The organism is Streptomyces coryli (genome assembly GCF_011044975.1).
Classification (GTDB): Bacteria; Actinomycetota; Actinomycetes; order Streptomycetales; family Streptomycetaceae; genus Streptomyces; species Streptomyces coryli.
Genome location: NZ_JAAKZV010000026.1, coordinates 1 through 52,599 on the forward strand (window position 1 = coordinate 1; position 52,599 = coordinate 52,599).

General features: G+C 71.4%; 51 protein-coding genes, 3 tRNA genes and 1 pseudogene. 20 read left to right on the top strand and 35 right to left on the bottom strand.

Annotated elements, in window-relative coordinates:
- Positions 1-11: 11 nt before the first annotated feature.
- The 3 genes from G5C51_RS08925 to G5C51_RS08935 all read right to left on the bottom strand — a co-directional run bounded on the left by G5C51_RS08925 (position 12) and on the right by G5C51_RS08935 (position 3,111).
- Positions 12-1,166: a D-alanine--D-alanine ligase family protein gene (locus G5C51_RS08925; RefSeq protein WP_165234577.1), complete on the bottom strand. Its 1,155-nt coding sequence runs from the start codon at positions 1,164-1,166 to the stop codon at positions 12-14.
- Positions 1,167-1,363: 197 nt separating this feature from the next.
- Positions 1,364-2,365 carry an NAD(P)H-dependent glycerol-3-phosphate dehydrogenase gene (locus G5C51_RS08930; protein WP_165234580.1) on the bottom strand — a complete coding sequence of 334 codons (1,002 nt, stop codon included), beginning with the start codon at positions 2,363-2,365 and terminating at the stop codon, positions 1,364-1,366.
- Positions 2,362-3,111, bottom strand: a complete 750-nt coding sequence (locus G5C51_RS08935) for a 1-acyl-sn-glycerol-3-phosphate acyltransferase (RefSeq protein ID WP_165234583.1) — start codon at positions 3,109-3,111, stop codon at positions 2,362-2,364. The genes G5C51_RS08930 and G5C51_RS08935 overlap by 4 nt, the downstream gene beginning before the upstream one ends.
- Positions 3,112-3,278: 167 nt before the next feature.
- Here G5C51_RS08935 and cofC point away from each other — a divergent pair, with 167 nt between their 5' ends.
- Positions 3,279-3,917, top strand: a complete 639-nt coding sequence (gene cofC / locus G5C51_RS08940; protein ID WP_165234703.1) for a 2-phospho-L-lactate guanylyltransferase — start codon at positions 3,279-3,281, stop codon at positions 3,915-3,917.
- A 9-nt stretch (positions 3,918-3,926) separates the two neighbouring features.
- Positions 3,927-4,130 (top strand): hypothetical protein, encoded by a 204-nt coding sequence (locus G5C51_RS08945; RefSeq protein ID WP_165234586.1) that lies wholly within the window; start codon positions 3,927-3,929, stop codon positions 4,128-4,130.
- Positions 4,131-4,268: 138 nt separating this feature from the next.
- Here G5C51_RS08945 and G5C51_RS08950 read toward each other — a convergent pair whose 3' ends face one another.
- From G5C51_RS08950 to leuC, 4 genes are all read right to left on the bottom strand, one after another.
- Entirely contained in the window at positions 4,269-4,973 is a 705-nt protein-coding gene (locus G5C51_RS08950) for an HU family DNA-binding protein (protein ID WP_165234589.1), read from the bottom strand.
- A 132-nt stretch (positions 4,974-5,105) separates the two neighbouring features.
- Positions 5,106-5,318: an SCO5555 family protein gene (locus tag G5C51_RS08955; protein WP_165234591.1), complete on the bottom strand. Its 213-nt coding sequence runs from the start codon at positions 5,316-5,318 to the stop codon at positions 5,106-5,108.
- Between the two features lie 138 nt (positions 5,319-5,456).
- Entirely contained in the window at positions 5,457-6,050 is a 594-nt protein-coding gene (gene leuD / locus G5C51_RS08960; RefSeq protein WP_165234593.1) for a 3-isopropylmalate dehydratase small subunit, read from the bottom strand.
- A 5-nt stretch (positions 6,051-6,055) separates the two neighbouring features.
- Positions 6,056-7,480 (bottom strand): 3-isopropylmalate dehydratase large subunit, encoded by a 1,425-nt coding sequence (gene leuC / locus G5C51_RS08965; protein ID WP_165234595.1) that lies wholly within the window; start codon positions 7,478-7,480, stop codon positions 6,056-6,058.
- Between the two features lie 142 nt (positions 7,481-7,622).
- On the opposite strand from leuC, the gene ndgR reads away from it, so the two are divergent.
- Positions 7,623-8,339 (top strand): IclR family transcriptional regulator NdgR, encoded by a 717-nt coding sequence (ndgR, locus tag G5C51_RS08970; RefSeq protein WP_165234597.1) that lies wholly within the window; start codon positions 7,623-7,625, stop codon positions 8,337-8,339.
- A gap of 91 nt (positions 8,340-8,430) precedes the next feature.
- On the opposite strand, the gene murA is transcribed toward ndgR, so the two are convergent.
- The 4 genes from murA to G5C51_RS08990 are packed head-to-tail and all read right to left on the bottom strand — an operon-like array spanning position 8,431 to position 11,629.
- Positions 8,431-9,744: a UDP-N-acetylglucosamine 1-carboxyvinyltransferase gene (murA, locus tag G5C51_RS08975; protein WP_165234599.1), complete on the bottom strand. Its 1,314-nt coding sequence runs from the start codon at positions 9,742-9,744 to the stop codon at positions 8,431-8,433.
- A 54-nt stretch (positions 9,745-9,798) separates the two neighbouring features.
- Complete coding sequence (locus G5C51_RS08980) at positions 9,799-10,557, bottom strand: hypothetical protein (RefSeq protein WP_165234601.1); 759 nt, start codon at positions 10,555-10,557, stop codon at positions 9,799-9,801.
- On the bottom strand, positions 10,554-10,892 hold the full coding sequence (locus G5C51_RS08985) for a helix-turn-helix transcriptional regulator (RefSeq protein WP_165234602.1): 339 nt from the start codon (positions 10,890-10,892) through the stop codon (positions 10,554-10,556). Before G5C51_RS08985 ends, G5C51_RS08980 begins: the two co-directional genes overlap by 4 nt.
- Entirely contained in the window at positions 10,889-11,629 is a 741-nt protein-coding gene (locus tag G5C51_RS08990) for a CPBP family glutamic-type intramembrane protease (RefSeq protein WP_165234603.1), read from the bottom strand. The genes G5C51_RS08985 and G5C51_RS08990 overlap by 4 nt, the downstream gene beginning before the upstream one ends.
- Before the next feature lie 170 nt (positions 11,630-11,799).
- Here G5C51_RS08990 and G5C51_RS08995 point away from each other — a divergent pair, with 170 nt between their 5' ends.
- A complete protein-coding gene (locus G5C51_RS08995) occupies positions 11,800-12,591 on the top strand; it encodes an RICIN domain-containing protein (protein WP_165234605.1) in 792 nt (263 codons plus the stop codon).
- Between the two features lie 12 nt (positions 12,592-12,603).
- On the opposite strand, the gene G5C51_RS09000 is transcribed toward G5C51_RS08995, so the two are convergent.
- Complete coding sequence (locus tag G5C51_RS09000) at positions 12,604-13,296, bottom strand: TetR family transcriptional regulator (protein WP_165234607.1); 693 nt, start codon at positions 13,294-13,296, stop codon at positions 12,604-12,606.
- A gap of 78 nt (positions 13,297-13,374) precedes the next feature.
- Between G5C51_RS09000 and G5C51_RS09005 the strand changes: the two genes are divergently transcribed.
- The 4 genes from G5C51_RS09005 (at position 13,375) to G5C51_RS09020 (ending at position 17,283) form a co-directional block, all read left to right on the top strand.
- On the top strand, positions 13,375-14,493 hold the full coding sequence (locus G5C51_RS09005) for an FAD-dependent oxidoreductase (RefSeq protein ID WP_165234609.1): 1,119 nt from the start codon (positions 13,375-13,377) through the stop codon (positions 14,491-14,493).
- A 107-nt stretch (positions 14,494-14,600) separates the two neighbouring features.
- Positions 14,601-15,248, top strand: coding sequence for a hypothetical protein (locus G5C51_RS09010; protein WP_165234611.1), 648 nt, complete (start codon positions 14,601-14,603; stop codon positions 15,246-15,248).
- A 306-nt stretch (positions 15,249-15,554) separates the two neighbouring features.
- The gene (locus G5C51_RS09015; protein ID WP_165234613.1) at positions 15,555-16,562 is read left to right on the top strand and encodes an AraC-like ligand-binding domain-containing protein; all 1,008 of its coding nucleotides are present in this window, start codon (positions 15,555-15,557) and stop codon (positions 16,560-16,562) included.
- A 391-nt stretch (positions 16,563-16,953) separates the two neighbouring features.
- Positions 16,954-17,283 carry a hypothetical protein gene (locus tag G5C51_RS09020; protein ID WP_165234615.1) on the top strand — a complete coding sequence of 110 codons (330 nt, stop codon included), beginning with the start codon at positions 16,954-16,956 and terminating at the stop codon, positions 17,281-17,283.
- 74 nt (positions 17,284-17,357) lie between these two features.
- On the opposite strand, the gene G5C51_RS09025 is transcribed toward G5C51_RS09020, so the two are convergent.
- The 7 genes from G5C51_RS09025 to G5C51_RS09055 form a co-directional block, all read right to left on the bottom strand.
- Positions 17,358-17,843 carry a hypothetical protein gene (locus G5C51_RS09025; RefSeq protein WP_165234618.1) on the bottom strand — a complete coding sequence of 162 codons (486 nt, stop codon included), beginning with the start codon at positions 17,841-17,843 and terminating at the stop codon, positions 17,358-17,360.
- Between the two features lie 66 nt (positions 17,844-17,909).
- Positions 17,910-19,214 carry an MFS transporter gene (locus G5C51_RS09030; protein ID WP_165234620.1) on the bottom strand — a complete coding sequence of 435 codons (1,305 nt, stop codon included), beginning with the start codon at positions 19,212-19,214 and terminating at the stop codon, positions 17,910-17,912.
- A gap of 31 nt (positions 19,215-19,245) precedes the next feature.
- On the bottom strand, positions 19,246-21,105 hold the full coding sequence (locus G5C51_RS09035; RefSeq protein ID WP_165234623.1) for an APC family permease: 1,860 nt from the start codon (positions 21,103-21,105) through the stop codon (positions 19,246-19,248).
- 74 nt (positions 21,106-21,179) lie between these two features.
- A complete protein-coding gene (locus G5C51_RS09040; protein WP_165234626.1) occupies positions 21,180-21,710 on the bottom strand; it encodes a hypothetical protein in 531 nt (176 codons plus the stop codon).
- A gap of 217 nt (positions 21,711-21,927) precedes the next feature.
- Positions 21,928-22,791, bottom strand: coding sequence for an AraC family transcriptional regulator (locus tag G5C51_RS09045; RefSeq protein WP_338118068.1), 864 nt, complete (start codon positions 22,789-22,791; stop codon positions 21,928-21,930).
- Positions 22,788-23,624: a GNAT family N-acetyltransferase gene (locus G5C51_RS09050; RefSeq protein ID WP_165234629.1), complete on the bottom strand. Its 837-nt coding sequence runs from the start codon at positions 23,622-23,624 to the stop codon at positions 22,788-22,790. The genes G5C51_RS09045 and G5C51_RS09050 overlap by 4 nt, the downstream gene beginning before the upstream one ends.
- 102 nt (positions 23,625-23,726) lie before the next feature.
- Positions 23,727-24,548: an SDR family NAD(P)-dependent oxidoreductase gene (locus G5C51_RS09055; RefSeq protein WP_165234632.1), complete on the bottom strand. Its 822-nt coding sequence runs from the start codon at positions 24,546-24,548 to the stop codon at positions 23,727-23,729.
- A gap of 390 nt (positions 24,549-24,938) precedes the next feature.
- Here G5C51_RS09055 and kdpF point away from each other — a divergent pair, with 390 nt between their 5' ends.
- From kdpF to G5C51_RS09090, 7 genes are all read left to right on the top strand, one after another.
- Positions 24,939-25,028 carry a K(+)-transporting ATPase subunit F gene (gene kdpF, locus G5C51_RS09060; RefSeq protein ID WP_063801986.1) on the top strand — a complete coding sequence of 30 codons (90 nt, stop codon included), beginning with the start codon at positions 24,939-24,941 and terminating at the stop codon, positions 25,026-25,028.
- A 9-nt stretch (positions 25,029-25,037) separates the two neighbouring features.
- Complete coding sequence (gene kdpA, locus G5C51_RS09065; RefSeq protein ID WP_165234635.1) at positions 25,038-26,702, top strand: potassium-transporting ATPase subunit KdpA; 1,665 nt, start codon at positions 25,038-25,040, stop codon at positions 26,700-26,702.
- Positions 26,699-28,816, top strand: a complete 2,118-nt coding sequence (kdpB, locus tag G5C51_RS09070) for a potassium-transporting ATPase subunit KdpB (RefSeq protein WP_165234638.1) — start codon at positions 26,699-26,701, stop codon at positions 28,814-28,816. The genes kdpA and kdpB overlap by 4 nt, the downstream gene beginning before the upstream one ends.
- Before the next feature lie 5 nt (positions 28,817-28,821).
- The gene (locus G5C51_RS09075) at positions 28,822-29,457 is read left to right on the top strand and encodes a potassium-transporting ATPase subunit C (RefSeq protein ID WP_165234641.1); all 636 of its coding nucleotides are present in this window, start codon (positions 28,822-28,824) and stop codon (positions 29,455-29,457) included.
- A gap of 2 nt (positions 29,458-29,459) precedes the next feature.
- The gene (locus G5C51_RS09080) at positions 29,460-30,143 is read left to right on the top strand and encodes a response regulator (protein WP_165234644.1); all 684 of its coding nucleotides are present in this window, start codon (positions 29,460-29,462) and stop codon (positions 30,141-30,143) included.
- A 68-nt stretch (positions 30,144-30,211) separates the two neighbouring features.
- Positions 30,212-31,180, top strand: coding sequence for an ATP-binding cassette domain-containing protein (locus tag G5C51_RS09085; protein ID WP_165234647.1), 969 nt, complete (start codon positions 30,212-30,214; stop codon positions 31,178-31,180).
- Positions 31,177-31,965, top strand: coding sequence for an ABC transporter permease (locus tag G5C51_RS09090; protein WP_165234650.1), 789 nt, complete (start codon positions 31,177-31,179; stop codon positions 31,963-31,965). Before G5C51_RS09085 ends, G5C51_RS09090 begins: the two co-directional genes overlap by 4 nt.
- A 4-nt stretch (positions 31,966-31,969) precedes the next feature.
- On the opposite strand, the gene G5C51_RS09095 is transcribed toward G5C51_RS09090, so the two are convergent.
- Positions 31,970-35,101, bottom strand: coding sequence for an ATP-binding protein (locus tag G5C51_RS09095; protein ID WP_165234653.1), 3,132 nt, complete (start codon positions 35,099-35,101; stop codon positions 31,970-31,972).
- A 135-nt stretch (positions 35,102-35,236) separates the two neighbouring features.
- Here G5C51_RS09095 and G5C51_RS09100 point away from each other — a divergent pair, with 135 nt between their 5' ends.
- Positions 35,237-35,839: a DUF3887 domain-containing protein gene (locus tag G5C51_RS09100; protein WP_165234656.1), complete on the top strand. Its 603-nt coding sequence runs from the start codon at positions 35,237-35,239 to the stop codon at positions 35,837-35,839.
- Positions 35,840-35,852: 13 nt separating this feature from the next.
- Here G5C51_RS09100 and G5C51_RS09105 read toward each other — a convergent pair whose 3' ends face one another.
- The 3 genes from G5C51_RS09105 to G5C51_RS09115 are packed head-to-tail and all read right to left on the bottom strand — an operon-like array spanning position 35,853 to position 38,841.
- Positions 35,853-36,461: a TetR/AcrR family transcriptional regulator C-terminal ligand-binding domain-containing protein gene (locus G5C51_RS09105; protein WP_165234659.1), complete on the bottom strand. Its 609-nt coding sequence runs from the start codon at positions 36,459-36,461 to the stop codon at positions 35,853-35,855.
- A 19-nt stretch (positions 36,462-36,480) separates the two neighbouring features.
- Positions 36,481-38,061 carry an MFS transporter gene (locus G5C51_RS09110; RefSeq protein WP_165234662.1) on the bottom strand — a complete coding sequence of 527 codons (1,581 nt, stop codon included), beginning with the start codon at positions 38,059-38,061 and terminating at the stop codon, positions 36,481-36,483.
- 45 nt (positions 38,062-38,106) lie between these two features.
- Positions 38,107-38,841: a TioE family transcriptional regulator gene (locus tag G5C51_RS09115; RefSeq protein ID WP_165234665.1), complete on the bottom strand. Its 735-nt coding sequence runs from the start codon at positions 38,839-38,841 to the stop codon at positions 38,107-38,109.
- A gap of 58 nt (positions 38,842-38,899) precedes the next feature.
- Between G5C51_RS09115 and G5C51_RS09120 the strand changes: the two are divergent.
- Positions 38,900-39,805: pseudogene (locus G5C51_RS09120) on the top strand (erythromycin esterase family protein); the annotation flags it as partial.
- Between the two features lie 5 nt (positions 39,806-39,810).
- Here G5C51_RS09120 and G5C51_RS09125 read toward each other — a convergent pair.
- From G5C51_RS09125 to G5C51_RS09145, 5 genes are all read right to left on the bottom strand, one after another.
- Positions 39,811-40,065, bottom strand: a complete 255-nt coding sequence (locus tag G5C51_RS09125) for a YkvA family protein (protein WP_165234671.1) — start codon at positions 40,063-40,065, stop codon at positions 39,811-39,813.
- A 24-nt stretch (positions 40,066-40,089) separates the two neighbouring features.
- A complete protein-coding gene (locus G5C51_RS09130) occupies positions 40,090-40,719 on the bottom strand; it encodes an MBL fold metallo-hydrolase (protein WP_165234674.1) in 630 nt (209 codons plus the stop codon).
- Complete coding sequence (locus tag G5C51_RS09135) at positions 40,719-41,807, bottom strand: S-(hydroxymethyl)mycothiol dehydrogenase (RefSeq protein ID WP_165234677.1); 1,089 nt, start codon at positions 41,805-41,807, stop codon at positions 40,719-40,721. The genes G5C51_RS09130 and G5C51_RS09135 overlap by 1 nt, the downstream gene beginning before the upstream one ends.
- A 79-nt stretch (positions 41,808-41,886) precedes the next feature.
- A complete protein-coding gene (locus G5C51_RS09140) occupies positions 41,887-42,909 on the bottom strand; it encodes an endonuclease/exonuclease/phosphatase family protein (protein WP_165234709.1) in 1,023 nt (340 codons plus the stop codon).
- A 26-nt stretch (positions 42,910-42,935) separates the two neighbouring features.
- Entirely contained in the window at positions 42,936-43,583 is a 648-nt protein-coding gene (locus G5C51_RS09145) for a M15 family metallopeptidase (protein WP_165234680.1), read from the bottom strand.
- An 87-nt stretch (positions 43,584-43,670) separates the two neighbouring features.
- Between G5C51_RS09145 and G5C51_RS09150 the strand changes: the two genes are divergently transcribed.
- Both G5C51_RS09150 and G5C51_RS09155 read left to right on the top strand, forming a co-directional pair.
- Positions 43,671-44,363: a response regulator transcription factor gene (locus G5C51_RS09150; protein WP_165234683.1), complete on the top strand. Its 693-nt coding sequence runs from the start codon at positions 43,671-43,673 to the stop codon at positions 44,361-44,363.
- The gene (locus G5C51_RS09155) at positions 44,356-45,432 is read left to right on the top strand and encodes a sensor histidine kinase (RefSeq protein ID WP_165234686.1); all 1,077 of its coding nucleotides are present in this window, start codon (positions 44,356-44,358) and stop codon (positions 45,430-45,432) included. Before G5C51_RS09150 ends, G5C51_RS09155 begins: the two co-directional genes overlap by 8 nt.
- On the opposite strand, the gene G5C51_RS09160 is transcribed toward G5C51_RS09155, so the two are convergent.
- The 7 genes from G5C51_RS09160 to G5C51_RS09190 form a co-directional block, all read right to left on the bottom strand.
- On the bottom strand, positions 45,429-46,352 hold the full coding sequence (locus G5C51_RS09160; RefSeq protein WP_165234689.1) for a dihydrodipicolinate synthase family protein: 924 nt from the start codon (positions 46,350-46,352) through the stop codon (positions 45,429-45,431). The genes G5C51_RS09155 and G5C51_RS09160 overlap by 4 nt on opposite strands.
- A 96-nt stretch (positions 46,353-46,448) precedes the next feature.
- Positions 46,449-46,521, bottom strand: a tRNA-Glu gene (locus G5C51_RS09165).
- 66 nt (positions 46,522-46,587) lie between these two features.
- Positions 46,588-46,660 (bottom strand) — tRNA-Glu (locus G5C51_RS09170).
- Between the two features lie 22 nt (positions 46,661-46,682).
- Positions 46,683-46,754 (bottom strand) — tRNA-Gln (locus tag G5C51_RS09175).
- 156 nt (positions 46,755-46,910) lie between these two features.
- Complete coding sequence (gltX, locus tag G5C51_RS09180) at positions 46,911-48,404, bottom strand: glutamate--tRNA ligase (protein ID WP_165234692.1); 1,494 nt, start codon at positions 48,402-48,404, stop codon at positions 46,911-46,913.
- The gene (locus tag G5C51_RS09185; protein WP_165234694.1) at positions 48,397-49,170 is read right to left on the bottom strand and encodes a fumarylacetoacetate hydrolase family protein; all 774 of its coding nucleotides are present in this window, start codon (positions 49,168-49,170) and stop codon (positions 48,397-48,399) included. The genes gltX and G5C51_RS09185 overlap by 8 nt, the downstream gene beginning before the upstream one ends.
- A gap of 91 nt (positions 49,171-49,261) precedes the next feature.
- Complete coding sequence (locus G5C51_RS09190) at positions 49,262-49,441, bottom strand: hypothetical protein (RefSeq protein WP_165234697.1); 180 nt, start codon at positions 49,439-49,441, stop codon at positions 49,262-49,264.
- Positions 49,442-49,997: 556 nt separating this feature from the next.
- On the opposite strand from G5C51_RS09190, the gene G5C51_RS09195 reads away from it, so the two are divergent.
- The coding region (locus G5C51_RS09195) for a sensor histidine kinase (protein WP_420824792.1) at positions 49,998-52,599 on the top strand (2,602 nt) is incomplete at its 3' end.

Consider the following 52,599-nt stretch of genomic DNA (forward strand, 5'->3'; position numbering starts at 1 on the left):
GGGGAAAGAGGTCAGCGCAGGCCCGTGGGGCGGCGCAGTGCCGCCTGGATCAGTTTGTCGACCAGTTCCGGGTACGAGACGCCGCTCGCCTCCCACATGCGCGGGTACATCGAGATCGGCGTGAAGCCCGGCATCGTGTTGATCTCGTTGATCACGAACTCACCCTCGTCCGTGAGGAAGAAGTCCGCCCGCACCAAGCCCTCACACGACGCCGCCTCGAAGGCCGCCACCGCCAGCTCCTGGACCTTCGCCGTCTCCTCGGCCGAGATCGGCGCCGGCACGACACCCGACGCCGAATCGATGTACTTGGCCTCGAAGTCGTAGAAGTCGTGCGACTGCACCGGCGGGATCCAGGCCGGAAGGCTGGCTCGCGGGCCGTCCTCGAACTCCAGCACCCCGCACTCGATCTCGCGGCCGGTGAGCAGTGACTCGACGATGATCTTCGGGTCGTGGCGGCGCGCCTCGGCGATCGCCTCGTCCAGGCCCGCCAGGTCATCGACCTTCGTAATGCCGAAGGACGACCCGGCCCGGGCCGGCTTCACGAAGACCGGCCAGCCGTGGTCACCGGCGAAGTCCACGATCTTCTTACGGGCCGCCGCCTGGTCGTTGTCCCATTCGCGCGGGCGGACCACCACGTACGGCCCGACGGGCAGGCCGAACGAGATGAAGACCCGCTTCATGTACTCCTTGTCCATGCCGACCGACGAGGCCAGCACGCCGGAGCCGACATACGGCACCCCGGCGAGGTCGAGCATGCCCTGGAGGGTGCCGTCCTCGCCGTACGGGCCGTGCAGCATCGGGAAGACGACGTCGACCTCGCCGAGCGCCTTCGGCACCTGGCCGGGCTCCGCATAGACGACGTCGCGGCTCTCGCCGCCGCCGACCGGCAGCACCACGGAGCCGGTGTCGGACTCGACGAGCTGCTCCACCTGCGGCACCTGGCGGTCGGCGATCGCCATCCGCTCCGGGTCGTCGGCGGTCAGCGCCCAGCGGCCGTCGGCGGTGATGCCGATCGGCAGCACCTCGTACTTGCTGCGGTCGATGGCCCGCATCACGGCGCCGGCGGTGACCACCGAAATGCCGTGCTCGGAGCTGCGGCCGCCGAAAACGACGGCGACGCGGGGCTTGCGGCCGTGCTGGCCGGTGGTGGTGTTGTCGCTGCTCATCGCCGGAAACCCTACCTGTTCGAAGCAGGGCCTGTCTGGAGGCTCCCGTCGTCGCGCGCAGCGCGGCGCAGCGGCGTCCGGTGCGTGCGCTGTCGCCGGTCATGTGGCGGAGCCACCTGTCCGGGGGCGGCGTGCGGCGAGGGTGCGTGCCGGGCGTCGGGGCGCAGACGGGAGCCTCCAGACAGGCCCTGGGTGAGTCAGTGCCCCTCGGCCTTGGCGCTGCGCGACATCAGGTCCTTCAGGGCGACGAGCGGGGGCTTTCCGTCGTGGACGATCGACACGACGGTCTCGGTGATCGGCATGTCGACGCCGTTGCGGCGGGCGAGATCCAGCACCGATTCGCAGGACTTGACGCCCTCCGCGGTCTGCTTGGTGGCGGCGATGGTCTCGGCGAGGCTCATGCCGCGGCCGAGGTTCGTGCCGAAGGTGTGATTGCGCGAGAGTGGCGAGGAGCACGTGGCGACCAGGTCGCCCATGCCGGCGAGGCCGGCGAAGGTGCGCGGGTCGGCGCCGAGCGCCACGCCGAGGCGGGCGGTCTCGGCGAGGCCGCGGGTGATCAGCGACGCCTTGGTGTTGTCGCCGAGGCCCATGCCGTCGGCGATGCCGACGGCCAGCCCGATGACGTTCTTCACCGCGCCGCCGAGCTCGCAGCCGACCACATCGGTGTTCGTGTACGGGCGGAAGTACGGGGTGTGGCAGGCCGCCTGGAGGCGCTTGGCGACCGCCTCGTCCGGGCAGGCCACGACGGAGGCGGCGGGCTGCCTGGCGGCGATCTCGCGGGCGAGGTTCGGCCCGGTGAGGACCGCGACCCGCTCCTGCGGGACCTTGGCGACCTCCCCGATGACCTCGCTCATCCGCTTGGCGGTGCCGAGCTCGATGCCCTTCATCAGGCTCACCAGGACGGTGTCAGGGGCCAGTACGGGCGCCCACTGCGCGAGATTGCCGCGCAGCGTCTGCGACGGGACGGCGAGCACGGTGAACTCGGCGCCGGCGGCGGCCTCGACCGGGTCGGTCGTGGCGCTGACCGCCTCGGGCAGGACGGTGTCCGGGAGGTAGTCCGGGTTGGTGTGGCCGGTGTTGATGGCCTCGACCAGCTCCGGGCGGCGGCCCCACAGGCGCACCTCGCACCCGGCATCGGCGAGCACCAGCGCGAAGGCGGTGCCCCAGGATCCAGTGCCGAATACCGCGACTCGCGTCACTGCTTCTCCTTGTCGGCCTCAGCGGTCTTACGGCGCTGCGCCGCGCGGACGGCCCGCGGGTCGTACCGCTCGGCCGGGGCCTTCTCGCCGCGCAACTCCTCCAGGAGCGCCGTGATGGCGTCCATGATGACGTCGGTCGCTTCCTTGAGGACGTCCGGGGTGGGGTCCTTGCCGTAGAAGCGGGAGAGGTCGACGGGCGGTCCGGCGAGGACCTGGAAGGTCTTGCGCGGGAAGAACTTCGGCTTTCCGTACGGCGGCAGCGCGTGGTTGGCGCCCCACTGGGCGACCGGGATGACCGGGCAGCGGGTCTCCAGCGCGACGCGGGCGGCGCCGGTCTTGCCGGTCATCGGCCACAGGTTGGGATCGCGGGTGAGGGTGGCCTCCGGATAGAAGGCGACGCATTCGCCCTTCTCGATCGCGGCGACGGCGCCGCGGAAGGCGGCCGCGGCATTGCCCGATTCGCGGTAGACCGGGATCTGTCCGGAGCCGCGCATGAAGCGGCCTGCGATGCCCTTTTTGAAGAGACTGTCCTTCGCGAGGAATCGCGGGACCCGTCCGGTGTTGTACTGCCAGTGGGCGTACGAGAACGTGTCGAGGTACGAATTGTGGTTGATCGCGGTGATGAATCCGCCGTCGGCCGGGATGTGCTCCATGCCGCGCCAGTCCCGCTTGAACAGGACCAGGAGCGGCGGCTTCGCGATCGCCGCAGCGAACCGGTACCAGAATCCGATCTTGCGCCGGGACACCCGTCATCCCTCCTAGTCCTAGATCTGTCGTGAACACCGTACGCCTATACGAGAAGCCTGCCCTCCTGGTCAGGGCGATAGGAGTGGAGAATGCCGGGTGATCCGGGCGGGAGACGAGGGGGCGCGGTGGGTACGGGTGGGTGCTGATGGGTGCTGAGACGGGCGTGGTGGCGTGGAGCCTGGTGGTTCCGCTCAAGCGGCTGGGACAGGCGAAGACCCGGCTGGCGGGAGCGGCCGGCGACGAGGTCCGGCCCGCGCTGGCGCTGGCCTTCGCGCTGGACACCGTGGCCGCGGCGCTGGCCTGCGATGCCGTACGCGATGTGACGGTTGTCACCGACGATCCGCTGGCCGGTGAGCGGCTGGCGGCGCTGGGTGCCGCTGTCGCGGCCGACGCCGAGGGCGGCGGGCTGAACGCGGCGCTGGTGCAGGGCGCGGCGTTCGTACGGGCACGGCGCGCCGACGCGGCGGTGGCGGCGCTCAACGCCGATCTCCCGGCGCTGCGGGCGGCGGAGCTCGCGGTGGTGCTGCGGGCGGCGTCAGGGGCGTTCGGGCGGGCGTTTCTCGCCGATGCGGAGGGCGTCGGGACGACGCTGCTGGCGGCGGGGCCCGGGGTCGCCCTCAACCCGGCTTTCGGCGGGCCCTCGCGGGCCCGGCACCGGGCGTCCGGGGCACGGGAGATCGTGGTCGCCGGGGTCGATTCGGTGCGCCGGGATGTGGATACGGCGGCGGATCTGCGGGCCGCGCTGGCGCTCGGGGTGGGGCCTTACACCTCAGCGGCCGCGGCCGAGTTGCGGGTGGCTCGGTAACCTGCTCGCATGCAGGCGACGGCGTACACCTATGACGCGGACAGCAGGAGCGGCAGTGTGCTGCTCGACGACGGCACGCCGTTGCCGTTCGACGCGGCGGCATTCGATGCGGGGGGCCTGCGGTTGCTGCGGGTTGGGCAGCGGGTCCGGATCGAGGTGTCCGGGGAGGGCGACGAACGGCGGGTCACGTTCGTAACGCTGCAGACCTTCTGAGCCTGCAGACCTTCTGAGCCTGCAGACCTTCTGAGCCTGCAGACCTTCTGACCCTGCACACCTGCTGAGGAAACGGCCGCGGGCCGGTACCCCCGAAGGGGCCCGGCCCGCTGTGCGGTGAGCGTTGCGAATCGCGCGTCAGCGCTTCTTCGCGGTGGCCTTCTTGGCCGTGGTCTTGCGAGTCGTGGCCTTCTTGGCGGGAGCCTTCTTCGCCGTGGCCTTCTTCGCAGGAGCCTTCTTGGCCGCCGTCTTCTTGGCGGTGGTCTTCTTGGCGGGGGCCTTCTTGGCCGTGGCCTTCTTGGCGGTGGTCTTCTTCGCCGTCGCCTTCTTGGCCGTGGTCTTCTTGGCCGTCGCCTTCTTGGCAGTCGTCTTCTTGGCTGCCGACTTCTTGGCGGTGGTCTTCTTCGCCGTGGCCTTCTTGGCGGTGGTCTTCTTCGCCGCCGACTTCTTGGCCGCCGTCTTCTTGGCGGTGGCCTTCTTGGTGGCGGACTTCGTGGTCGACTTGCCGCCGGAGAGGCTGCCCTTCGGGGCCTTCTTCACCGCGGTCTCGCCCGTCTTCGGGAGCTTCTTCGCGCCGCTGACCAGGTCCTTGAAGCCCTGGCCGGCACGGAAGCGCGGCACCGAGGTCTTCTTGACCCGGACCCGCTCGCCGGTCTGCGGGTTGCGGGCGTAGCGGGCGGGACGGTCCACCTTCTCGAAGGAACCGAAGCCGGTGACCGAAACCCGGTCGCCGTTGCAGACGGCCCGGACGATGCCGTCCAGCACCGCGTCCACGGCCTCCTCGGCCTGTGCCCGGCCACCGAGCTTGTCAGCGATCGCATCTACGAGCTGTGCCTTGTTCACGTCTTCCCCTTCGGAGACTTAACTGGAACTGGAACGAGATTGTTCAAGCCTTTTCGCACGTTAGGCAGATATATACCGGCAAATCAAACGCGAAACGGTCTAATCACCCTCGTGTCGCAACCGACTCAACCCTCAGGAGCGTGCGTCGAGCTCCGCGATGAGCCGTTCCAGGCGCCGGGCCGCAGCGGCGAGATCGTGCTTCGCGGCGGCGGTGATGACCAGCAACTGCCTAGTCAGCGCGGTCCGTTCACTCTCCGGTGCGTCCAGAGTCCGCACGCGGCTGTGCGCCTCCTTGAGTCGTGCGGCGACGGTCTCGTACAGCTCGAGTTGGCCGTCGCTTTCCATGCGCCGATTGTGCCATCTGGGGTGAGTTGTCGCCTGTTGGGGGCACAACGACGCGCCGCACACACGACGGCGCCCCCTGCCTCGTGAGGCAGGGGGCGCCGGGCCCGAAATCGGGGCGTACTTGGGGAAAACCGCCGGTCAGGCCTGCAATGTCCGCGGCTTGAAGGCCGGCCGGGAGGCCTCGTAAGCGGCGATGTCGGGCTCGTTCCTGAGCGTGATGGAGATGTCGTCCAGGCCGTTGAGAAGTCGCCAGCGGGCGTTCTCGTCCAAATCGAAGTCGGCCGTTACGCCTTCCGCGCGTACCTGGCGGTCCTCCAAGTCGACCGTAATCTCGGCGGTCGGGTCCGCCTCGGTCAGCTCCCAGAGGCGATCCACCACCGTCTGGTCGATGACGACCGTGAGCAGCCCGTTCTTCAGCGAGTTGCCGCGGAAGATGTCGGCGAAGCGGGAGGAGATGACCGTCTTGAAGCCGAAGTTCTGCAGCGCCCAGACGGCGTGCTCGCGGGAGGATCCGGTCCCGAAGTCGGGTCCGGCCACCAGGACCGAGGCTCCCTGCCGTTCGGGCTTGTTCAGCACGAACTCCGGGTCCTTGCGCCAGGCCTCGAAGAGGCCGTCCTCGAAGCCGTCCCTGGTGACCTTCTTCAGCCAGTGGGCGGGGATGATCTGGTCGGTGTCGACGTTGCTGCGCCGCAGCGGGACGGCCCGGCCGGTGTGCTTGGTGAATGCTTCCATGGCTCTCAGACTCCAGCCAGTTCAGTTACGTCGGTCAGGTCAGCCGGGGAGGCCAGGTGCCCGGTCACGGCCGTCGCGGCGGCCACCTGCGGGGAGACGAGGTGGGTGCGGCCGCCCTTGCCCTGCCTGCCCTCGAAGTTGCGGTTGGAGGTGGAGGCGGAGCGCTCGCCGGGGGCCAGCTGGTCGGGGTTCATGCCCAGACACATGGAACAGCCCGCGTGCCGCCACTCGGCGCCCGCGGCCGTGAACACCTTGTCCAGACCCTCTTCCACGGCCTGCAGCGCGACCCGTACGGAGCCGGGAACCACCAGCATCCGTACGCCGTCGGCCACCTGACGGCCGTCGATGACGGCGGCGGCGTTGCGCAGGTCCTCGATGCGGCCGTTGGTGCAGGAGCCGACGAAGACCGTGTCCACCTTGATGTCGCGCAGCTTCTGCCCTGCCGTGAGACCCATGTACTCCAGGGCCTTTTCGGCGGCCAGCTTCTCCGACGCGTCTTCGTACGACGCCGGGTCGGGGACCGCGGACGACAGCGGCGCGCCCTGGCCGGGGTTGGTGCCCCAGGTGACGAACGGGGCCAGCTCGGCGCCCTCGATGACGACTTCCTTGTCGAAGACGGCGTCGTCGTCCGTCTTCAGGGTCTTCCAGTACGCCACCGCGGCGTCCCAGTCGGCGCCTTCGGGGGCGTGCGCGCGGCCCTGGATGTAGTTGAACGTGGTCTCATCCGGGGCGATCATCCCGGCGCGGGCGCCCGCCTCGATGGACATATTGCAGATCGTCATCCGGGATTCCATCGACAGCTTCTCGATGGCCTCGCCGCGGTACTCGATGACGTAACCCTGGCCGCCGCCGGTGCCGATCTTCGCGATGATGGCGAGGATCAGGTCCTTGGCGGTGACGCCCTCGGGCAGCTCGCCGTTGACGGTCACGGCCATCGTCTTGAACGCGCCCATCGGCAGCGTCTGGGTGGCGAGAACGTGCTCGACCTGGCTGGTGCCGATGCCGAACGCCAGCGCGCCGAAGGCACCGTGCGTGGAGGTGTGGCTGTCGCCGCAGACGACGGTGGTGCCGGGCTGGGTCAGTCCCAGCTGCGGTCCCACGACGTGGACCACGCCCTGCTCGACGTCCCCGAGCGGGTGCAGCCGCACCCCGAACTCCGCGCAGTTCTTGCGCAGCGTCTCCAACTGCGTGCGCGAGACCGGGTCGGCGATCGGCTTGTCGATGTCGAGGGTGGGGGTGTTGTGGTCCTCGGTGGCGATGGTGAGATCGGTCCTGCGCACCGGGCGGCCGGCCTTGCGGAGGCCGTCGAAGGCCTGCGGGCTGGTCACCTCGTGCAGCAGATGGAGGTCGATGAAGAGAAGGTCCGGCTCGCCTTCGGCGTGCCTGACGACGTGGTCGTCCCAGACCTTCTGCGCGAGTGTCCGTCCCATCGCGTTACCCATTCCTCGATTGCGTGCGTGTGCCGCCGTCCGTTCCCCACGTACCGGACGGTGGATGCCGTGCGATACAGAGTGGCGCGTTCCACGGAAATTTGAACTTGCGTTTCACAGTGTGAGACGCGAGTATCGTTGCATGGACAACTCTAGCGGCGTCGGCGTTCTCGACAAGGCGGCCGTGGTGCTCAGCGCTCTGGAGTCCGGTCCGGCCACCCTGGCCGGGCTGGTCTCGGCCACCGGCCTTGCGCGCCCCACGGCCCACAGGCTCGCGGTGGCTCTCGAGCACCACCGCATGGTGGCCCGCGATATGCAGGGCCGTTTCATCCTGGGCCCGCGGCTCAGCGAGCTCGCGGCGGCCGCGGGTGAGGACCGGCTGCTCGCCACGGCGGGGCCGGTGCTCACGCATCTGCGGGATGTTACGGGCGAGAGCGCCCAGCTGTATCGCCGGCAGGGCGATATGCGCATCTGTGTGGCGGCGGCGGAGCGGCTTTCCGGCCTTCGGGATACGGTCCCGGTCGGCTCCACGCTGCCCATGAAGGCCGGCTCCGCGGCCCAGATCCTGCTCGCCTGGGAGGAGCCGGAGCGGCTGCACCGCGGGCTGCAGGGCGCGCGCTTCACCGCCACCGCGCTGTCGGGCGTGCGGCGGCGCGGCTGGGCGCAGTCGGTCGGCGAGCGCGAGCCGGGCGTCGCCTCGGTGTCGGCGCCGGTACGCGGCCCGTCGAACCGGGTGGTGGCGTCGGTCTCGGTCTCCGGACCGATCGAGCGCCTCACCCGGCACCCGGGCCGGATGCACGCCCAGGCGGTCATCGACGCCGCCGGGCGGCTCTCGGAGGCGCTGCGCAGGAGCTCTTGACGGCGCCCGCCGGGCGGACGCCGTCAACTCCGGTACGGCGCAGGCGATACGAGCCGCTGCCGCCGGCGCCACGGCCCAAGTGCCTTGGGGATCAGACCTCGCGACTGCGCAGATTGAGCCCCAGCTTCTGGAACTGCTCGACCGGCCGGTGGTAGCCCCGCTCGATGTGGTGGACGCCGCGCAGGGTGGAGGGGCCCTCGGCGGCGGCTCCGGCCAGGACGGCGGAGAAGCCCGCCCGGATGTCGGGCATGGTGACGTCGCCGCCGCGCAGCTTCGACACCCCGCGGACGACGGCGGAGTGTGCCGCGCCCGTGTCGTGGTAGCGGCAGGCCGGGCCGCCGAGGCAGGTGTCGTAGACCTCTATTTCGGCGCCCATGCTCTGCAGCGCGGGCACGTACGCGAGCCGGTTCTCGTAGACCGTCTCGTGCAGCACCGACATCCCGGACGCCTGGGTGAAGAGCACCATCAGCGGGGTCTGCCAGTCGGTCGCGAAGCCGGGGTGGGTGTCGGTCTGGACCGCCGCCGAGCGCAGGCCGTTCGGGGCGGAGGCCATGATCCAGTCGTCGGTGATCTGGAACTCGGCGCCCATCCTGGCGAGGGTGGTGATCGGCGTCACCAGGCGGTCCTGCGGGCAGCCGTGGACGCGCACCTCTCCCCCGGTGACCAGCCCGGCCACCAGATACGAGAACGCCTCGATGCGGTCGCCGCCGAGCCGGGTCTGCGCGCCGTGCAGCCGCTCGACGCCCTCGACCACGATGCGGCGCTCGGGACTGAAGGAGATGCCGGCGCCCATCCGCTGCAGGAACAGGGCGAGTTCGACGATCTCGGGCTCGGTCGCGGCGTTGCGGATCACGGTGCGGCCCTTGGCCCGTACGGCGGTCAGCAGCACCGTCTCGGTAGCCCCGACGCTCGGGTACGGGAGGTCGATCCGGGTGCCGCGCAGCTCCTTCGCGCGGGCGTGGATGCCGTCCTCGGCGATGTCCACCTCGGCGCCGAAGGCGCGCAGCGCGTCGACGTGGAAGTCGACCGGGCGGCGGCCGATCGGATCGCCGCCGACCAGCGGGACGAAGGCCTCCCCTGCGAGGTGGAGGAGCGGGCCGAGCATCAGGATCGGGATGCGGTTCAGGCCGGTGAAGGCCTTGGCCACCCCGGCGTTGGCGACCGGGCCCGGCACCACGGTGATCTCGCTGTCGTCGCGCTCCACCCGCATGCCGATGTGCTCCAGCATCGCGGCGGTGAGACCGGCCTCGCCGACGTCGGGGGCATTGCGGATGACGCTCGGCCCGTCGCCGAGCATCGCGGCCACCATGTGCTTGCTGACCGCGTTCTTGGCGCCGCGCACAGTGACGTCCCCGCGCAGCGGTCCGGAGGGCTCGATCTCCCACAGCTTCTCGGTAGTCGTCATCCGAGCAGCCTACGGACCGCTTCGCGGGCGGCGGTCAGCGGCCCGCCGACCGCATCAGGACTCCGGCGGTCGCCTGCGGTTCTGCCAGGCCGCGTAGGCCACGAAGAGGCCGAGCACCGAGACGGCGCCGACCAGGCCGCCCACCGCCGCGCCCGCCGCGCCGGCCAGGCCCTCGCCCGCGTCGCCCTCGGAGAGGCCCTCGTACAGGCCGAGGGCGAGCACCAGCGCCGCGATCACGCCCACCGCCGCGTACAGCCGCCAGGTCACGAAGTACTTCCGGCCCGGGGCCGGCGGCACCGCGGCGAGCTGGGCCGCCGGGCCCTCACTGGCCGCGCGCGGGCGCTTGAAGTACGCGTACGTCGCCCACACCCCGCACCCCTCCCAGCCGTCCGGCGCCAGCCGCGCCGCCAGCTGCGGGCGGTCGCCGAGCACCAACTCCCTGCGGTACTCCCAGCGTTGCGGCTGCTCGGCGTCGCGGCGGCTGATGAAGCGGCCCAGCGGATCGACCCGGTGCAGCTCCCAGCCCTGCTCGCCGTACTCGTTCAGCAGCCGCTCGTCGGCCGAGGCGCCGGCGGACCAGCGCCACTCCTCGGCGCCCGCGGGCGGCCCGGCAGCGGCGTCGCCCTCACCGGCGAGCTGTGCCGCGAACTCGTCCACCGGGCCGAACTCCTCCTCCGGCTCCGCCCCGGTCTCCTCCAGATACGCCGTGAGGTCGGCGACGGTCGCGGCCCGGCGCTCCGCCGGCATGCCGCGCTCCTCCAACCCGTCGCCGAGCGCGTCCAGATACCGCTCCGTTCCCCGTCCGCCGGTCATCGGACTCCCCCCTTGTTCAGCATCGCGCGTACGGATTCGTCGAAGGCCAGCCACAGCCGCCCCTGCTCGCCGAGGACCTCCCGCCCGGCGTCCGTCAGCCGGTAGTAGCGCCGCCCGGGACCGCGTTCGGTCGCGCGGAACTCCGCGGCCAGCAGGCCCGCTTCCTCCAGCCGGTTGAGCACCGGATAGAGCGTGCCCCCCTTGATCTGGCCGAGCCCGGCCCCGTCGAGCCGCTTGGCGATCTCGTATCCGTAGCTCTCGCCCTCGGTCAGCGCGGCGAGCACCAGCAGGTCGAGTACGCCCTTGAGCCAGCTGGCCCGGCGGTCCGCGGTCACACGGTCTCCGGATTCGGGTGCGGATGCGTTACGGGCGCGAGCGCCAGCAGGTCCCTGGCGGTGAGGGCGAGCGAGGCGAGGGCCACCACCAGCAGGCTGCCGGTGACCAGATACAGGGCCGTGAGGCCGACGGCCACGAAGGCGAACAGCGGGATCCGCGACGCCCCTTGGTAGAGCCCGGCCAGCGAGAGGACGACAACGGAGAGGGCGGCGGCCAGATGGATGCTGCCGGTGAGATCGGCGAAGAGGGCGATGAGCAGCCCCCGGTAGACGAGGCTGCCGCAGACCCCGTCGACGACCGCGACCGCCAGCGCGAGCCGGCGCTCGGCAGGCGTGCGCGGCAGCATCGGCTCGACGTCCGCGAGGCCCGGCACGTTGCGCCCCTCCGCCGCGAGCTTCCGCACCTGCACCGTGCCGAGCACGATCGCCACGCAGAAGCATCCGACGACGGCGACGCCCGCGAAGGACCACTTCGGCGCCACCAGACCCGCATCCGCTGCGCTCACCCCCGGCGAGAGCAGCAGGGCGGCGCCCGCCAGCGCCCCCAGGGCGACCCAGGCGGCGATGAGCTGCGTGTAGTAGCGGGTCAGCGCGCCGGCGTCGTGCTCGCGGCGGCGCTTGAGGTCCGCGTACATACGGCGGCCGAGCCACGGGTCGAGCACGGCCAGATATGCGGCGATCACCAGGGCCAGGACCAGGCCGGCCCCGGAGAAGTCCGGTGCTATGTCGAGCTGCATGTGCGGTCCCCCATCGCTTTCCGGTGCCGGATTCCGCCGGCGCTGACTAGACCGTAGAGCGACCTAGTTAGGAATGCAACCTAGTCGGTGACACCACCCTACGGGGATGCGGACCCCCGGGGTCGGTGCGGTAGCTTGCGGGACGACCACCTGCGTACCCCGGAGCCCCCGTGACCGATCCCCAGCCGCCCGAGAGCGAGAGCACCCCGCCGCCGCCCGGCGAGGAGGACGCGACGCAGGTCATCCCGCCGGTGCCGCCGCCGCACGAGACCCCGCCGCAGGAGTCCACGGCGGTGATGCCGCCCATCGCCGCCGAGCCACCGCCCCCGCCGCGGCCCCGCGCCCCAGAGCGCCGCGTTCCGGTACGGGCCTGGGTCGCCGTCGCCGCGATCGCCGCCTGCGCGATGGCGGGGCTCGGCATCGGGGCGATCATGACCGCCGGCGACTCCGACCCGGCGCCGGCCGACGCGAAGCCGACGAGCAGCAGCTCCGAGGACGCGAGCCCCTCCCCCGACAGCCCGTCGCCCTCCGCCTCGCCGACCGGCCCCTCGCCGGTGCTCGGCGGCCCGTATCTGCTGGTCAACGCGGACACCGGCGCCGCGGCCGACGTACGCGGCGCCTCGGTGGACGACGGGGCGCCGGTGATCGCGTTCAACCGCGCCGGCACCCCGAATCAGCGCCTGACCCTCATCGACGTGGGGAACGGCATGGTGCAGATCAAGGTCGAGCACTCCGGCAAGTGCCTGCAGTCCGACCCGGCCACCCCCGACGCCCCCGTACAGCAGCTGCCCTGCGCGGACAGCGACGTCCAGAAGTGGCGGCTCACCCCCGACGGGGACGCCTACACGCTCTCCGTCGCCAACGGTGAGACGGCCCTCGGCACCGGCCCTCCCGACGCCGACGGCCTGACGCCGCTGCAGCTCCAGCAGCCGGGGCAGCGCTGGACCTTCGCTACGCCGTGAGCCCGGCCGGGATCACGCCGTGATACCCGCCAGGATGAGGTCGACCCCGGCCAGGAACTGCTCCCGGTCGTCGTGGTCGCGCACCTGGTCCGCGACGGCCCGGGTGAACGGGTAGTCCGCGGGATCCAGCCCCTGCCACGCCGCCGCCACCGCGCCGAGCACCTCGGCGCGGTCCGCGTCGGGCCCGAGCGTGCGGGCGTACGCGACGTTCGCGGCGTGCTGCCCGGCGGCGCCCAGGACGTAATGCATCAGCGCCGAGGCCGCCACGAACCAGCCGCTCTCCGGCACCCCCAGCTCACGCACCTGCTGCCCGAAGCGCTCCAGGATCCGCGGCGGCACCGGCCGCTCGGGCCCGCGGGAGAGCTGCCCGGCGAGCTGCGCGGCCAGCCACGGGTGCCGCTCGATCGCGCCGAACAGGCCGAGCGCGACCGCCCGGACCCCCTCCTGCGGTGAGGCCGGCCGCCCGGCGGGCTCGCGCGCCAGCGCGGCGGCGACGACGTCGTCGGTCGCGGCGTCGAGCAGCTCGCCCTTGTTCGCCACATGCCAGTAGATCGCCCCCGGCCCGGTGGCCAGCCGCTCGGTCAGCGCCCGGAACGTCAGCCCGCCCTCACCCGCCGCGTCGAGCAGCTCGACGGCAGCCTCGATGATCCGCTCCCGGGAGAGCGCGTCCGTACGCCGCTGCGCCTTGCGCGTCCTTGCTGTCACGCCACCATTTTGACATTTCTGGAACGGTGTTCCAACCTGAATCACTGGAACGACATTCCAGACATCCAGGAGCACACCATGAACACCCACGTCACGATCATTGGCGCCGGCCTCGGCGGCCTCACCCTCGCCCGCGTCCTGCACCTCAATGGCATCCCCGCCACGGTCTACGAGGCGGAGGCCTCGCCCGCCGCCCGCGCCCAGGGCGGGATGCTCGACATACACGAGGAGAACGGCCAGCCGGCGCTCCGGGCGGCGGGCCTGATGGACGAGTTCCGCGGCCTCGTCCTGGAGGGCCGCGAGGCGACCCGGGTCCTCGCCGCTGACGGCACCGTCCAGCACGAGGACGACAGCGAGCGCGGCCGCCCGGAGGTGCAGCGCGGGGAGCTGCGGCAGCTGCTGCTCGACTCGCTCCCGGCCGGCAGGGTCCAGTGGGGACGCAAGGTCAGCAGTGTCCGTGCCCATGGCGGCGGGCGGCACGAGGTGATCTTCGCCGACGGCACCACCGAGGTCACCGACCTGCTGGTCGGCGCGGACGGCGCCTGGTCCCGGGTCCGCCCGCTGCTCTCCGACGCCACCCCCGCCTACACCGGCACGTCCTTCGTCGAGACCTGGCTGCACGACGGCGACGCCCGGCACCCGGCGGCCGCGAAGGCGGTCGGCGGCGGGTCGCTCTTCGCCCTCGCGCCCGGGAAGGGCATCCAGGCGCACCGGGAGAGCGGCGGCACGCTCCACACGTATGTGGCGCTGTCCAGGCCGCAGGAGTGGTTCGCGGCCATCGACTTCACCGACGCCGCCGCGGCCGCCGCGCGGGTCGCCGCGGAGTTCGAAGGCTGGGCGCCGGAGCTCACCGCGCTGATCACCGACGCCGACGCCGGGCCGGTGTTGCGCACCCTCAACGCCCTGCCCACCGGGCACCACTGGGACCGGGTACCGGGCGTGACCCTGCTCGGCGACGCCGCCCACCTCTCGATCCCGAACGGCGAGGGCGCCAACCTGGCCATGCTCGACGGCGCCGAACTCGGCACCGCGCTCGCCGCGCACCCGGACGACATCGAGGCCGCCCTCACCGCCTACGAGCAGGCCATGTTCCCCCGCAGCGAGGCCGCCGCCACCGACGGCGCCGAGCTGCACGAGCTGCTCTTCGGCGACAACGCGCCCTGGGGCCTGATCGACATGTTCAACGGCGCGGCGTAATCCCGGTACTCCCGCGGGCGTACCGCCGAGCTCCTCCTCCGGATCGATGCCGGACATACCCCTCGGGGGCATGCTGGCAGATGCACCCGACAGGCAGGAGCCGCAGCATGCTGCTGATCGAAGTCTTCGCGCCGCAAGGCGTCTTGAGCGGCCGCGAGCGGGAAGCGCTGGGCCGCCGCATCGTCGACGTCCTCCTGGTCGAGGACGAGTCCCACGCCCCCGAGATCCTCGACGCCCAGCGCGCCCTCACCCAGGTTCTCATCCACGAGCCGGCCGCCTGGGTGCTCGGCGGCCGGCCGCCGGCCGACCCCGCCGATCCGCCGCGCTATCTGGTACGGGTCACCGCGCCGGCATCGTGGCGCAAGGAGCTGAGCGGCTACGCCATCGAGAAGATCACCGAGGCGCTGGCCGAGACGGAGTGGACGGCCGGCCGGGATCCGGAGCGGGTACGCCGCGAACCGCACGCGACCGTGCTCGTCGACGGCATCACCGAGGGGGGCATCGGACTCCAGGGCAAGGCGATGAGCACGATGGAACTGATGGAGCTCATGAGCCGCCCGTACCGCGACGCCACCGCCGCCCGCCCTGCGCCAGACCTCCCGCCGGACACGGTGATCGACCCGATCTGCGGCATGCGCGTGGAGCTGGACGACGCCGCGATCACCCTGGTCCACGACGGCGTGACCTACGGCTTCTGCCACGGCCTCTGCCGCCGCGCCTTCGCGGACGAGCACGGGGGGCCGCTCGGGCAGTAGCCGGTATCCGGTCCCCGGCGACCTATGTCCGGTTTGCGCTACGAAGTTGCCGCGCTCCGTGTCGCGGCGCCCAAGTCGTGGGCGGGACAGGCGACTCTGGAGGCTCGACAGGGCTGCGACGGACGCGCGGACGTACCCGCGCCATCCGGACATCCATCGCGTGTGCCGGATATCGTGCTTTTGTTGAATGTGTAACAAGTAGCTACTCTGAGAGCACTTGTACACCGTAGGTGAACAGCCGCCTCCGATGTGACAAGTGCACTGTGGCGCACGGCGCGTCACCTGCCGAGAAGCCATGGGGGCCAGGTGAACGGGGACTTACAGACACCGATCTCGCGCCTGTCGGTGCGTACCGCCGACCGGGACGAGGCCAAGGCCATCGCCGTCGACGCGTTCGGCGTCAGCCGGTTCGAACTCCCCGCGGGAGCCGAGGACTTCACGGCCGGCTTCGACATCATGCGGCTGGGCCGGATGACCGTGGGCTGTCTGGCCTTCTCGTCGCCGGTCGGCATCGCGTTCGCCGGCGACGACCACTACCGGGTCAGCGCGGCGCTGTCCGGCTCGGTGACGTGGTGCCGCGACGGGGGCGAGGAAGGTGTCGCCGACGAGCGGCAGGCGGCGACGTTCAACCCCGGCGAGGAGTTCACGCTCCGGACCCCGGCGGCCGCGTCGCTGATCCTGGTCTTCCAGATCTCCGGCGATACGTTCCGCCGTCACCTGGAGTCCCTCCTCAGCCGCCCGCTCACCCAGCCGCTGGAGCTGGAGCGCACCCTGGACACCGGCGCAGGACCGGGCGGCAGCTGGTCACGGCTGGCCACGCTGCTGGTGCAGGAGCTCGCCCACCCGGAGAGCCTGATCCCGCACAAGGTGATGGGGAAGACCACCGAGGACCTGCTGCTCACCGGCCTGCTGATGGCCGCAGGGCACCGCTACGGCGAGGAGCTGCTCCGGCCCACCGCACCGCTGCGCCCGGCCACGGTCAAGCGCGCGCTCGACGCCATCCACGCGGACCCGTCCCGCCCGCTCACCACGACCGAGCTCGCGGACATCTCCCGGGTGAGCGCCCGCCGGCTGCAGGAGTCCTTCCGGCATTACGTGGGCATGACCCCGCAGTCGTATCTCCGCCAGGTCCGGCTGGACCGGGTACACGAGGATCTGGTCGCGGGAAATCCGTGGGAGCAGAGCGTGAGCGAGATCGCGCAGCACTGGGGATTTACGCATATGGGCAGGTTCGCGGCCGTATACAAGGACCGATTCGGCGAGAGCCCTTCGCAGACGCTCGCGGTGGAAGAACCGCATCGCGTGGCCTGCTGAAAAAATAGCCCGGAAACAGCAGAACAATAGCCCCCCTGCGCGTCGCAGGGGGGCTATTGCTTGCGATCCAGCCGCGTCCGTTCCGGCGAAACTCAACGGGACCGCAATCAGGGAGAGGGACCGCCGTGGCGTTGACCGCTCGCCGGTCCCACCAGCAACGTTAGGGAAGTCCGCGCCTGTACCAGCTTTTCGACACGACACCGGGACAGGAATCTCAAGGCGTTGCGTTTTCCGGACAAAGCCCTACGGACTACGGACAGAAATCCCTTATCCGACGCCCATTATCCGGCATGCGCGAAATGCGCCACACCTACGGCTCAGCAACCCCCGCATAAAGGAGATCGTTGACAGTAGGAACGACTTCACCGATCCCCAGAAAGGGATTAAGCACATGCGCAAGCCCCTGGCACGCACCGCCGCTGTTCTCGCCGTCGCCGGCTTTTCCGTCCTGGGCGGCGCTGCCGCCGCTTCCGCCGACGACCACGACAACTTCGCGACGGCGCACGACATCGACGTCCTCCGCGACGCTTCGATCCTGAACAACTCGCTGAACGTCACCGACTCGGTGAACAACCTGGCGCAGGGCTCCAGCGACCTGGTCGACGTCCTCACGGTCAACCCGGTCGTGACCGACGCCGTGGACGTGACGGACTCCGTGAACCCGTCGGACACCGCCGACCTCAACGAGAGCCCGGTGGGCGTCACCGGCTCCTACAAGTAGGACAGCCTTCACGCGTCCGCCCCGGACACCGCAACTGCGGTGCCGGGGCGGACGCGTGGGCGGACCCGGCCGGCTCACTCCGGCTCGGTGAACTCCTTCTTCGCCAGCCAGCGCATCGCGCCGAGCGTGCGGTTGCAGGAGTCGGTCCGGTCCGGCTTGCAGCGGAAACGGATCGCGTCCCGCTCCCGGCCTTCGACCGTGTGCCCGACGACGCTCAGGTCGAAGTGCCGGTTGGTGGCGGCGGCGACATACCGGCCGCGGCAGACGGTGGCCGGCCAGCAGTGGAACACCTTCCGCTTGTCGGTGAAGCTGAGCTGGGTGTTCATGTTCCGCAGCGTCTTGTTGCAGTCCGCGGCCTTGCCCTTGGCGCAGACGTAGACGTAGCGGTCACCCCGGTCGTCGGGGGTCACATTGATGTTCGGATTGGTCAGCACGGCCGCGGTACGGGCCTCGCAATTGCCGATCGGGCGGCACTCGATCCGCTCGTCCGCGACCGCGGGCGCGGACGCCGCCGCGAGCAGCAGGGCGGCGAGGCCGGTGATCAGTGTTCTGGTACGCATGACTGGGCTGTAGCCGCTGACGCTCGACGGCAATCGAAATTGCCGCATAGTACCCCTTTTGCCGCACTAGTGCAGCTCGGTCCCCCGGGTCTCCGGCAGCCCCAGCAGCGTCACGTACGCCAGCGCGTAGCCCGCCGCCGCGAAGACCAGCGCGCCGCCGACGCCCCAGCTGTCGGAGAGGAAGCCGACGAGGGTCGGGAAGACCGCGCCGACGCCGCGGCCGGTGTTGTACGTGAAGCCCTGGCCGGTGCCGCGGACCTCGGTCGGGTAGAGCTCGGCGAGGAAGGAACCGAAGCTGGAGAAGATCGCGGACATGCAGAAGCCGAGCGGGAAGCCGAGGAGCAGCGAGACCTCGTCCCAGTCGGCGGGGACCTGGGAGTAGGCGAGCACGCAGGCCGCCGAGAGCACGGCGAAGGTCTGGATGGTCGTGCGGCGGCCGAGGCGGTCGGCGAGGTGGGCGCCGGTCACGTAGCCGGTGAAGGCGCCGACGATCTGGACCACCAGGAAGCCGCCGACGCCGGTGACCGCCAACCCGCGTTCGTCGCTGAGGTACTTGGGGATCCAGGTGGCCAGGGTGTAGTAGCCGCCCTGGACGCCGGTGGAGAGCAGGGCGGCCAGCAGGGTCGTGCGCAGCAGCCCGCCCCGGAAGATCGTGACGAACGGGAGTGTCTGGCGCCTGTCCCGCAGCCGGGCGGTCGCGGCCGGCGCGTCCTTGACGCTGCGGCGCAGGTAGAGCACGAGCAGCGCGGGCAGCGCGCCGGTGAAGAACAGCACCCGCCAGGCCAGGTCGTCGCCTGCCAGGTGGAAGACGATGGTGTACGCCAGGACGGCGAGGCCCCAGCCCACCGCCCAGGCCGACTGGATCCAGCCCAGCGTGCGCCCGCGCTGCCCGCTCGAGGCGTACTCGGCCACCAGGACCGCGCCGACCGCCCACTCGCCGCCGAAGCCGAGGCCCTGCAGCGCACGGAAGACCAGCAGCGTCTCGAAGTTGGGCGCGAAGCCGCAGGCGACGGTGAAGACCGCGTAGATGCCGATCGTCCACATCAGCGCCTTGACCCGGCCGACCCGGTCGGCGAAGACGCCGGCCAGCGCGCCGCCCAGCGCGGAGACGACGAGGGTCGTCGTCGCCAGCAGCCCGGTGTGGCCGTTGTCGAGCGCGAAGTAGCTGCCGATCGCCGCCAGGCCGAGCGGCAGGACGTAGAAGTCGTACGAGTCCAGGCCGTAGCCCCCGTACGCGCCGAAGAAGGCGCGCCGGCCGTCGGGGGACAGTTCGCGGTACCAGCCGAATCGCGGCTCCGCCGCCGTCCCCGGCGGCGCGCTGCGGTCCGTGGCGGCGGCGGACTTCTCCGGTGAGGGGGGAGTCATGCCCATGGCCGTACCCCATGGGCATGACAGAAAATCCCTATTCCGGCGGCAGCCGGAAGCGCAGCCGGCACACCACCGCGTCGCTGCTCTTGCGGACCGCGTGGGCGACGACCGAGCCGCGCTGGTTGTGCAGGAGGCGCTGCCAGACGTGCGGCGGCTCGACCTCCGGGATCAGGACCGTGACCCGCAGCGCCGGGTCGCCCGCCGACAGGTGGCGGGCGTAGGCCGCGATCGGACGGCCCACCGCCCGGGTGGCGGAGGGGAGTTCGACGAGGTCGACGCCCGGGGACCAGAGCTCCCAGTCGCGGCGCAGCGCCTGGGCGGCGAGGCGGTCGGGCTCCTCGTCGTGGGTGACCGTCACCGCCAGCACCTCGTCGCCGAGCGAGCCGGCCGCCGTCAGCGCCTCGCTGGTCAGGCGGGAGAGGCCGGCGACCGGGACCAGGACCAGGGAGCGGTCGCGGTGCGGGCAGTCGGGGATGCGGCCGAGGCCGAGGCCCCTGCCGATCCGGTCGTACGCGGCGTGGACCCGGCCGAAGGCGAGGACCAGCAGCGGCAGGGCGAGCACGATCAGCCAGGCGCCGGCGGTGAATTTGGTCGCCGTCACGACCACCGCCGAGACGCCGGTCAGCAGCGCGCCGAAGCCGTTGAGCGCCGCCTTCGCGCGCCATCGCGGGCCGCGCTCGGCGCGCCAGTGCACCACCATCCCGACCTGGCAGATGGTGAAGCCGACGAAGACGCCGATCGCGAAGAGCGGGACGAGGGTGTTCACGTCGCCGCCGGAGAAGAGCAGCAGCGCCGCCGAGACGGCCGCGAGGGCGAGCACGCCGTGGCGGTGGACCTGGCGGTCGGCCTTCAGGGCGAAGGCGTGCGGGAGGTAGTTGTCGCGGGCGAGCAGGCTCATCAGGACCGGGAGGCCGCCGAAGGAGGTGTTCGCCGCCAGCGCCAGCAGCACGACGGTGGCGAACTGCACCACGTAGAAGCCCCAGTTATGGCCGAGGGAGGCGTCCGCGAGCTGGGCCAGGACGGTCACGCCCTCGACCGGCTGCAGGTGGAAGCGGCCGATCAGCACCGACAGGCCGATCAGCATGACGCCGAGCAGCGCTCCCAGGGCGACCTCGGTGCGCTGGGCGCGCTTCGGCGCCGGGGAGCGGAAGGACGGCACGGCGTTGGCGACCGCTTCGACGCCGGTAAGCGCCGAGCAGCCGGAGGCGAATGCTTTCAGCAGCAGCAGCGCGCCGACCGTGGTGGCGTCGTCGCCCAGCGCGGAGGCGTGTCCGGCGGCGGAGGCCTCGGATACGGGGCCGTCGCGGAAGAGGCCCACGGTGATCAGCGTCAGGATCGAGCCGACGAAGACCGCCGTCGGCAGCAGGAACGCCTTCGCGCTGTCCACGATCCCGCGCAGGTTCACCGCGGTGACGAGCACCAGCACGCCCAGGCACAGCCAGACCCGGTCCCCGTAGAGGGCGGGGAAGGCGGAGGTCAGCGCGGCGACGCCGGCGGTGACGGAGACGGCGACGTTGAGGACGTAATCGAGGATCAGCGAGGCGGCGGCCACCAGGGAGGTGCGCCGGCCGAGATGCGCCCTGGCGACGCCGTACGAGCCGCCGCCGCCCGGGAAAGCGGCGATGACCTGCCGGTACGAGGCCACCAGCACCGCCAGCAGGCCGGCGATGGCGAGCGTCACCGGGAGGGTGAAGCCGAGTCCGTGGGCGCCCGCGGCGGCGAGGACGAGGACGATGGCCTCGGGGCCGTACGCGATCGACGCCATCGCGTCGAGGGAGAGGGCGGCGAGGCCCTGCAGGGAGGTGAGCCGGTGCCGCTGCTGGTCGCGAGGGCCGGTATCCGGAGGCTCCTCGGCCAGGGCGGGGGCCGGCTCGTCGGTCACTGATGAATGCATGTCTGCAGCGTTCAACCGGCAAGGGCGGCAGGCCAGATGCCTTGGCGCGGTCCTGACGCCAGCGACCGGAATCTTCACGGCTCGCTGACGGCCCGGCTGAGGATCGCCGAGCCGAGACCCGCGTCGATGGCGGCGGCGATCTCCCGCACGGCGGCGTCGTCGCAGCGTCCTGGCCGCAGCGTGCCGGTCCTGAGCGAGTGGCGGATGCCGCTCTCCACGTGCTGCCACACCAGGGGGAAGTCGACAAGCATCGTCACGTCGGCGTCGAGGGTGCGGCCGTCGCTGTCGCGCAGCACCAGCAGCGGGGTGGGCCCGCGCCCGCGGCGGACCAGGATCAGTTGGTCGGTGCGTACGGACCGGGTGCGGAGCAGGCCGCGTACGGTCAGCCAACCCGCGCCGCACCGCGCCAGGTCCGGGAACAGCACGGCGAACACCAGCGCCCCCAGGGCCAGCCAGCACACCGCCCGGGGGCCGCTCGCCGAGCCCCGGTCGAGGTCGAGCAGCAGCAGAAGGCCGCTGAAGGCGGCGCCGCTCGCCAGTGCCGCGCATATCGAGAGGCCGGTCCTGCCGCACGCCGCGGTGGTTGCCTGAAGGCGAGAGCTCATGGCCGGGAAGCTAATGACGGGACGGCGCCGTGCCCAGCTGATTGACGGTCCGCTGACGGGCTTGAGACGGCTCTCTTACGGGCCGCGGGGCGCGCCCCTGCGCTTCCGGGCCCGGGCGCCGGCGGAGAGCACGGCGCCCGGGACCGCCCCGTGCCGAGGACGCTATCGGCGGGCCGGTGCCCCGGTCTTGGAAAAAATTGACCTGTCGGCAAAGTACCTATCGCGCCTGGCGTGCCTGCGCCCCCTCGGCCCAGCGGGCGGCCGCCACCTGCCCCGGGGTGGTCTCGCCCAACGCCCGGAAATCGCGGTTCAGATGGGCCTGGTCGTAGAACCCGCAGGCCGCCGCCACCGCACCTGGTTCCGCCCCCTCACGGGTCAGCAGCCCCACCGCGCGGTGGAAGCGCAGCACCCGCGCCGCCGTCTTCGGCGCCAGGCCGATCTGCTGGGTGAAGCGGCGCACCAGATGGCCCTGGCTCCAGCCGACCTCGTCCGCGAGCCGGGTGACGGGCAGCGCACCGCCCGCTCCGGCCAGCAGCCGCCAGGCGTGGTGCACCTCGGGCGCGGCCTCGGGGCCGTCGGCGAGCCGGGCCAGCAGCGCGGCGTCGAGCAGGTCGAAGCGGGCCGCCCAGTCGGGGGTGGTGGCCAGGCGCTCCACCAGGAAGCGGGTGTCGCGCCCGAAGATCTCGTCCAGTTCCACGACCCGGTTGGTCAACTCCCGCAGCGGCAGCGCGAACAGCCGGTACGCGCCCACCGGCGTCAGCTCCACCCGGATCGCCTCCTGGCCGCCGGGATGGGCCAGCACCCGCGGCCCGTCCTCCAGGCCCGCGACCAGCGATCCGACGGCCGTCGCCCCCGCCTCCCCCGGCCGGCGCACCCGGGCGAACGGCTGCCCCAGATTGATCACCACGGCGACCCGCCCGTTGGGCACCACCCGCACCTGATACGGCACCGGGCGCCCCCGCTCCCAGTAGCCGGCGTAACTGTGCACGTATCCCCGCAACCCGGCCGGCCAGGGCCGGGTCACCCGCCACCTGGACTCGCCGAGCGGGGTGAACCACAGTCCCGTAGCACGTGCCGTCACGCGGGAAATTCAAGCATGACGCTCCCGTCCGGGGTCGCGGTCCGACCACTTTGCACCGGGCGGGGCACGTCGCCGGACAGGCCTCGCGCACGCCCGGTCGCGTAGTGGTCGTATTCGTCGTGCAGCCGGAAGCCGGTGTACCAGGCGAGCAGGCGGCTGGGCCGGTTGTCGCGGCCGCAGGTCCAGGTCGCGGTGGCGCCGCGCCCTGCGATGTCCCGGCAGAGGGCGGTGACGCAGGCCTTGGCCAGGCCGCGGCGGCGGTCGGCGGGTGCGGTGTAGCAGGCGACGTCCTCGTACGCGCTGCCGCGGAAGTAGGTGCAGGCGACGGCGAGGACCGCGCCCTTGCGCACGGCGGCGTGGGCGAACCCGGAGCCGGCGAGGCCGGCCGGGCCGCCCCAGCTCTCGCTCACCCAGCCCGCGTCAGGGCCCAGCGCGGCGACGGCGTCCGCGTCGGCGGCGGTCAGCCGGCGCACGGTGATGCCGCGCGGCGAGCGGGCCTGCGGCTCCGCGACCTGGTGGAGATACGTCATCCGCTCGCTCGGCACCACCCGGTCGAAGGCGCTGCCGAGCAGCGGCAGGAAGCGGGCCGGCGCGTGCACGTGGTGACCGGCGAAGGGCGCCAGTCCGGCCGGGTCGAGCGCGGCCGGGTCGCCGCGCAGCAGCAGATGGCCGGCGCACGCCACGGCCATGGCCCGCGGCTCCTCGGCGTCGTCGGCCCACCACTGGCCCGCGCCGCCGGCCGCCACATGCTCGGCCAGCACGCCGACGCCCGGCGCGGCCGGCGGCAGCCGCCGGGCGAGCGCCGGGATCCGGTCCGGAGCGATTTCGATCATCGGTCTCCTCCGCGATGCACCTCGGCTACGGGCCGGGGCGGGCCACTCGGGCCCGCCCCGGCATCGGGTGCCCAGTCCCTCCGGGTCGGAAAGGTACGGGATTCAGGCGGCGTTGGCGCCGACCAGCAGGCCGGCGAGCTTGTTGAGCCGCCTGACCGTGCGCTCCTCGGCCGCCGCCGGCGCCGGGTCGACGCGCTCGCCGCGGTCGTAGTACGCGCCGTTGACGATCTCGGTCGCCGGGTCGCAGAGGCGGACGACGTGGGCCGCGCCCTCGGCCGGGGTGACGCCCTTGAGGCCGTACAGCGGGAGCAGCCCGGTCTCGCAGATCCCCGGGTGCACGGAGACGGCGGTGACCCGCGGGTCGGCGGCGAACACCGTCAGCGCGAGCTGCGACTGGGCGTACGCGGCCAGCCGGGAGTAGCGCCGGGCCCGGTTGGGGTCGGACCACTGGATGGACGCGGTGCGGTGCAGCGAGGAGGAGACATTGACGACGCGGCCGCCCGGGTCGGTGGTGAGGGCCGGCTCCAGCAGATTCGTCAGCAGGTAGTGGGCGAGGAAGTTGACCTGGAAGGCGACCTCGTTGCCGTCCGCGGTGACGGTGTGGCGCTCGGGGGCCGCCATGCCGGCGTTGTTGACCAGGACGTCGAGCCGCGGATGCGCGGCGGCGACCCGCGCCGCCATCGCCTCGACCTCCTCGAGCCGCGCGAAGTCGGCGGCGAAGGGGCACAGCCGGGCGCCGTCGATACCGGTGACGGCGACGAGGCGGTCGGCGGCGGCCCGCGCCTCCTGCGGGGTGCGGCCGTGCAGCAGCACGGTGGCGCCGCGCTCGGCGAGCAGCCGCGCGGTCTCGTGGCCGATGCCGGAGGTGGCGCCGGTGACCAGGACGTGGCGGCCGGCGAGAGACGAGGACTCGGGTGTGGGCATGTTCGCTTTCCATGGGTGGATGGGTGGATGGGTCCGGGATGGATCACCCATGGAACGGCCGCCCGCAGGCCCCCGCAAGACATCCGCGCCGGTATTGACGCCCCTCGGGCGGTCCCATGACGCCGCCCTGACAGGCACGGCAGTTGTGTGCCCTATGTCACTCGTCGCGGCTTTTCTCAGCGCCCCGCGTTAGGGATCCGTCAAAGCCGGTCGGTCGGCCGTAAGGGAGCTGTCAACGGCGATCACTTCCAGCCAGAAGCGCGGTTTCCTCGACTCGTCAGACCAACCCGACCCACCCAGGGAGCATGCGATGGCCGACGTGGCCTTCGTCGTCGTCACGATCGCGATCTTCGCGCTGGTGGCCCTTGTCGCAAAGGGGGTGGCGAAGCTGTGACCGCCGAGAACATTGTCGGCCTGATCGTGGCCGTCGCCCTCCTTGGTTACCTCGTCCTCGCCCTCGTCTATCCGGAGAGGTTCTAGGTCAGCGATATGAGTCCCGTCCTCGCCGGCGTGCTCCAGCTGCTGGCGCTCATCGGCGCGCTGGCCCTGGCGTACCGCCCCCTCGGCGACTACATGGCCAGGGTCTACTCCTCGACCGAGCACCTGCGGGTCGAGAAGTGGATATACAAGGCCATCGGCGCCAACCCCGACACCGAGATGCGCTGGCCCGCCTACCTGCGCGGCGTCCTCGGCTTCTCGCTGATCAGCGTGCTCTTTCTGTACGGGCTGCAGCGGCTGCAGGGCAGCCTGCCCGGCTCGCTCGGGTTCGCCTCGATCGACCCGGACCAGGCGTTCAACACCGCCGCGTCCTTCGTCTCCAACACCAACTGGCAGTCCTACTACGGCGAGCAGGCCATGGGCCACGTCGTGCAGACCGGCGGCCTGGCGGTGCAGAACTTCGTCTCGGCGGCCGTCGGCATCGCGGTCGCGGTCGCGCTGGTGCGCGGCTTCGCCCGGTCCCGTACCGGCGAGCTCGGCAACTTCTGGTCCGACCTGGTGCGCGGCGTCGTCCGCATCCTGGTCCCGATCGCCGTCGTCGGCGCGATCGTCCTGGTCGCCTGCGGTGCCATCCAGAACTTCGCCGGCATCCACGAGGTCGGCCAGTTCGCGGGCGGCAGTCAGCAGTGGAACGGCGGCGCCGTCGCCTCCCAGGAGGTCATCAAGGAGCTGGGCACCAACGGCGGCGGCTACTTCAACGCCAACTCCGCCCACCCCTTCGAGAACCCCAACGGCTTCTCGAACCTCTTCGAGATCTTCCTGATCCTGCTCATTCCGTTCGCGCTGACCAGGACCTTCGGCCGCATGGTCGGCAGCGTCCGGCAGGGCTACGCGATCCTCGCCACGATGGCCACCATCTGGCTGGGCTTCATCGCCCTGATGATGTGGACCGAGTTCCACCACGGCGGCCCGGCGTACGACATGGCCGGCGGGGCCATGGAGGGCAAGGAGACCCGCTTCGGGATCGGCGCCTCGGCGATCTTCTCGATCTCCACGACGCTCACCTCGACCGGCGCGGTGAACTCCTTCCATTCCTCCAACACCGCCTTCGGCGGCGGGCTGAACTTGCTGGGCATGATGCTCGGCGAGATCGCGCCCGGCGGCGTTGGCTCCGGCCTGTACGGCATGCTGATCATGGCCATCATCGCGGTCTTCATCGCGGGCCTGATGGTCGGCCGTACGCCCGAATACCTGGGGAAGAAGATCGGCACCCGCGAGATCAAGCTCGCGGCCTGCTACATCCTCGTCACCCCGACGCTGGTGCTCGGCTTCACCGCCGCGGCCATGGCGCTGGACACTCCGGCGAACTCCATGACCAACAGCGGGGCGCACGGCTTCTCCGAGATCCTCTACGCGTACACCTCGGGCGCCAACAACAACGGCTCCGCCTTCGCCGGCCTGAACGCCGATACCCAGTGGTTCAACAGCACCATCGGCATCGCCATGCTGCTGGGCCGCTTCCTGCCGATGGTGTTCGTCCTGGCGCTGGCCGGCTCGCTCGCCGGGCAGCAGCCGGTCCCGGCCACCGCCGGCACCCTCCGGACCGAGAAGCCGCTGTTCACGGGGCTGCTCGTCGGAGCAATCATGATCATCACCGGACTGACGTACTTCCCCGCTCTTGCGCTCGGCCCGCTTGCCGAAGGGCTCGCCTCATGACCACAGAACTCCAGGAACCGACCCGCCGCGAGGCACGCGCACCGCATCAGGACGTGCCCACCGGCCACCAGCCCGGCCGCGTCGGCGCCGGCCTCTTCGACCCGAAGCAGCTGCTGAAGTCCTTCCCCGACGCCTTCCGGAAGCTCGACCCGCGGGTGATGGTCAAGTCCCCCGTGATGTTCGTGGTGCTGGTCGGCTCGGTGGTCACCACCGTGCTGGCGGTCAAGGACGCGGGCGACTGGTTCGGCTGGGTCATCGCCGCCTGGCTGTGGCTGACCGTGGTCTTCGCCAACCTGGCGGAGGCGGTCGCCGAGGGCCGCGGCAAGGCGCAGGCGGACACCCTGCGCAAGGCGAAGACCGACACGGTCGCGCGGCGCCTCGTGAACGGCCGCGAGGAGCAGGTGCCCGGCACCGGGCTCGCCATCGGCGACCTGGTGGTCTGCGAGGCGGGCGACATCATCCCGGGCGACGGCGATGTCGTCGAGGGCGTCGCGTCCGTGGACGAGTCGGCGATCACCGGCGAGTCCGCGCCGGTCATCCGCGAGTCCGGCGGCGACCGTTCGGCCGTCACCGGCGGTACGAAGGTGCTGTCCGACCGCATCGTCATCAAGATCACGACGAAGCCCGGCGAGACCTTCATCGACCGCATGATCAACCTGGTCGAGGGCGCCGCCCGGCAGAAGACCCCGAACGAGATCGCGCTGAACATCCTGCTCGCCTCGCTCACCATCGTCTTCCTGCTGGCGGTCGTCACCCTGAAGCCGTTCGCGATCTACGCGGGGGCCGACCACCAGACCTCGCTGATCGTCCTCACCGCCCTGCTGGTCTGCCTCATCCCGACCACCATCGGCGCGCTGCTCTCCGCGATCGGCATCGCGGGCATGGACCGCCTCGTCCAGCGCAACGTGCTGGCGATGTCGGGGCGCGCCGTCGAGGCCGCCGGGGACGTATCGACGCTGCTGCTGGACAAGACCGGCACCATCACCCTCGGCAACCGCCAGGCCGCCGAGTTCGTACCGGTCACGGGCACCACCGCGGCCGAACTCGCCGACGCCGCCCAGCTGTCGTCGCTCGCCGACGAGACGCCCGAGGGCCGCTCGATCGTGGTCCTGGCCAAGGAGAAGTACGGGCTGCGCGAGCGCCACCAGGGCGAGCTGGAGCACGCCGGCTGGGTGCCCTTCACCGCCCAGACCCGGATGTCGGGTGTGGACGTCGAGGGGCGCAAGGTCCGTAAGGGCGCCACCGGTTCGATCCTGGCCTGGGTGCGCGAGGAGGGCGGCACCGTCACCGACGAGGCCGATTCCCTCTCCAACCGGATCTCGGAAGAGGGCGGCACGCCGCTCCTCGTCGCGGTCAAGGACGGCAAGGGCGCCCGCGTGCTGGGCGTCATCCACCTCAAGGACGTCGTCAAGGACGGCATGCGCGAGCGGTTCGACGAGCTGCGCCGCATGGGCATCAAGACCGTCATGATCACCGGCGACAACCCGCTGACCGCCAAGGCGATCGCGGAGGAGGCGGGCGTGGACGACTTCCTCGCCGAGGCCACCCCCGAGGACAAGATGGCGCTGATCAAGCGCGAGCAGGCCGGCGGCAAGCTGGTCGCGATGACCGGCGACGGCACCAACGACGCCCCCGCGCTGGCCCAGGCGGACGTCGGCGTGGCCATGAACACCGGCACCTCGGCCGCCAAGGAGGCCGGGAACATGGTGGACCTGGACTCCAACCCGACGAAGCTGATCGAGATCGTCGAGATCGGCAAGCAGCTGCTGATCACCCGGGGCGCGCTGACGACCTTCTCCATCGCCAACGACGTGGCGAAGTACTTCGCGATCATCCCGGCGATGTTCGCGGTCGCCTACCCGGGCCTGGACAAGCTCAACATCATGCAGCTGGCCTCCCCCGAGTCCGCGATCCTCTCCGCGGTCATCTTCAACGCGCTGATCATCATCGCGCTGGTGCCGCTCGCCCTGAAGGGCGTGCAGTACCGGCCGCTGAGCGCGGACCGGATGCTCCGCCGGAATCTCGGGATCTACGGACTGGGCGGGCTGATCGCCCCGTTCATCGGCATCAAGATCATCGACCTGCTTCTCTCTCTGATCCCCGGAATCGGCTGATCCCCATGAACAACTCCGTAGCGAACACCACCCGCCTGCTCTGGGCCGGACTCCGCGCCTTGCTGGTCCTCACCGTGCTGACCGGCGTGATCTACCCGCTGGCCGTCACCGGCGTCGCCCAGGCCGCGTTCAACGACAAGGCCAACGGCTCCGAGATCAAGGACCACGAGGGCAAGGTCGTCGGCTCGAAGCTGATCGGCCAGACCTACAAGGGCCTCCAGTGGTTCCAGCCGCGCCCGTCCAACGGCCTCGGCGAGAACAGCGTCAACACCCAGTACCAGCTGATCCTCTCCGGCGCGACCAACCTGTCGGGCGACAACAAGGAGCTGATCAAGTCGGTGAAGGACGCCAAGGCCGCGGTGATCAAGGACAATTCGACGCCCGGCCACCAGGTCAAGCCGTCCGACGTCCCCGCCGACGCGGTCACCTCCTCCGGCTCAGGCCTCGACCCGCACATCTCCCCCGAGTACGCGGAGCTGCAGGTCCACCGGGTGGCCGCGAAGAACCACCTCCCGGTGGGCGAGGTCGAGAAGCTCGTCCACGAGCACACCGACGGCCGCATCCTCGGCTTCATGGGCGAGCCGCGGGTGAACGTCCTCGAGCTCAACATCGATCTCAAGGAACTCGCCGCGAAGGGGTGACGATGACCCGGGTGCTGGTGGTCGAGGACGACGCCCACCTCGTACGGACCCTCGTGCTGAATCTGCAGGCGCGGAACTACGGCGTGGACGCCGCACCGGACGGCGCCACCGCCCTCCGCCTCGCCGCCGCCCGGCAGCCGGACGTCATCGTGGTCGATCTCGGCCTGCCCGACATGGACGGGCAGGCCGTGATCCGCGGGCTGCGGGGCTGGACCGGGGTGCCGATCCTGGTGCTCTCCGCCCGCCGGGCGCCCGAGGAGAAGGTCGCGGCCCTGGACGCGGGCGCGGACGACTACCTCACCAAGCCGTTCAGCATGGACGAGTTCTACGCCCGGCTGCGGGCGGCGGTGCGGCGGACGCAGCACCCGGCGCCGTCCGGGGCGCCGGCAGTGGTCAGGACGGCCGAGTTCACCGTCGACCTCTCGGCCAAGAAGATCAAGCGAAAGGGCCGGGACGTCCACCTGACCCCGACCGAATGGCACCTGCTGGAGATCCTGGTCTGCAACGCGGGCCGCCTGGTCTCCCAGAAGCATCTGCTGCAGGAGGTCTGGGGCGCCACCCGCGACCACCGGACCAACTACCTCCGGGTCTACATGGCGCAGCTGCGCCGCAAGCTGGAGCCGGACCCGTCCCACCCCCGGCACCTCGTCACGGAGCCGGGGATGGGCTATCGCTTCGAGGGCTGACACCTGCTGACACGGGCTGAAATGCCGTTGAAAGGCCGCTGAGCGGCGCGCCTCGCAGACTCCGGGGCATGACGAATCCGAACCGCACACCCGCCATCGCGGCCACCGGGCTGCGCAAGGCCTACGGGGACAAGCTGGTCCTCGACGGCATCGACATCCACGTGCCGACGGGCACGGTCTACTCCCTCCTCGGGCCGAACGGCGCCGGCAAAACCACCGCCGTGAAGATCCTCTCCACCCTCATCACGGGCGACGCCGGTGACATCCGCATCGCCGGACACGACCTCGCCGCCGATCCGCAGGCGGTACGGGCCGCGATCGGTGTCACCGGCCAGTTCTCCGCCGTCGACGGGCTGATCACCGGCGAGGAGAACATGCTCCTGATGGCCGACCTGCACCACCTCTCCAAGGCCGAGGGCCGGCGCACCGCCGCCGAGCTGCTGGAACGCTTCGACCTGGTGGAGGCGGCGAAGAAGCCCGCGCAGTCGTACTCGGGCGGCATGAAGCGCCGGCTGGACATCGCCATGACCCTGGTCGGCAATCCGCGGATCATCTTCCTCGACGAGCCGACGACGGGTCTTGACCCGCGGTCGCGGCACAACATGTGGGGGATCATCCGCGAGTTGGTGTCCGACGGCGTGACCGTCTTCCTCACCACCCAGTACCTGGAGGAGGCCGACGAGCTCGCGGACCGTATCGCCGTGCTGAACGACGGGAAGATCGCGGCCGAAGGCACCGCCGACGAGCTGAAGCGGCTCATCCCCGGCGGCCACGTCCGCCTCCGCTTCCAGGACCCCGACGCGTATCAGAGCGCCGCCGGCGCACTCCGCGACATCACCCGGGACGACGAGTCCCTCACCCTGCAGATCCCCAGCGACGGCAGCCAGCGCGAGCTGCGCTCCATCCTCGACTGGCTGGACTCGGCGGACATCGAGGCCGACGAGCTGACCGTGCACACCCCCGACCTCGACGACGTCTTCTTCGCCCTCACCAGCGGCAGCACCGTCCCCAACCAGCCCAAGGAGGCTGTCCGATGAGCTCCCTCGCCCTCGCGGTCCGCGACTCCCACACCATGCTGCGGCGCAATCTGCTGCACGTGCGCCGCTATCCGGCGCTGACCCTCAACGTGCTGCTGACGCCGATCGTCCTCCTCCTGCTCTTCGTCTACATCTTCGGCGACGCGATGAGCGCCGGCATCGGCGGCGGCGACCGCTCCGACTACATCGCCTATCTGGTGCCGGGCATCCTGCTGATGACCATCGGCGGCACCACCGTCGGGACCTCGGTGTCGGTGGCGATGGACATGACCGAGGGCATCATCGCCCGGTTCCGTACGATGGCGATCCACCGGCAGTCGGTGCTGATCGGGCGCGTCGTCGGCTGTGTGCTGCAGTGCCTCGCCAGCGTGGTGCTGGTGGGCGCCGTCGCCGTGGCCATCGGGTTCCGGGCCACGGATGCCAACGCGGTGGAGTGGCTGGCCGCTTTCGGGCTGCTGCTGCTCGTCGCCTTCGCGCTCACCTGGATCGCAGTCGGGATGGGCATGGTCAGCCCGAACGCCGAGGCGGCCAGCAACAACGCGCTGCCGCTGATCATGCTGCCGTTCATCTCCAGCGCCTTCGTGCCGGTCGACTCGATGCCGGGCTGGTTCCAGCCGATCGCCGAGTACCAGCCCTTCACCCCTGCCATCGAGACCCTGCGCGGCCTGCTGCTGGGCAGCGAGATCGGCCACAACGGGTGGCTCGCCGCCGCCTGGTGCCTGGGGCTGACCGTGCTCGGCTTCTTCTGGTCGAAGGCGCTGTTCAACCGGGACCCGGGCAACTGAGGGCCTACAGGAGTGCGAGCGCCGCCGCCCGCAGCTCCTCCCGCCCGAGGGCGGCGTACTCCGACACCGCGTCGGCGTACGCCGCCCCGTCGGCCTTCTCCGCCGCCTCCCGGGCCCGCTCGGCGGACATCGTCGGCTGGAACTCCCGCAGCACATGCAGCCGTTCGGCCAGCGCCAGCAGCCGCACCGCCGAGGTGTCGCCCGCCGCGAGCCCGGCCAGGCCGAGCGCCAGCAGCGTGGTGCCGTACACCGCGATCTCCCCGACCGGGCGGGAGCTGTCCGGCAGCAGCGCGCGCAGCTGCTGCCGCAGCTCCGCCACCAGATCGGCGACCAGATCCAGCCGCCCCGCACAAGCATGCGCGGCCACCGCGGCGGCCTTGATCTGCATCGCCCACGGGTCCGCATACGGGTCCACGGCCTCCGGCGCCTGGTGCTCGCGCAGCCGCCGCACCGCCGTCCGCCACCGCTTGAGCCCGACCTCGGTGAGACCGCGGGCCAGGGCGATCTCCGCCCGCAGCGGCAGATCGGGGGCGAAGACCGAGGTGTAGTCGGCCGGCTGGACGCGCTCCGCCCGCGCCAGCCACTCCTCGGCCTCGTCGAGCTCACCGCGCTGCAGGCAGGCCAGCGCAAGACCCCAGCGCAGGCCCATGGGGTCCGACAGGTCGCCCTGCTGCTCCGCCACCTCCAGCGCCGCCAGCAAGTGCCGGTACGCCTCCTCCCCCAGCCCGATGTGCATCGCCAGCTCGCTGATCCGCGCGTGGCTGAGCATCTGCAGGGTGGGGTTGGGTACGGCGTCGACCACCGTCAGCATGCGGCGGGCGGAGGCCAGGGCGCGCTCGGGCTCGTGCTCGTACTCCCAGAGATAGCCGGCCACGCACTCGGCGACGCCCGCCAGCAGCCGCGCGTCGCTGGCGCACAGCTCGCGCAGCGCCTCGTAGCCGGGCGGCCGCAGCTCCGGTACGGCGCACAGCACGATGCTGAGGGACCGCAGCAGGGTGTCGGGCTGCGCGGGCGGCAGCCGCCGCAGGATGGCGAGATGGCGCAGCTGGCGCGGGCCGTACCCCATGAACAGGGCGGCGGTGCAGAGGGCGGAGAGGCTGCGCAGCGGCTCGGTGTCCGCGGGGGCGGGGCGGTAGTGCGACAGCGGCGGCGCGGTGTCGGCGGCGAGTGCTACGAGCCGGTGGAAGCTCGCGGAGTCCGTGGCCCAGACGCCGGCGAGCACCGCGCCGGCCGCCGCCGTGGTGGCGTGGTCCTCGCGGGCGAGGGAGTGCCGCAGGGCGAGAACGAGGTTGTCCTGCTCGGCGCGCAGCCGCGCCCAGTGCCGCAGCGGGTCCGGGCCGAACAGCACATCGTGGTCGGCCCGCCCCACCTCCCGCGCCCAGGCGAGGAACCGCACGGTCACCGCCTCGTCCTCACCGGCCGCCGCGCGCCGGGCGGCGCTGAACTCGCGCACCGTCTCCAGCATGTGGAAGCGGACCCCGGCCGCGGCGTCGGCCGCCTTCAGCAGCGACTGGTCGACGAGCTGCTCCAGCAGGAACAGCGCGTCGCCGCCCTCCCCCAGCAGCACCTCCGCCGCCTCCTCGGTGAAGCCGCCGGGGAAGACGGACAGCGCCCGCAGCGCCGCCCGCGCGTCCTCCTCGAGGAGATTCCAGCTCCACTCCACGACCGCGTGCAGGGTGCGGTGCCGCTCGGGCACATCGCGGTTCCCGCCGCGCAGCAGCTTGAAGCGGTCCCGCAGCCGCCGCGAGATCTCCGGTACGGACAGCACCCGCACCCGCGCCGCCGCCAGCTCGACGGCGAGCGGCAGCCCGTCGAGATGCCGGCACAGCTCCGCCACCGCGTCCGGGGGCAGCTCGACGCCGGGGCGGGCGGCCCGCGCCCGCTGCTCGAAGAGCTCGACCGAGGTCGCCAGGCTCAGCTCCGGCAGCTGGTACACCGCCTCCGAACTCAGCCCCAGCGGCGCCCTGCTGGTGACCAGCACCCGCAGCCCCTTGGCCAGCGACACCAGCACCCGGACCAGGTCGGAGGCGCCCTCGACGACCTGCTCGCAGTTGTCCAGCACCAGCAGTGCGGGTCCGTTGCCGAGAGCGGCGGCGATGGCGGCGGGCGCGCCCCCTGCCCCGCTCCCGTACGGGCCGACGCCACCGCGCGGCGTCTCCCCGCCGCCCAGCGCCGACGCCACCTCGCCGGCCACGTCCTCGTCCGCGCCGACGCCCGCCAGCGACACGAAGTGCACCACCCGCTGCTCGGCCTCCCGGCTGACGGCGTACGCGAGCCGCGTCTTGCCGAGGCCGCCGGGCCCGACGATCGAGGTCACCCGCGAGGAGCGCAGCAGCCGGGCCACCGCGGCGAGGTCGTCCGCGCGGCCCAGCAGCGGGTTGGGGTCGTGCGGCACCCCGTAGCGGATGACGGGTGCCTCGTCCTGCAGCAACTCCTGGTGTACGGCGGCCAGTTCCCGGCCCGGGTCGGCGCCGAGCTCGTCGCGGAGATCGCGCCGGTACGCGTCGTACCGGGCGAGCGCCGCCGCCGGACCTGCGGTGCCGGCCTCGGCGCGCAGCAGCTCGGCGAGCAGCTCCTCGTCGCGCGGGTGCGCCGCGGCCGCCTCGCTGAGCGGCTCGGCGGCCTCCGCGTGCCGCCCCAGCCGCGCGAGCGCGAGCGCCCGCGCCCGTACGAGCGCCGCATACACCGGCGCCCGCTCGGCCCGCAGCTCCGCGACGGGGTCGCCGGGCGCGGGGTCTGCATCAGGAACGCCCTCCCAGAACCCGAGCCCCTCCTCCGCGCTCGCCAGCGCGGCGGCATGATCCCCGGCCCGCCCGTGGCGCGCGCTCTCCTCGGCACACCGCAGCACCAGGGAGCTGTCGACCTGCTCCGCACTCAGCGCCAGCCGATACCCGGTCGGCGTGCTCACCACCACATCCGCCCCGAGCTGCGCCCGCGCCCGCGACACCAGAATCCGCAGCGCATTGGCCGGATTCGCGGGCAGCTCCCCCTGCCACAGCCCTTCCACCAGCCGCCCACTGCTGCACCCGCCCCGCAACTCCCCGGCGAGCAACGCCAGCAGCCCCCGCAGCCGCGGCGCGGTGATCTCCCGCCCGCGGTAGGCCACTCGGGACAGCAGGGTCAGGTCGGCGGTCATCGGGAGTCCTTCATGGGAGGCACCCCCTGATTCAACTGGGGGAGGACGTCACTCGGTCAGGCTATCGATCGCGGGGCCGCGAAGCGCGTAAAGATTCCCTTGACAGTCGGTCGCGTAAAGGGAACCTTTACAGATATGAGCGGTCCACGTACGGACATCACGGCCCTGGCCGCGGAGATCGCGGCGCTCGCCCGCCGCCTCTCCGGCCCAACCCACGCCGAGCTGACCGGCGTTGAGATCGCCCGCGATCTGGACGTCCTGGCGGACACCGCACTGCGCGCCGCCGTCGGCCGGGCCCGCGCCGCCGGGCACACCTGGCAGGAGATCGGCGATCTCCTCGGCGTCAGCCGCCAGGCCGCCTTCCAGCGCTTCGGCCGCCCCATCGACCCACGGACAGGAGAACTCATGAGCAAAGCCGCGCTCCCCGGCGCCGCCAACCGCGCGACCGAGCTGTTCATCGACTGGATCGAGGGCCGGCACGACGCAATAGTCACCCGCTTCGACGCCACGATGACGGCGCAGCTCCCGCCGGCCGGCCTCGCCGCCGCCTGGGCCGAGGTCATCGGCATGGCCGGAGCGTACGAGCGGATGGGCGAGCCGCGGGTCCGGCAGCTGGGCGACCATACGGTGGTGGACATCCCGCTGGAATTCGAGGCGGGCCCGATGAAGGGCCGCGCCACCTTCAGCAAGGAGGGCGAGGTCAGCGGGCTGTTCGTGCTCAGCCCCGATACGCCCTGAGCGCGGCCGCCCGTCAGCGCGGGGACGCGCCGCGGAGGAAGGTGTCCACGATGTGTTCCGTCAGGTCCTCTTCCAAGGGGGCGTTGATGGAGGCCCGGTAGTACAGCGGACCGACCAGCATGTCGATGAGCAGATCCAGGTCGGCACCCAGCTCGGGACGGATCTCGCCGGCGTCGATGCCGCGCCGCAGGATGCGGGCGAAGGCCTCGCGGCGCGGGGTGATCGACTTATCGCGGAAGTACTGCCACAGCTCGGAGTTGCTGTGCAGCGTCGTCAGCATGTTCCGCATCACGGCGGACGTGTGCTTGGCCAGGCTGCGTTTCCGCGTCGCCTCCACGACCACCAGCAGGTCCTCGCGCAGCGACGTCCCGGCCGGCTCGGGCAGCGGGTCCTCGACCGTGTCCAGCACGTGCGCCATCAGGGCTTCCTTGGTCGGCCAGCGCCGGTAGAGGGTGGCCCGGGTGACGCCGGCCTCGCGGGCGATGGCCACCATCGAGAGATCCGCGAAGCCGACGCCTTCGGCGAGCAGCCGCAGGACGGTGTCGACGACCGCGCCGTCGACCGCCGCGTTGCGCGGGCGGCCGCGCGGTGCGTCGGCCGTACGGCCGGGAGCGTCCGTCACTGCTGGGCACCTGCCTTGGTCACCGTTGGGCCTCCGCCTCCCGCGGCTGCGGGCTGCCGGCGCCGGCCGCCTCGGTCTCCCGCTGCGGTGTCGGCCTGCCCGCCATCGTCACCAGCACGATAACCGCTCCGAACACGCTGGCCGCGGCCGCCGTAATCGCGGCGAGGTGCATGGCGTGGATGAACGCGTCGTTGGCCGGGCCCACCATTGCCCGCCCCTCGTCGCCGAGCCGCGCGGCCGCGCTCAGCGTGGCCTGGATCGACTCGCCCGCGCTGTGCCGGGTCTCCGCGGGCAGGGCGTCGAACTGGCCCTCCACTCCCCTGCGGTACGCGGCCGACAGCAGCGAGCCGAGCACGGCGATGCCGATCGCCCCGCCCACCTGGCGGAAGACATTGTTGATCGCCGAGCCCGCCCCCGCCTGCTCCCGCGGCAGCGAGTTCATGATCATGACGGTGGCGGGCGGGAAGACATGCGCGAGCCCCGCCCCCATCAGCGCGAAGAGCGCCGCCAGCACCCAGATCGGCGTCGACCGGCCGAGCAGCAGGAACCCGGCGAAGGCGGCGGCGTTGACCAGCAGGCCCGCGGCACAGACGGCACGCGGCCCGTACCGGGCGACGACGTGCCGCGCCCGCGGCGCGAAATACATCTGCGCGGCCGCCAGCGGCAGCATCAGCAGCCCCGTCTCCAGAGCGCTGTAGCCGCGTACGGACTGGGTGTAGAAGACCATGAAGAAGGCCACTCCCATCAGCGCGAACGAGCACACGCCGATGGCGGCGACGGCCCCGGTGAAGCGGCGGTCCCTGAAGTACCCGACGTCGAAGGCGGGATGGTCCGTACGCCGCTCCCACAGCACGAAGCCCGCCAGCACGGCGAGCCCGCCGAGCCCGGTGCCCCAGACCTCGGGCCTGCCGAAGTCCCCGAGCTGCCCGCCCTTGATAACGCCGAAGACCAGCAGTGTCATCCCGGCTATCGACAGCAGCACGCCGACCGGATCGAGCCGCCCGGCCCGCTCGTCCCTGGACTCCGGCACGAGCACCACCATGGCGATCAGGGCGACGATCACGATCGGCACGTTCACGAGGAAGATCGAGCCCCACCAGAAGTGCTCGAGCAGCGCCCCGCCGGCGATCGGCCCGGCGGCGACGGCGAGGCCGACCACGCCGGTCCAGATGCCGATCGCCCGGGGCTGCTCCTCGGGCTCGAAGACCTGCGCGATGATCGCCAGCGTGGCGGGCGGGGTGAAGGCGCTGCCGATGCCCATCAGGCCGCGGTACGTGATGAGTTCGGCGGGCGAGCCGGCGTAGGCGCACAGCGCGGAGGCCACGCCGAAGAGCGCCATGCCGAACAGCAGCGCCTTCTTGCGCCCCAGCCGGTCACCGAGCACACCGCCGGTGAGCAGCAGCCCGGCGAACACCAGCGTGTACGAGTTCACCGCCCACTCCAGCTCGCTCTGGCTCGCGCCGAGGCCGGTGGGGGACGGCTGGGCGAGGGTCTGCATCGCCACGTTGAGGATGGAGTTGTCGAGGACGGTGACCAGCACGCTGAGCAGCAGGACGGCGAGGATCGCCCAGCGGCGGCGGTGGATGTGATCCGGAGTCATGGCTTTACGATACAGCACAGCCCTGTATCGTAAAGCCGACGACGCTCAGCCCCGCTCGCGCAGATACGCCTCCAGCTCCGCCGCCCCCGCCAGCATCGCCCGCCCGCGCTCGGCCAGCCGGTCCCGCCAGTCGCTCATCGCCGCCTCCAGCGGCTGCAGCCCGCCGGCCGTCCGCACCTGCTCGAGCAGCGGGGCGATCTGCGCCAGCAGGTAACCACCGCGCCGGAGTTGGTGGGTCATCCGGGCGTCGCGCACGGCACCCTCGTCGTACACGCGATATCCGGTGCGCGGGTCGCGCCGCGGACGCACCAGATCCGCGGCCTCCCATTTGCGCAGCGTCGCGGGGCGGATGCCGAGCTGATCTGCCAGCGGGCCAATGAACATGCCGCCGGACGGCGCCGGCTCCTCGGGACGCGCGCCGCCCTCCGCCGGGTCCAGATCGCGCAGCGCCCGCTCCACGGCCTGCAGCGTCCGCCGGTCCTCGAGGAGTTGGGCGTGGCTGAGGTCGATGATGCGGAACGCGTCGTCGACCGCGCCCTCGTTCACCTCGCGCATGATCGACGTCGCGGTCGCGTGGCCGTGCCCGGGCACGAGGGCGAGGAACGCGCGCAGGGCCTGCGCGTGCAGCGGCGTATAGGTGCGGTAGCCGTGGGCGGTGCGACCGGCGGCCGGGAGGATGCCGGCCTCCTCGTAATTCCTGATCGCCTGCGTGGACAGACCGTGCTCACGCGCGAGATCTACGGGACGGAGCCGCACCCTGGTTTGAAGGTTTCGTGCCATGGCAGAGAGGATATCCGGGAAAAGTTTCAACCGAAGGTTCAACGATATCGTTTATGGCATGGATACGGACATCGGCCGGCCGCGGCTGCTTGCCCTGGGCGAGCCCGCGCACGGCGACGACACGCTGCTCAAGATGCGCAACGAACTCTTCCGGCGGCGCGTCGAGGAGGAGGACTACCGGACGATCGCGCTCGAGACCGACTGCCTGCGGGGCCTGATCGTCGACGACTACGTCGCCCTGGGCACGGGCACCCTCGACGAGGCCATGGAGCACGGATTCAGCCACGGCTGGGGCGAGTTCGCGGGCAACCGCGAACTCGTGCGCTGGATGCGCGCCCACAACGACGCCCGCCCCGCGGCCGAGCGGCTCCGCTTCGCCGGCTTCGACGGCCCGCTGGAGATCACCCACGCCGCGAGCCCCCGCCACGCCATGACCGCGCTGCACGACTACCTGTCGGCCCGGGTGGACCCGGCCCTGCTCCCCTGCACCACGGAAACCCTCGACGCCCTGCTCGGCACCGACGACCGCTGGACCAACCCGGCAGCGATGCGGGCGCCGGATCAGTCCGTCGGCCGCTCGGCCGACGCCTCTCAACTACGCCTGATAGTCGAGGACTTGGTGGCCCTGCTGGACACGCACGCACCGCACCTGGCCCCCGCACGCGAATCCTGGCACCAGGCCCGCCTCTACGCCCGCACCGCCACCGGCCTGCTGAGCTACCACTACTGGATGGCGGACACCTCACCAGCCCGCATGACACGCCTGGTCGGCCAGCGCGACCGAATGATGGCCGCCAACCTCCTGGCCCTCGCCAACCGCACCCCGACCCTGGCCAACGCCCACAACGCCCACCTCCAGCACAACCGCAGCACCATGCACATGGACGGCACCCCGGTGCAGTGGTGGAGCGCCGGCGCCCTCGTCAGCACCCACCTGGGCCCCGATTACGCCTTCTTCTCCACGCAGGACTAGCGCAGCCCGGCCAGGCGCCGCACCGCGGCAAGTCCGTCCTCGGTGCCGGGCCAGTGCCGGGCGAGGGCGCCGGGACCCGCGGCCCGTACGACCGAGCGCAGCACCAAGGCCACGACGATGGCGTCATCGGCGTACCCGGGGACCGGGATGAAGTCCCGGACCAGGTCGATCGGCATGGCCAGGTACCCCAGCAGCCAGGCCAGCAGCAGCCCGCAGAGCACGGCGAGCAGGACGGTCGGCCAGGCGTTCATGTGCCCTCCGGCGGCCGGGCCGCTTCAGTGGCCGCGGGCGATCCACTCCGCCAGTTGCGGAGCCTCGGCGCCGATGGTGGTTGAGTCGCCGTGGCCGGTGTGGACGGTCGTGTCCGGCGGGAGGGTGAGCAGGCGGTCGCGGATGGAGTCGATGATCGTCGGGAAGTCGGAGAAGGAGCGGCCGGTGGCTCCCGGGCCGCCGTTGAAGAGGGTGTCTCCGGTGAATACGGCGCCTAGCGCCGGCGCGTACAGGCACACGGCCCCCGGGGCATGCCCCGGAGTGTGCAGGACGGTCAGGTCCACGCCCGCCACCGTCAGCACCTCGCCGTCCGTCAGGTTCCCTTCGGGCGCGCGGTCGGGATGCGTCTGCTTCCACAGCGGGAGGTCGGCCGGATGCAGCAGGATCGGCGCGCCGGTACGGGCGGCCAGCTCAGGGGCGGCGTCGATGTGGTCGTTGTGGGCGTGCGTGCAGACGACGGCCGCCAGCCGCCGGTCGCCCAGCGCGTCGGCGATGGCGCCGGCGTCGTGGGCCGCGTCGATGACGACGGCTTCGGTGTCGTCGCCGACGATCCAGACGTTGTTGTCGACGTCCCAGGTGCCGCCGTCGAGGGAGAAGGTGCCGGAGGTGACGAGGTGCTCGATGCGGGCGGCCATCAGAACACCACCACCGAACGCAGCACGTCACCGCGGTGCATCCGCTCGAAGGCCTTCTCGACCTCGTCGAGGGCGATGGTCTCGGTGACGAAGGACTCCAGGTCGAGGCGCCCCTGCAGATGCAGGTCGATCAGCATCGGGAAGTCCCGCGACGGCAGACAGTCCCCGTACCACGAGGACTTGAGCGCACCGCCGCGCCCGAAGACGTCCAGAAGCGGCAGCTCCAGCTTCATCTCCGGGGTCGGCACGCCGACGAGCACGACCGTGCCGGCGAGGTCACGGGCGTAGAAGGCCTGCTGGTACGTCTCGGGGCGGCCGACCGCCTCGATGACCACGTCGGCGCCGAAGCCGTCGGTCAGCTCCTGGATCGCCGTGACCGGGTCCATGAGCGTGGAGTTGACCGTGTGGGTGGCGCCCATGCGCGCGGCGGTCTCCAGCTTGGCGTCGTCGATGTCCACGGCGATGATCCGCCGGGCCCCGGCCAGCTGGGCACCGGCGATGGCCGCGTCGCCCACGCCGCCGCAGCCGATGACGGCGACGCTGTCGCCGCGGGTCACGCCGCCGGTGTTGATCGCGGCGCCGATGCCCGCCATGACGCCGCAGCCGAGCAGGCCCGCGACGGCGGGCGCGACGGCCGGGTCGACCTTGGTGCACTGCCCGGCCGCGACCAGGGTCTTCTCCGCGAAGGCGCCGATGCCCAGCGCCGGGGACAGCTCCTGGCCGGTGCCGGCGAGGGTCATCTTCTGCTGGGCGTTATGGGTGTCGAAGCAGTACCAGGGCCGCCCGCGCTTGCAGGCGCGGCACTGGCCGCACACCGCACGCCAGTTGAGGATCACGAAGTCGCCGGGGGCGACATCGCTCACCCCCTCCCCCACCGTCTCGACGATGCCCGCGGCCTCGTGGCCCAGCAGGAAGGGGAAGTCGTCGTTGATGCCGCCCTGCTTGTAGTGCAGATCGGTGTGGCATACGCCGCACGCCTGGATCCGCACCACCGCCTCGCCGGGACCTGGGTCCGGGATGACGACGGTCTCGACGCGCACGGGTTCGTTCTTGCCCGGTGCGATGACACCGCGTACTTCCTGAGCCATGGATGCAGCCTGCTTCCTGAACGAGTGGTTTGCCGGAGATTATCTCCCCGGCAGCACGTCCGCGTTCATGCACCGGCTGTCACCAGCTGATTCCGGCGGCCACCGGCCGGTGGTCGCTGCCGGTGGCCGGCAGCACCCACGAGCTCTTCGGCTCCACACCCCTGACCAGGATCTGGTCGATCCGGGCCATCGGGGCCTTCGCCGGCCAGGTGAAGCCGAAGCCGTTCCCGGCCGCCTCCTGGGCGGAGTGCAGCTGCGCGGTGAGCCCGGCGAACGTGCGGTCGTCCAGGGTGCCATTCAGATCGCCGAGCAGCACCACCCGCTCGCTCTTGTCGGCGGCGATGGCCGCGCTGAGCGCCTGCACATTCCGGTCCCGGCCGCCCGTCGAAAAGCCGTCCCGGGGATTCACCCGCACCGACCCCAGGTGGGCCACGTACACCGTCAGCGACCCCTGATCGGTGGCCACGGTGGTGCGCAGCGCCCGCTGGCCGACCATCCGCGCCGCCTCCGACTTGGTGTCGGCCAGCGGCCCCACGTCCTGCGCGATGTCGACCGCCTCGGTGCCCGACAGCGGCAGCTTGCTCCACACGCCGACCGTGCCCAGCACGGCATGGTGCGGATAGGCCTTCGCCAGCGCCTTCTCGTACGTGCCCCGGGCCGCCTCGCTCACCTCCTGCAGCGCCAGCACCTGAGCGCCGGAGGCGGCCAGGTCGCGGGCGGTCCCTGCCGGGTCGGAGTTCTCGGCGGCGACGTTGTGGCTGACCACGGTGAGATCGGCACCCGACTGGGACTTGTCGCTGAGCAGCCCGCCGAAGAGGCCGGCCCACACGACGGCCGGCAGCAGCAGGGCCACCACGGCGGCAGCCGAGCGGCGCCAGATCCCGGCGGCCAGCAGCACCGGGATGCACAGCCCGAACCAGGGCAGGAAGGTCTCCACCAGGCTGCCGAGGTTCCCGATCCGGTTCGGGATCTTCGCGTGCAGCAGCAGGAAAAGGCCGAGCAGCACCGCCAGCCCCGCGAGCACGAGGCCGCGCTTCCAGGGCCCGGCCTCCGGGCGCCCGGCGGTGTCCTGACCGGCCGGAGCCGTATCCACCCCCGCCATCGTTCGTTCCTGGGTACTACCGATCATTACTGCATCCTCGGGTCCTGGGTGGGGTCGGCATACATGCGCGGGCAGCCGTGGTCGACCGCCTCGGTGCGCAGCTCGTAATGCCAGGGTTCGTTCCGGTAGATCTGGCACAGCCCGTACGCCGTGCCGTGTTGCGACAGCCACGCGGTCGCGTTGGAGTCGCCGACGTCGATCGCGTCCCCGGATACGTGCGGCGAGGTGTCCGCCGTCGCGACCCAGCGGGCGGCTTCCGCCTCCGAGCCGTACTTCGAGACCGCGTCCCGCAGCAGCCGGTCCTGGTACTCAGGGGAGCGCCAGCCGCTGTTCACGTAGAACTTGACGCCGTCGTCGGCCGCAGCCCTGGCCGCCGTGCGCAGGGCCTGGAGCAGATCGGAGTCGATCTTGGCCACGCCGGGATACCCGTCATCGAACACGGTCACGCCGTCCGGGACGGCACCGTCGGGGTCGCCGACCGCCTCGGGGCGGTGCCGCGGATTCATGGGCGGCGGGGCGGCCGAGGAACGCGATGCGTCCGCCGAAGGCGACGAGGCCGTCGCGGACGGGGCCGACGGGACGTCCGACGCGTCCGGCGAGGACAAGGCCTCCGGCGCCTGGCAGCCCACGGCCGCGACGAGCACCGCTATGACGGCTATCGGGGTACGGATCATGCCATCAGTCAAGGCAGCGTGGTGTTGCCGGACCGTATGCGGTTTTCGATATGCCGACGATATGCGCCGACTCGTAGCATCTAGGACATGCGGGTCTTGATTGTCGAGGACGAACCCTTCCAGGCGGACGCCATCCGCGATGGCCTCCGCCTGGAGGCGATCGCCTCCGACATCGCGGGCGACGGCGACACCGCGCTGGAGCTGCTGAGCATCAACACGTACGACATCGCCGTCCTGGACCGCGACATCCCCGGCCCGTCCGGCGACGAGATCGCCAAGCGCATCGTGGCTTCCGGCAGTGGCATGCCGATCCTCATGCTCACGGCGGCGGACCGGCTCGACGACAAGGCCTCGGGCTTCGAGCTCGGCGCCGACGACTATCTGACCAAGCCGTTCGAGCTGCAGGAGCTGGTGCTCCGGCTCCGGGCGCTCAACCGCAGGCGCGCCCACAACAGGCCCCCGGTGTGGGAGATCGCGGGTCTGCGTCTTGACCCGTTCCGCAGGGAGGTCTACCGGGACGGCCGCTACGTCGCGCTGACCAGGAAGCAGTTCGCGGTGCTCGAGGTGCTCGTCGCCGCCGAAGGGGGCGTCGTCAGCGCCGAGGAGCTGCTGGAGCGGGCGTGGGACGAGAACGCCGACCCGTTCACCAACGCCGTGCGCATCACGGTCTCGGCGCTGCGCAAGCGGCTCGGCGAACCCTGGGTCATCACCACCGTGGCGGGTGTCGGCTACCGCATCGAGGCACCGCGGACCGACGAAGGGGAAGAGGGCCATGCATAGAGAGCACGGACTGAGCGTCCGCCTCAAGCTCACCCTGAGCTACGCCGGCTTCCTCATGGTCGCCGGTGCCTTGCTGCTCGCCGCCATCGGATTCTTCCTCGTGCAACAAGAGTGGCTGCGGACCAACGAATCGGGGAAATGGCAACAAGGCCCGGGGGTCGCCTTCGTGCGCGGTTTCGCCCCGCTGGCGGCCTGGGTCATGGTGTTCCTCCTGATCTTCGGCCTGCTGGGCGGATGGCTGCTCGCCGGCCGCATGCTCGCTCCGCTCGACCGCATCACCCACGCCACGCGCATGGCCGCGACCGGATCGCTCTCGCACCGCGTCCGGCTGCCGGGCCCGCAGGACGAATTCCGCGAACTCGCCGACGCCTTCGACATGATGCTCGCCCGGCTCGAAGCCCACGTCGCCGAACAGCGGAGATTCGCGGCCAACGCCTCCCACGAGCTGCGCACCCCGCTGTCGATCTCCAAGACCCTCCTCGACGTGGCCCGCACCGACCCGTACCACGACACCGGCGAGATCATCGACCGCCTCCACACGGTCAACACCCGGGCGATCGACCTCACCGAGGCCCTCCTCCTGCTCAGCCGCGCCGAGCAGCGATCCTTCGCCCGGGAACCCGTGGACCTCTCCCTCCTGGCGGAGGAAGCCACCGAAACCCTCCTCCCCCTCGCGGAGAAGCACGACGTCGCCATCGAGACCTCCGGCGACATCACGCCCACGACCGGCTCGCCCGCGCTGCTGCTGCAGCTGACCACGAACCTCGTGCACAACGCGATCGTCCACAACCGGCCAGGCCAGGGCACGGTGTGGGTCCGTACGGGCAGCCGCCCCGGGACCGCGGTCCTCACCGTCGAGAACACCGGCGAGTACATCTCCCCCGAGCGGGCCTCGACCTTCACCGAACCGTTCCAGCGCGGCTCCGAGCGCATCCACGCCGACCAGGCGGGCGTCGGCCTCGGCCTGGCCATCGTGAAGACCATCACCCACGCCCACGACGGCACCCTCACCCTCACCCCGCGCCCCGACGGCGGGCTCCGCGTCACGGTGGAGCTGCCGGCGGACTAGAAGAGCTCCGGCACCAGCTCGTGCGCGTCGCGGCGGGCGGGGAGCACGGCCTCCTCCGGCGCCGGGGTGGCGGGCCAGCGGGTGCGTACGCCGGTGTCGGCCCAACCGCCCACGGCGGCCAGGAACTTGTCGAGCGCCGGATTCGACAGCCCGCGCGCCTGGAGCGGTGCGATATGCCGGCGGAAGAGCTCGGCGATCCGGCTCTCCATGTCGAGCGCCGCGGCCGGGTCGCGCAGCATGGTCTCGTACCAGCGGACAGAGCCGGCCGGAGCGAGCGCGGCGACGTTGGAGTAGCTGCCGTGCGCGCCGCGGGCGATGCCGGTGGCCAGCAGATGGCCCGGCACGAAGACGGAGCAGCGTGCGGTGTGCGCGCGCATCTGCTCGTACCACGCCGCGTCGCCGCCGGCGGTCTTCAGTCCGACGAGCGCCGGCACCTCGTCCAGCAGCCGGCCGAGCAGCGCGGGTGACACCGTTGTCTTGGCGTGCGGCGGGTTGTAGAGCACCAGCGGCACCGGGTCCGCGGCCGCCGCCACCCGGGCGAGGAAGGCCACGGCCTCGTCGTCGGCGAGCGGCAGCCAGTCCGGCAGGATCACCTGCAGCGCCCCAGGCGCCAGCTCCCTGGCCCGGCGCACCCGCGCCAGCGCGGTCTGCGCCACCGGATGCGAGGCCCCGATCTGGAACGGCAGCCCGGCGGCCGTGCAGCGCTCGGCGAGCAGCTCGTTGATCCGGTCGAACTCCCCCTCGTCGAGGGTGTGGAATTCCCCGGCCGTGCCATGCGCGTATATCCCGTGCAGCCCCGAGCCCAGCAGCACGTCCAGCTGCTCCTCCAGCCGCCCCCAGTCGATAGCGTCACCGTCATCGAGGGGCAGCAGCAGCGTCCCCCACACACCGGCGATGTCCTGCGCAGTCAGTGGTTTCATGCCCAGGAGGGTACGAGCCGGTCACCCGCCCCTCGCCCGTGGGTACGGCGAAGGCCCGCCTCCGCGGGGAGACGGGCCTTGACCTCACGTTTTCTGTACCCCCGACCGGATTCGAACCGGCGCTACCGCCTTGAGAGGGCGGCGTGCTAGGCCGCTACACAACGGGGGCCTTGGTGATCCCTGACGTCGTCGCCTCCGGGCGCGACCCGGATGGAGACGGAAAGCAAAGGATCTGTACCCCCGACCGGATTCGAACCGGCGCTACCGCCTTGAGAGGGCGGCGTGCTAGGCCGCTACACAACGGGGGCCTTGATCTCCAGAAGAGATCTGCTGGGCTACCAGGACTCGAACCTAGACTAAGTGAACCAGAATCACTCGTGCTGCCAATTACACCATAGCCCACCAAAACTCAACCCCTCGCGGGGCCTCAGTTTGGGTGTCCGCCTCGCGTTTCGGCCTCTCGGCCCGCTCGGCGACAGACAGAACATTACCTGATGGGGGAGCCTGCTCCAAAACCGGTTATCCCCGGGCCCGCTCCGGCAGGCCCGGGGGACGGCGTCAGGACAGGCGCGCCAGGGCCGCGTCCACCCGCGCCAGGGTGCGCTCGCGCCCCAGCACCTCGAGGGACTCGAAGAGCGGCAGACCGACCGTACGGCCGGTGACCGCCACCCGGACCGGCGCCTGCGCCTTGCCGAGCTTCAGCCCGTGCTCCTCGCCGGCGGCCAGGACGGCCTCCTTGAGCGGCTCCGCGGTCCACGACGAGGTGGCCGCCAGCTTCTCCCGGGCCGTACGGAGCAGGTCCGCCGCGCCCGGCTTCATGGCCTTGTCCCAGGACTTCTCGTCGGAGACCGGCTCGTCGAGGAAGAGGAAGTCCACGTTCGCCGTGATGTCCGACAGGACCGTCAGGCGGGTCTGGGCGAGGGGCGCCAGCGCCTGCCACGCCGCCGCGTCGAAGGCCTCCGGCTTCCAGAGCGCGTGCGGGGCCTTCAGCCAGGGCTCGCAGGCCGCCGTGAAGTCCTCGACCGACAGCATCCGGATGTGGTCGGCGTTGATCGCCTCGGCCTTCTTGAGGTCGAAGCGGGCCGGGTTCGCGTTCACGTCGGCCAGGTCGAACTTCTCCACCATCTGGTCGAGCGTGAAGACGTCCTCGTCGGGCGAGAAGGACCAGCCGAGGAGGGAGAGGTAGTTCAGCAGGCCCTCGGGGAGGAAGCCGCGCTCCCGGTAGAGGTTCAGGGACGCCTGCGGGTCGCGCTTGGAGAGCTTCTTGTTGCCCTCGCCCATGACGTACGGGAGGTGGCCGAAGGAGGGCACCGAGCCGTCCGTGACGCCGATCTCGCCCAGCGCGCGGTACAGCGCGATCTGGCGCGGGGTGGAGGAGAGCAGGTCCTCGCCGCGGAGGATGTGGGTGATCTCCATCAGGGCGTCATCGACCGGGTTGACCAGCGTGTACAGCGGGGCGCCGTTCGCGCGGACGAGCCCAAAGTCGGTGACGTTCTCCGGCGCGAAGGACAGCTCGCCGCGGACCAGGTCCGTGAAGGTGATCGTCTCGTCCGGCATCCGGAAGCGGACGATCGAGGACCGGCCCTCGGCCTCGTACGCCGCCTTCTGCTCGTCCGTGAGGTCGCGGCACTTGCCGTCGTAGCCGGACGGCTTGCCCGCCTTACGGGCCTCCTCGCGGCGGACCTCGAGCTCCTCCGCCGTGCAGTAGCAGCGGTACGCGTGGCCGCCCTCCAGCAGCTTCGCCGCCACGTCCGCGTAGAGGTCCATCCGCTCGGACTGCCGGTACGGGGCGTGCGGGCCGCCCACCTCCGGGCCCTCGTCCCAGGTCAGGCCCAGCCAGCGCAGCGAGTCCAGCAGCTGCTCGTACGACTCCTGGGAGTCGCGGGCGGCGTCGGTGTCCTCGATGCGGAAGACATAGGTTCCGCCGTTGTGGCGGGCGTAGGCCCAGTTGAAGAGGGCGGTGCGGACCAGGCCCACGTGCGGGTTGCCGGTCGGCGAGGGGCAGAAACGTACGCGGACGTTCTTGGGAGCTGCTTCAGATGCGCTAGCCACGCTTGATCACCTTGTTGGTGAGAGTGCCGATTCGTTCGATGGTGACGGCGACCTCGTCGCCGGCGTTCAGGGGGCCGACGCCCGCGGGGGTGCCGGTGAGGATGACGTCGCCCGGGAGCAGGGTCATGGCCTCGGTGATGTGCGCGATCAGCGCGGGGATGCCGCGGACCATGTCCGAGGTGGAGCCGAGCTGGCGCTGTTCGCCGTTGACCGTGCACTGGATGCCGATGCCGGCGGCGATGTCGTCGAGGGAGATGTCCGTCTCGACCCAGGGACCGAGCGGGCAGGAGGAGTCGAAGCCCTTGGCCCTGGCCCACTGCTTCTCGCGCTGCTGGACGTCGCGGGCGGTGAGGTCGTTGGCGCAGGCGTAACCGAGGATGACGTCGGCGGCGCGCTCGATGGGCACCTCGCGGCACATCCGGCCGATGACGACGGCGAGCTCGGCCTCGTACTGCAGGTCCTGGGAGAAGGACGGGTAGGTGATCTGGTCCTGCGGGCCGATCACCGAGGTGGACGGCTTGAAGAAGGTGATCGGCGCGTCCGGGACCTCGTTGCCGAGCTCGGCGGCGTGCTCGGCGTAATTGCGGCCGACCGCGATGACCTTGTTCGGCAGTACGGGCGGCAGCAGCCGCGCCTGTGCCAGCGGAATCTTCGTGCCGCTGCGCTCGATCTCGCCGAAGGGGTGGCCCTTGATGACGTCGAGCTGGTCGCCTTCGAGTACGCCGAAGCCGACGGTGCCGTCGATGGAGAACCTTGCGATGCGCAAGACGGTGCCCTTGCTTGCCCGGGGATGTGGTCACCACAGGCTATCGCCGGGAAGGGGCCGGGGGCGCGTCGGTTCCGGCGGGGCCGGCCGCTCAGCGGCCGGGGACCTCCATCAGGACGGTACGGCGCGGGTTGGCCGTGTTCGCCGGGAGGGCGGTGTCATGCTCGGGCTGCTCGGGAATCTCGGTCTCGAGTGCGTCCGCGTCCTTGACGTGCGCAAGGGTGGTGCGACGCGGGTTGGCTATATTCCGGAACATCATCGTGTGCTTCAAGGCGCGCTCTTTCACTTGACGCTTTCACTGTGCATGTAAAGCCTCAGGCTAGACGTCGCGGTTCCCCGCCACTCGGCACATCACCCGTCCCAGTCATGTGAGTTTCCTCACGAAGCCCGTGACAAATACCCCGAAATCGCGAGCGACCATGATCATCAAAACCGGGCATACCCTGCTCTAAAGCCAGCTAACGCCCCTGAGGGGCGCTTACGGGACACCATGCGCCCCTGTGCAGCTCGTGGAGAAATGTCCCTTATCTCAACCCTACTTTTACACCCCGGGTAATGACGCAGGCACTATAGGTCACCGGCATCACACTGTTACCCCCGGGCCTTGTTGGAGATCCGGCACTGTGCTGGAATTCCACGGACCGTCGCAGGGCTGCAGCTACTCGAATCGGGCGCAATGGGGCGCCACTTCAAGACAGCTGAACTGGGGAGAACTGCGCCGGGCAGGTAAGGACACCGCCAGCGGGGCCTCGGTTCCCGCACGACTCGACACCGTCCCGGGCGCGCTCACGCGCCGCCGGGGGCCAGGTCCAGAGGTTGCGACGCTAGTGCAGGGACGTTTCAAGAGGGATGGCATGGGGTCTCCCCAGGCCCGCCAGGGACTTGGGGACGCTTCGGGCGAACAGGGGCGCGGCATGACCGGCCGCGGCTCCGCGCAGCAGCCTGCCCAGGGACCCGGGCAGGCCGCGGACAGCACCCGCCGTGATGCCCCGCGCCTGCCGGCGCCCGAGGCCGGCGCGATAGCGCCGCAGGGCAAGGCCGCCAAGGCGAAGCAGCCGCCGGGCCCTGGCCCGCGAATAGCCATGCGCAACTGGCGCATTTCCACCCGTCTGGTGTCCCTGCTCGCGCTGCCGGTCGTCGCCGCGACCACGCTGGGCGCGTTCCGTATCGAGGACTCCTGGCGGGACATTCAGCAGCAGGACAACATGAAGCTGCTGACGGAGCTGACCCAGCAGGCCACCACGCTGGCCGCGCAGATCCAGGAGGAGCGGGACGAGTCCGCGGGGCTCATCGTCCGCGACGGCAACGCCTCCGACCCGGACGTGAAGTACTCGCGCAAGCTCACCGACACCGCGCTGCAGCGGTTCCGCGAGGCCACGGACGAGATCGACGCCACCGACGACTCCTCCCTCAAGGGCGTCAACTCGACCCTGAAGCGGATCGTCGTCCAGCTGAACGAGCTGTCGGACATCCGGAAGAACGCGTACCAGAACAACGAGTACGACTCCCAGACGGTCAAGGCCTACGGCGACCTCGTCGACTCCCTCCTCTCGCTGTCGCAGGACATGGCGCAGGCCACCAGCAACAGCGACATGATTCAGGCCACCCGCGCCCTGGCGGTCTTCTCCTCCGCCAAGGAGAACGCCTCCATCCAGCGGGCGATCATCGCCGCGGCGCTGGCGCAGAAGCCCGCCGACCTGAGTGAGGCCGACCGCCTCGAGGCGCTCTCCGCGCAGCGGGCCGAGGACAACGACCTCGACCAGTTCGAGCAGCTGTATGCCGGCGAGTCCAGTGCCACCGACCTCACGGCGGCGATGGACAAGGACACCTCCATCCAGCAGGCCGACCGGTACGCCCGGGACATCCTCAAGGACGCCGGCGGCCTGAAGCGCACCGAGCTGAAGTCGTACAAGGACTGGTCCGACCTGGACTCGGTCAAGCTCGAGCGGATGGGCAAGATCGAGCAGACCCTGCTCCAGGAGATGGAGCAGAAGTCCCGCCAGCTCCGTAACGACGCCGAGCGCGACGCCATCATCAACGGTGCGCTGATCATCCTCGTCCTCGGCGTCTCGCTGGCCGGCGCGTTCATCGTCGCCCGCTCCATGGTCCGCTCGCTGCGCCGGCTGCAGGACACCGCCGAGACGGTCTCCAACAAGCGCCTGCCCGAGCTCGTGAAGCAGCTCTCCGAGGCCGACCCGGAGGACGTCGACACCTCCGTGGAGTCCGTCGGCGTGCACAGCAAGGACGAGATCGGCAAGGTCGCCCAGGCCTTCGACGAGGTGCACCGCGAGGCGGTCCGGCTGGCCGCCGAGCAGGCGCTGCTGCGAGGGAACGTGAACGCGATGTTCACCAACCTCTCCCGCCGCTCCCAGGGCCTCATCCAGCGCCAGCTCTCGCTCATCTCCGAGCTCGAGTCGCGCGAGGCCGACCCGGACCAGCTGGCGTCGCTGTTCAAGCTCGACCACCTCGCCACCCGCATGCGCCGTAACGGCGAGAACCTGCTCGTCCTCGCCGGTGAAGAGCCCGGCCGCCGCTGGACCCGCCCGGTCCCGCTGGTCGACGTGCTCCGCGCCGCCGCGTCCGAGGTGGAGCAGTACGAGCGCATCGAGCTCTCGGCCGTGCCCGCGACCCAGGTCGCAGGCCGCGTCGTCAACGACCTCGTGCACCTCCTCGCCGAGCTGCTGGAGAACGCGACATCGTTCTCGTCGCCGCAGACCAAGGTGAAGGTCACCGGCCACGCGCTGCCCGACGGCCGCGTCCTGGTCGAGATCCACGACACCGGCATCGGCCTCTCCCCCGAGGACCTCGCCGCCATTAACGAGCGGCTCGCCTCGCCGCCCACCGTGGACGTCTCGGTGTCCCGGCGGATGGGTCTGTTCGTGGTCGGCCGCCTGTCGCTGCGGCACGGCATCCGCATCCAGCTGCGCCCGTCGGACTCCGGCGGCACCACCGCGCTGGTCATGCTGCCGGTGGACGTCACCCAGTCCGGCACCTCCGGCCCCGCCAAGGGCGGCCAGGCCGGCCAGGGCGGCGACAAGCCGGGCGCCGGCAAGGGCGGTCCCACCAACCGCCTCGGCGCGGTCCCGCCGCGCGGTCAGCTCGGCCAGGGCAGCGGCCCGGCCGGCAACCGCCGCCCGGCCCTGCCCGCCCGCGGCGACAGCTCGGGCCCCGGCGGTACGGGTCCCGGCGGCCCCGGCAAGACCGGCCCCGGCGGTCCCGCGGGCCCCGGCGGCGGTCAGCAGCGCAGCGGCCTGCCGACCCGCCCGGTCGGCGGCAGCGGCCAGGCCCCGGGCACGCCCGACCAGCCGTCTTCCAGCCCGGCCCCGTTCGCGCCGCAGGCTTCCCGCGACCAAGGCCAGGGCCAGGGCCAGGGCCCGATCACACCCCCGCACGGCACCCCGGTCTTCACCCCGCCGCACGGCACCCCGG

What these genes read in the sequence shown, in the direction of transcription:
- G5C51_RS08925 (WP_165234577.1), bottom strand. Translation starts at nt 1,166, where the DNA reads ATGAGCAGCGACAACACCACCACCGGCCAGCACGGCCGCAAGCCCCGC.
- G5C51_RS08945 (WP_165234586.1), top strand. Translation starts at nt 3,927, where the DNA reads ATGCAGGCGACGGCGTACACCTATGACGCGGACAGCAGGAGCGGCAGT.
- G5C51_RS08955 (WP_165234591.1), bottom strand. Translation starts at nt 5,318, where the DNA reads ATGGAAAGCGACGGCCAACTCGAGCTGTACGAGACCGTCGCCGCACGA.
- leuD (WP_165234593.1), bottom strand. Translation starts at nt 6,050, where the DNA reads ATGGAAGCATTCACCAAGCACACCGGCCGGGCCGTCCCGCTGCGGCGC.
- leuC (WP_165234595.1), bottom strand. Translation starts at nt 7,480, where the DNA reads ATGGGACGGACACTCGCGCAGAAGGTCTGGGACGACCACGTCGTCAGG.
- ndgR (WP_165234597.1), top strand. Translation starts at nt 7,623, where the DNA reads ATGGACAACTCTAGCGGCGTCGGCGTTCTCGACAAGGCGGCCGTGGTG.
- murA (WP_165234599.1), bottom strand. Translation starts at nt 9,744, where the DNA reads ATGACGACTACCGAGAAGCTGTGGGAGATCGAGCCCTCCGGACCGCTG.
- G5C51_RS08980 (WP_165234601.1), bottom strand. Translation starts at nt 10,557, where the DNA reads ATGACCGGCGGACGGGGAACGGAGCGGTATCTGGACGCGCTCGGCGAC.
- G5C51_RS08990 (WP_165234603.1), bottom strand. Translation starts at nt 11,629, where the DNA reads ATGCAGCTCGACATAGCACCGGACTTCTCCGGGGCCGGCCTGGTCCTG.
- G5C51_RS09005 (WP_165234609.1), top strand. Translation starts at nt 13,375, where the DNA reads ATGAACACCCACGTCACGATCATTGGCGCCGGCCTCGGCGGCCTCACC.
- G5C51_RS09010 (WP_165234611.1), top strand. Translation starts at nt 14,601, where the DNA reads ATGCTGCTGATCGAAGTCTTCGCGCCGCAAGGCGTCTTGAGCGGCCGC.
- G5C51_RS09020 (WP_165234615.1), top strand. Translation starts at nt 16,954, where the DNA reads ATGCGCAAGCCCCTGGCACGCACCGCCGCTGTTCTCGCCGTCGCCGGC.
- G5C51_RS09025 (WP_165234618.1), bottom strand. Translation starts at nt 17,843, where the DNA reads ATGCGTACCAGAACACTGATCACCGGCCTCGCCGCCCTGCTGCTCGCG.
- G5C51_RS09030 (WP_165234620.1), bottom strand. Translation starts at nt 19,214, where the DNA reads ATGGGCATGACTCCCCCCTCACCGGAGAAGTCCGCCGCCGCCACGGAC.
- G5C51_RS09035 (WP_165234623.1), bottom strand. Translation starts at nt 21,105, where the DNA reads ATGCATTCATCAGTGACCGACGAGCCGGCCCCCGCCCTGGCCGAGGAG.
- G5C51_RS09040 (WP_165234626.1), bottom strand. Translation starts at nt 21,710, where the DNA reads ATGAGCTCTCGCCTTCAGGCAACCACCGCGGCGTGCGGCAGGACCGGC.
- G5C51_RS09050 (WP_165234629.1), bottom strand. Translation starts at nt 23,624, where the DNA reads ATGATCGAAATCGCTCCGGACCGGATCCCGGCGCTCGCCCGGCGGCTG.
- G5C51_RS09055 (WP_165234632.1), bottom strand. Translation starts at nt 24,548, where the DNA reads ATGCCCACACCCGAGTCCTCGTCTCTCGCCGGCCGCCACGTCCTGGTC.
- kdpA (WP_165234635.1), top strand. Translation starts at nt 25,038, where the DNA reads ATGAGTCCCGTCCTCGCCGGCGTGCTCCAGCTGCTGGCGCTCATCGGC.
- kdpB (WP_165234638.1), top strand. Translation starts at nt 26,699, where the DNA reads ATGACCACAGAACTCCAGGAACCGACCCGCCGCGAGGCACGCGCACCG.
- G5C51_RS09075 (WP_165234641.1), top strand. Translation starts at nt 28,822, where the DNA reads ATGAACAACTCCGTAGCGAACACCACCCGCCTGCTCTGGGCCGGACTC.
- G5C51_RS09080 (WP_165234644.1), top strand. Translation starts at nt 29,460, where the DNA reads ATGACCCGGGTGCTGGTGGTCGAGGACGACGCCCACCTCGTACGGACC.
- G5C51_RS09085 (WP_165234647.1), top strand. Translation starts at nt 30,212, where the DNA reads ATGACGAATCCGAACCGCACACCCGCCATCGCGGCCACCGGGCTGCGC.
- G5C51_RS09090 (WP_165234650.1), top strand. Translation starts at nt 31,177, where the DNA reads ATGAGCTCCCTCGCCCTCGCGGTCCGCGACTCCCACACCATGCTGCGG.
- G5C51_RS09095 (WP_165234653.1), bottom strand. Translation starts at nt 35,101, where the DNA reads ATGACCGCCGACCTGACCCTGCTGTCCCGAGTGGCCTACCGCGGGCGG.
- G5C51_RS09100 (WP_165234656.1), top strand. Translation starts at nt 35,237, where the DNA reads ATGAGCGGTCCACGTACGGACATCACGGCCCTGGCCGCGGAGATCGCG.
- G5C51_RS09110 (WP_165234662.1), bottom strand. Translation starts at nt 38,061, where the DNA reads ATGACTCCGGATCACATCCACCGCCGCCGCTGGGCGATCCTCGCCGTC.
- G5C51_RS09115 (WP_165234665.1), bottom strand. Translation starts at nt 38,841, where the DNA reads ATGGCACGAAACCTTCAAACCAGGGTGCGGCTCCGTCCCGTAGATCTC.
- G5C51_RS09125 (WP_165234671.1), bottom strand. Translation starts at nt 40,065, where the DNA reads ATGAACGCCTGGCCGACCGTCCTGCTCGCCGTGCTCTGCGGGCTGCTG.
- G5C51_RS09130 (WP_165234674.1), bottom strand. Translation starts at nt 40,719, where the DNA reads ATGGCCGCCCGCATCGAGCACCTCGTCACCTCCGGCACCTTCTCCCTC.
- G5C51_RS09135 (WP_165234677.1), bottom strand. Translation starts at nt 41,807, where the DNA reads ATGGCTCAGGAAGTACGCGGTGTCATCGCACCGGGCAAGAACGAACCC.
- G5C51_RS09140 (WP_165234709.1), bottom strand. Translation starts at nt 42,909, where the DNA reads ATGGCGGGGGTGGATACGGCTCCGGCCGGTCAGGACACCGCCGGGCGC.
- G5C51_RS09145 (WP_165234680.1), bottom strand. Translation starts at nt 43,583, where the DNA reads ATGATCCGTACCCCGATAGCCGTCATAGCGGTGCTCGTCGCGGCCGTG.
- G5C51_RS09150 (WP_165234683.1), top strand. Translation starts at nt 43,671, where the DNA reads ATGCGGGTCTTGATTGTCGAGGACGAACCCTTCCAGGCGGACGCCATC.
- G5C51_RS09155 (WP_165234686.1), top strand. Translation starts at nt 44,356, where the DNA reads ATGCATAGAGAGCACGGACTGAGCGTCCGCCTCAAGCTCACCCTGAGC.
- G5C51_RS09160 (WP_165234689.1), bottom strand. Translation starts at nt 46,352, where the DNA reads ATGAAACCACTGACTGCGCAGGACATCGCCGGTGTGTGGGGGACGCTG.